The organism is Mammaliicoccus sp. G-M28, assembly GCF_022386595.1.
In the GTDB taxonomy this organism is placed as follows: domain Bacteria; phylum Bacillota; class Bacilli; order Staphylococcales; family Staphylococcaceae; genus Mammaliicoccus; species Mammaliicoccus fleurettii.
This window is the reverse complement of sequence record NZ_JAJNIF010000002.1, coordinates 173,014-230,684: the sequence shown is the minus strand read 5'-3', so window position 1 is coordinate 230,684 and position 57,671 is coordinate 173,014. Positions and strand designations below refer to the sequence as shown.

Genomic DNA, 57,671 nt, shown 5'->3' with positions numbered 1-57,671 from the left:
TCTAAGTAACCGAATCTAAGTATCAAACGACATATGAACTACATGCGACACAATCAAGTCCATTCCCACAAAGCTCACTTTCTCCATACATAAAAAAGAGCCGAGACAATTAAATGTCTCGGTTCTTAAAGCAATTTATTTTCTGATTGCTTTTAAAATAAATGAAAGTACTAAGATTAAGATGATTGAACCGATTAATGCTGGAATAATTGCAATTCCACCAAATACTGGTCCCATATCTCCTAATAATGATCCACCAATTGCTGAACCGATAATACCTGCAATAATGTTACCAATAATTCCACCTGGAACATCTTTACCTAAAATAACTCCTGCAAGCCAGCCGATTAAACCGCCGACGATTAACATTAATATAAAGCCCATAATAATTACCTCCTATTTTTGCACTTCTTCTTATATATCCAAAGTGAAGGATGTTTAAACGCATCTTTAAAATATAAATTGGAAAAATACACATTTAAAGTAATTATTTGGAAAATATTTGATAAATTCAATATTTTACTGCTGTTTGTATATGACATATCTTTAAAATATTAAGCTTTATGGCCTGCGATTAAATCTTTTCTTTCTAACAATGTACCACTGTTTAATAAGCTTGAACCTCGCATTACAATATTCTTTCCATATTTCATACGTATAAAATCTAAATGATTCTCTATTGTTTCTGTCTTAACTTGAAATGGATCGTCAAATAAAGATAATTGTTTAATTTGATTTGGAATAAACTTACCAAATGAAATAGCAATTGTTCGATAAAGTCGATTAGGTTCTAATTGTTTCGATAAATAGTCCCATAATAAATTTACGATGACGTAAGTATTCATAAACCCATTCTTATTTGTAAATTGTTTACGAACACCGCCTATATCAGCATAGCCAACACTAACACTTATTCGAGTAGGGTATAAGTTTAACTTTCTGGATCTATAATAAACTTCATCTACTTGTTCGTTTAGTACAGTTTTGAGTTCATTCATACTGTAATCACGCATGAGTATTTGAGACTTTCCTAAAGATTTATCATATGCCTTATGTGGCTGCCTAATCATACTTTCGTCTATACCATTAGCATGTAAATGTAAATCAACACCAATAACGCCAAAGTCCCGCTTCAAATATTCAACTGGATAGTTAGCTAAATGACCTACTGTAAATATACCTTTTTTGTTGAGCTTAGTTTCTGTACGTCTATTGATACCCCACATTTCTCTTAAAGGTTGAATTGACCAAACTTTATTAGGAACATCTTCGTAACGCCATTCTGATATACCGAGTTGGGTATGTTTAGCATCAATATCCATAGATAGTTTAGCAAGTAACATATTCGAACCAATTCCAATCGTACTGCGAATATGGGCAAGATTAAATATACGTTCTTGCAACTGCATAGCCAGTGAAAAAGGAGAATGAGCAAACAAATGATAAGATTCTGAAACATCCATAAAAAACTCATCTATACTATATTGATGAAAATCTTCAGGTGCTACATAATCTAAAGCAATTTTACTAATTTGAGTTGATAGTTGAATATACTTTTTCATAGATGGATTAATAACATAAATATCTTTACGTTGAGGAATTTCAAATAAACGAGATCCCGTTTTAATGCCAATTGCTTTTAATGGTGGTGTAGCAGCAAGTACGACAGAACCTGGACGTTTCGTATCAGCAACAACAGCAAGCTTCGTTGTTAATGGGTCTAGACCCTTTTCAATGCAAGACACAGAGGCAAAGAAACTCTTCAAATCTACACATAAAATATCCCGATTTAAGCAATAACTGTAGTCATACATAAAAATCACCCCAGTCATATAGTATCTTTATTATACGAACATATGTTCTGTTTTGTAAAGTGAAAAGTCGTGTAAAAAGTAATATATTTATCATGTTGATAAACGGGTAGATGAGCAATTTGATGTTTTGAATGGAACGATATATTGTTTGTAATAAATATTTAATATAGCGAAATAATCTTCAACTATATTAATTAATTATATTTTGTAATACAATATAACAATAAAATCTAAGGGGGATTATTATGAAGTATAAGTTTGGAACAGCTTTAATTTTGACATCTAGTTTATTACTTTCTCAATCTCATTTTTATGTAAATGCGGATGAGAAAAATAATGAACAGACTGAGAACACAAGCAAATCAATTAGTTTTGAACAAGCACAGAAGATGAACCCAAAAGAATTAACTAACATATTAACAGACGAAGATTTAAAATTACATAATAAAGTTGCTGAAAAGCATTCAACAGATATGGAAACAAATCGCAATACAAATGAAGCTTATCAAAACGTAAATAGTTATATTGATAAAAATAATATTAAGCCTTCAACGATTACGCAAGATTCTAGAATGAATAGTTTGCCAAAATATGATTACAAGTCAGATAAATTTATTGGCGTGATTATTCATGAAACAGCAAATTCTAATAGTACGATCGATGAAGAAATTAATTATATGTATAATAACTACGAAAGTGCCTTTGTCCATGCTTATGCAGGTAGTAGTAAAATTGTACAAACAGCCTCAAGTGATTATTTAGCATGGGGGGCTGGTGCAAAAGCAAATCCCTATTTCTATCAAATAGAGTTGGCACAGTCTAGTACATTCGATCAGTTTGCTAAATCTGTAAATAACCAAGCATACTTAACAGCAAAAATGTTAGATCAAAATGGACTGAAACCATCATTAGCTGATAATAATGAGGGGACAGGAACAGTTATAAGTCATAACGCAATAAGTCAATATTATGGTGGAACAGATCATACTGATCCTATTAATTACTTTAGCCAGTGGGGATATGATATGAATCAGTTTTATAGTCTAGTTCAACAGCACTATAACCAGTTGAATGAATCAAGTGATACAATTACTGGAGATACACATACAGTCGTATCAGGAGATACATTATATAATATTTCTCAAAGAAGCGGCGTAAGTGTAGCTGAAATTAAAGAACTCAATGATTTAAGTTCAAATGACTTAACAGTAGGACAAGTATTGAATTTGAAATAAATAGGATAGAAAACTAATTTATATACAAAGTTTTGTTAAGCCTATATCAATAAAACAATTAAAACTGTCGACAAAGCTCAGACTTTGTCGACAGTTTTTTATGTATATATTTAGTGTTCATATGCAAATAAGTTTGTACTTTATTTAACGATTAATCTAGGTATCAGCTTAATATAAACAAGTTCTCCTATAAGTTCGACTAGCGTTTGAGTAACAACAACAGTGGTAACGGTTGTTGACCATTGTATAGGTAGCGATAAAGCTAATGGTAAAACGACTAATGCATTTCGTGTGCTTGAGCTAAAGGCTAATGTTCTTTTTAAGGTTACGTTTAAATTGAAAATCTTCCCTGACAGATATCCTATGAAAGGTGCTAAAATCATAAAGCATAAATAGAGCGGTACAACTGACAGTACAACTTGTAAATCAGTAACAATTTTCGAAATTTGAGAACCAATAACGGTCGTTAACACTAAAGCCATCAATGGTACAGGTATCCATTCAGAAAAAGTTAATATATTCATCATTTTATTAGATTTTTTGCTTAAAAATTGCAGGATAATGGCAATTAATAAAGGTAAAATAATTAATAATATAAATGTTTTCAAGAAAGGTTTAATATCAATATATTGAGAAAAATATTGATTTAAAAATATCCAAAAATAGATAGGTAATAATAATACTTGTAAAATAAATAATATTGGAGTAGAAATCAACATGAGTTCAGCATTACCGTGTCCTAGTTTAGTAAATACAATAACGTAGTCAATACAAGGCGTAAGTAGTACTAAATAAATACCGATAAGAAGCGGTGTTGATGTAACATTAAAAACTACAACCAGTACAAAAACAAGTATAGGAATTAATATAAAATTTGATAAAATAAGTGCGAAAATAAACCTTGAATTCAATAATTTATTTCGTAAAGTTAAAAAAGGTATTTGAGAAAACATACCAAACATTAAAATAGCGATAAGAAATGAAATAGAAGGTTCAAAAATTTGTTGAGTATTTTCAAAAAAGAGGCCACAAAATATGCCTAGTAATATAAAAACAATATATATATAAATCTGTTTAGTTTCTAAAAATGTTTTTAACTGAGACATAGAAACCTCCTATAGTAATCTTTATTCATATAAATCATAATATGTACTACTATTTAATTCAATCGGAGCAAATGATAAAGAGCGCTTTTATAAGTTAATAGGACAGAAATAAGACTTTTTAGAAAAAATGAGATAAGACGTAGATTAATTCGTCCCAGCCGCTTCTAAAACAATTTTATACTTTTTATGGTAAAGAAGATTTGAAATATGATACGAATAGTCAATTACATGGTTTTAATGTATGGAAAGTTGAATAATTTATATAATCTTGAGTGAAACAGAAATCTATTTAGTAAATTAGATTTCTGTTTCACTTTTTTTATTCAAAAATAACTGAAGAAAAAATAAAAATTTTTACTTGCCAAAAATAAAATTATGTATTATATTTAAAACGTAGTCATTACGATTTACCTCCGAGAGATGAAATGACTACTTTACTTACGTTAATATGCGATTTCAAGACTGGGCCAATTTGTTGTCTCAGTCTTTAATCATTAATGAATAAAAAGGAGTATATAAAAATGGCAAAAAAATCAAAAATTGCAAAAGAACAAAAACGTATACAAATGGTAGAGAAATACAGAGAGAAACGTGAAGAGTTAAAGGCTAACAATGATTATGAAGGATTGAAAAAACTTCCTAGAGACGCATCTCCTACACGTATTACACGCAGATGCCAAGTAACTGGTAGACCAAGAGGGGTTTATAGAAAGTTTGGTATGTCTAGAATTGCTTTAAGAGAATATGCACATAAAGGTCAAATACCTGGTTTGAAAAAATCTAGTTGGTAAAAATAAAGATGAACATGAAAAATAGTTGTATTGGGAGGGAAGTATTTTGAATAAAGTACCAGTTACAGTATTGAGTGGTTATTTAGGTTCTGGCAAAACAACACTATTGAATAATATTTTGAAGAATAGAGAAGGTTTGAAAATTGCAGTAATCGTGAATGACATGAGTGAAATTAATATAGATAAAGATTTAGTAGTTGAAGGTGGAGGCATTTCTAGGACAGATGAAAAGCTAGTCGAGTTATCAAATGGCTGTATTTGTTGTACGTTAAGAGAAGATTTGCTTATCGAAGTTGAAAAAATCGTAAAACGAGGAGATGTAGATCAAATCGTTATAGAATCGACGGGTATTTCTGAGCCAGTACCTGTCGCACAAACTTTTTCGTATATAGATGATGAATCAGGTATAGATTTAACAAGTATATGTCGATTAGATACAATGGTAACAGTTGTTGATGCTCATAGATTTGTAAATGATATGTATTCAGAAGACTTATTGAAAGATAGAGATGAAGGTGTCAGTGAAGATGACGAAAGATCTATTTCTGATTTATTAATTGATCAAATAGAATTTTGTGATGTGCTTATTTTGAATAAAGCTGATTTAGTAGCAGACAAGGACTTAGAACAACTTGAAATCATTTTAAGAAAACTACAGCCAAGTGCCAAATTTATTAAAACAAGTTTTGCAGATGTTTCATTAACTGAAGTTGTTAATACAGGATTATTTGATTATGAAAAGGCGAGCCAATCAGCAGGATGGATTAAAGAATTAACTGAAGGTGGACATGCTAATCATACGCCAGAAACTGAGGAATATGGTATTTCATCTTTTGTATATAAAAGAAGATTACCATTTCATGCTGAGAGATTTAATCAATGGATGGAAAATATGGAAAACAATATTATTAGAGCGAAAGGTATAGTCTGGTTAGCACAGTATAACCATGTTGCATGTTTGTTTTCACAAGCAGGTTCATTCGTTAATATTCATCCAATTACATATTGGGTTGATGCTATGAACGAACAACAAAAAAGAGAAATATTAAATGAAAGACCAGAAGTAAAAGCAAACTGGGATCCTGAATACGGTGATAGAGAAACACAATTTGTTATCATAGGCAGTGATTTAAATGTAGAGGAAATAACAAAATCATTAGATAAATGTTTAGTTAATTCACATGAAATAGATGCAGATTGGTCACAATTACATGACCCGTATGCATGGCAGTTGTCTTGATTAATAAGAGTAAAGAGAGCGGAATAGAAATCTTGTCAATAAATTAGATTTCTATTCCGCTCTCTTTAATTTTAAAAAATAATAGATAAAATATTTTTGATTATAATTAGACTAACGATTAATACGATAATGCTTGAAAATTTATTCAATATTATAATATATTTTCCGGTTTTATCGATAGAACCGAGCAGTTTCCCAAGTATAGCTAACAAAATAAACCACAGCCAGGAAACGACAATAGTGGAGATACTAAACAAAAGCTTATCTGTTCCTGAATATACGGTTGCACTTGTACCAATAACACCAATAGTATCCATAATAGCATGAGGGTTTAACAATGATACGGATAAAGCGAACCCTATTTGTTTTTTAGCGCTCATAGAATTATACGTTTTTAAGTGATCTGGCTTTTCATGCCATAACGACCAAGCCATATATAATAAAAATACAAGTCCGACAATATATATCACAATTTGTAAAATTGGAAGTGACATTAATATTAAAGAAACACCTAATATAGCAAGAACTATTAAAAAAGTGTCGCATAGACCAGCTGTAATGATTACAGGCAAAGTACCGATTAAGCGTTTTTGATTTGCTCCTTGATTAAATACAAATACATTTTGTGCACCCAAAGGTAAAATGAGTCCTAAGGCTAATAAAAATCCATGGATTATAGGTTGTATCATAATGAACACACTTTCTTTAATGATATTCTTTTAGAGTAAAGGCTTAATTTCAAACTTCTATATATATGTTATAATAATTTGAAAATTTAAAAACAACCAGATTATAAAAAAAATACCAACCAGATATAGGAGTAAATATGAGTGTATTCCAATACAAAAAGATAATTGATGATATTACAAATCGAATAAATGATGGTGTTTTAAAGCCTGGTGATAAGCTATCATCTCAAAGAGAAATTGCGCAATACTATAATGTGAATAGGTCAACAGTAGTTGAAGCCCTAGATATTCTAAAAAGCTATGGTATTTTAGAAACAATAGAAAAAAGAGGAATCTATGTATCTCAAAATAAGTGGAATACTTATATAACGAGTAATATTCGTTGGCAAGATTATATTGGTAATAGTGTATCTAAAAATAATCAATATTACATCCAAAAAATTAATGAACTAGAATTCGACAAAGAAATTATAAGGTTAGGAACAGGGGAGTTATCACCAAATTTAATACCTAACCATTTATTTAAAGAAATATTAGTTAAAGATGACCCTCTACATACTAATTATGAAGAACCTAAAGGAAAATTAGAGTTAAGAACAGAAATTGTTAAGTATATGAAAAAAAGAGGTGTCGAATGCGATATCAATAATATTTGTATAACATCAGGTGCTTTACAAGGTTTGAAATTAATAGCAGATGGCTTATTAGTACCTCAATCAAAAATTATTATTGAAACACCTTCTTACATTAATTCAGTACGTACATGGCATAATATTAGATCACAAATTGTGCCATTGAATATTAAATATATAAAACAAAATATCAACAACATTTTCAAAGTTAGTAGTGATTATAAAAATAGCATATTTTATTGTATTCCGACATTACATAACCCTACTCAAAATACTTATACAAAAATTGAAAAACAAAAAATAGTTAATCAGTGTCAAAAAAATGGAATTCCTATTGTTGAAGATGATATATATGCTGATTTATCTTTTGAGCCAGAAACACATCTACCAATGAAAGCTCTAGAAAACAGTGATAATGTACTATATTTAGGAAGCCTCTCTAAAACCGTAAGTCCTGGATTACGTATAGGGTGGATTGTAGCAAATAAAAATGTAATTAGTCATTTGTCAGATTTGAAGATGCAAAACGATTATGGCGCAAGTTCAATATCTCAACATATAGCAGCGAAATGGTTAAGTGACTATCATGATAATCATATCAAAGCGTTAAAACTTCAACTAGAAAAGAAAAAGAATATATTTTTAGAATCATTAAAAACGCACTTATCTAAATACGGAGAATGGAAAGAACCACGAGGCTCCTTTTATATTTGGTTTAAATTGAACAATTCAGTAGATGTTAAAAAAGTCTTCAATGAGGCTATTAAAGAAAATATCCTCATACAACCAGGCGAGATTTATGACACAAATTCCACAAATTATATTCGTTTTTCATATTCATATATAAATGAAAATGAAATAGATAGTAGTCTTAAAAATTTAAGTGAAATTATTGAAAGAGTAAAATAAATGCATTTTGATGAGTACCTACCTTAATTGGTGGGTATTTTTTATGCTTAATGGTATGATATAAAATAAAATTGTTGTAAAAAGGAGAATTCAGATGATCTTAGAAACAGAGCGACTTAAACTTGTACCACCAGCAAATACATATCTTGATAAATTATTTGAAGTACATCGCGATCCTTTAAATCAAAAATATAATCCAGCAGGTCCAGTAGAAGATAAAGAAGCATTTAAAGAAACATTGTCAGAGTGGATTAAGCACTATAAAGAACACGGATTCGGATATTACGTACTAATAAAAAAAGACTACTATGAACCATTTGGTATATGTGGATTACAATTTAAAAATATAAAAGGTCAAACTTATTTGAATATATATTACAGAATAGAAGCGGCGCAAACTAAACAAGGACTTGTAGCAGAAGCGAGCCAAAGAATAATAGAGCATGTAAAAGAAATCACTGAGAACCAATATAAAATAGTAGCATTAACTAAAAAGGAAAATACACCATCCATAAAAACAGCAGAAAAATTAGGATTCAAACACGACCCAGAACTAGATGATTATGACGGGGCAGGAAACGTATATTACTTTAGTGAGTAAAGGAGTGGTGAAATGGTAGTGCGTCTATTAAATAAAAATGATGTTATTGAATTTAGAGATTTAAGATTGCTAAGTTTACAAACTGATGCACAAGCATTTGCTTCTTTATATGAAATTGAAATAAATTATCCGTTAAGTAAATTTGAAAAACGTCTAGAATCAAACGAGTTGAAATTTACAATCGGTGGATTTGAAGATGATAAATTAGTGTGTGTATTAACTTTTTATAGAGAAACTGTTAAAAAACTTAACCATAAAGGAAACCTTGTGGCAATGTATTGTCATCCTGATTACCGTAGTACTGGTATAGCTAGCAGAGTTGTCAATAAGTTGATTCAACTGGCATCAGAGTTAAATGAATTAAAGTTTATAGATTTAAGTGTTCTTTCTAATAATAATCGAGCGATAGAATTTTATAAAAAAATGGGGTTTCAAAAGTATGCTACAGAACCAAAAGCTATTTTTGATGGTGTAAGTTATTATGATGAAGATATGATGAGATATGAATTGGTAAATACGGACCGATAAAATAAAATAGCGGTCCAGAAATGAGAAATACGGACCGATAAAATAAAATAGCGGTCCGGAAACGCGAAATACAGGCCGATAAAATAAAATAGCGACCCGAAAACGCATTATTTTATCTATAACATAGTAAACTTATAAGAATGGTTTAGTATTAAAAAGAGAATTGTGATAAGATATTCCCAATCATAATAATACATAAACTAATTGGAGGATATCTAATGGATTACTATTTACGAGATTTAAAACGTTCAGATATAGAAGATATTCATGCATATGCTAATAAACCTGAAGTGAGTCAATATCAATCATGGGAGCCACAATCTTATGAAGAAACTGAAGAATTTGTGGAAATGTTATTAAACCGAGATGAAAATTGGATGTACAATGTCATTGTCGATGCTGATACTGATAAAGTTATTGGTGCGATACAACTGGTTAGTGACACAAAAAATCAAAGTGGAGAACTTGGTTATATTGTACATCCAGAATATTGGGGTAACGGTATAGCAACGGATATTGGAAGAACTATTATAAAATATGGATTTAAAGTTCTTAAATTAAATAGAATATGGGCTTCAACTGATATACGTAACTCAGCTTCAGAAATCGTTTTACAAAAGTTAGGTATGAAACATGAAGCGATATTAAGACAAGATATAAAATTAAAAGATGGTTATAGAGATTCATTAATATATAGTATTTTAAAAGAAGAATATTAAAAGGTGTTATTAAAAGGTTCGATACTCGTTAAACAGTATTCGAACCTTTTTCATTTCTAATATATGATTTAGCAATTTCGAAGTGGGTATAAAATAGAACAAGGTTTTTATAGAGAGGTGAAAGTATGATAAATATTATTCAAGCTATTGGTTCTATTGGTACGTTTATAATGGCCATTTTATATTTTATATCTGTTATGATCCAAATTCGTCAAATTAAAATATCTTTTATTCCTTATTTATCATTTGATCAGATTATTTTAGAAAAGAATAAGCGTGGGATTAAAGTGAGGAATTTGACTGCTTCTGACCATGAGTATGTGAACACGGCATTTAAATTATTAAATTTAGGTGGCGGCTCTGCGAAAGATATTGAAGTTATATTAAAGTTAAATGATGAAGAAATACTTCAAAGGAAACGTATTAACATTTTACCTAACAATCAGTTTTATTTAATTCCTATTAATCAAAAAGTACTCTCTGAGTTTAGTGATACTATTGAAAATAATGGTTATGAAACTAACATGACGATTGAGTTGAAGTATAATGGTCAGGTATCTAAAAAACGCTCATCTAATGAATATAGAATCTCGATTGATAGTTTTGTTAATTTAGATGATAAAGAATTATATGAATTAACTTTTGAAAGAATTGGTCAAGTATAGTGAGTGATAATTTAGTTTAATACTATTATTTTGACTAATTCATGCTATGATAAAATAACTAATCAATCTAAGAGGAGAGAAAAAATGAGCAGTATACTTTTTGTGTTGTTGTGGGTAGTTATATCCATTGCCTTTATTGTTACTTTGGCTATCACAGTAATAAAATATGCCAAAGAAAAACAGTATAGCAGCTATTTAGCAAGTACAATCGTGCTATTTGTAGTTGGTGTTATAAGCTTTGTTTGTATTTTTGTGAGTTTGTCTTTTGATAAAGAATATTCATACAAACAATTATTCAAAGAAGACAAGCCAAAGGAAGTTAAACATATATCTGATACACCTAAGAAAGACTTGAAAGATTTAAAGTTAGGTGACAAAATTATCGCTAATGGTTTAGAAGTAACGGTCACTAAGGCTGAGTTTGTTCTGCCTGATGATGGTTATTCATATTCTCAAAACGGCAAAATATTGAAAATCAATTATAAATTCAAAAATTTAGAGAAAGATAAAAAATTTATAGATAATTCTAATTTTAATTTAACAATTGATGGAGAAGTACAGCCACAGTTTAATGGTATGAAAGATAATAAAGGTGGTTTCCAACATCAACTAGAAAAAGGTGAGACTAAATCTAGTTATTTATATTATGATGTAGCGGATATGGATAAGTATCAAGTAAATATGGATTTTAAATCATCTAAAAAAGAATATAAAGCAAATTGGACTATAGCTAAAAAAGATATTAAAGAAGATTTGAATAATGAAAGAACAACTGAAGAAGTGGTGCCACCACAAGAACCACAAACAAATGAACAACAAACTGTTGAACAACCTAACAATTCTGCAGAAGAACAGAAAAAATTAGATGAAGCAGAGAAGAAACGTCAAAAAGATGCTGAAGATAAAGCGGCTAAAGATAAAGAAGCAAAAGAAGAAGCGGCTAAAAAAGCTGCCGAAGATAAAGCAGCTAAAGAGGAAGCAGATAAAAAAGCTGCTGAGCAAGAGAAGAAACAACAAGAAGCAGCTGAAGAAAAAGCAGCAGCACAAAAAGAACAAGATCAAGCAGCTGCTCAAAAAGAACAGGCAGCAGCAGAACAGAAACGACGAGAGCAAGAACAAGCTGCAGCGGAACGAGAAAAACAACAACAGCAACAAAAAGACCAAGCAGCACAACAAGAAAAACAACGAGCAGCACAAGAGGCAGCACAAAAAGAAAGAGAACGAGCAGCACAGCAGAAGCAATCTCAGCTTGATTCAAATTCGTCTGAAGAACGATAATTGAATTAGAAGAATATTTATATTTGAAATAGTAGAAAGAGGTAAACTAATGCAGACAGTATATTTTAACCATGATGGTGGCGTCGATGATTTAATTTCATTATTTTTGTTATTACAAATGGATGATGTGAATTTAATTGGTGTTAGCGCTATTGGTGCAGATTGCTATGTTGAACCAGCAACGAATGCGTCCTGTAAAATTATTAATCGATTTTCATCACAGCAATTAGATGTTGCATCTTCGCAAGAAAGAGGTAAAAATCCTTTTCCTAAAGATTGGAGAATGCATGCATTTTTTGTAGATGCAATGCCGATTTTAAATGAAGATGTAGATATTAAGTCTACTATTTCTGAAAATGAAGCTTATGAAGATATTATAGAGAAAGTCATGAATAGTTCTGAAAAAGTCACAATGTTATTGACTGGCCCTTTAACTGATTTAGCTAAAAGCTTAAAAGTTGAACCTAGAATAGAAGAACGTATTGAAAGAGTAGTTTGGATGGGTGGAACTTTGCTGGATAAAGGAAATGTAGAAGAACCTGAACATGATGGAACAGCAGAGTGGAATGCTTTTTGGGATCCAGAAGCTGTTCAAACAGTATTTGATACGAATTTACCGATTGATATGGTAGCACTGGAAAGTACAAACAAAGTACCATTAACTCCGGACATTCGTAAACGTTGGGCAAACGAAAGACAATTTGAAGGTGTAGATTTTCTAGGTATTTGTTATGCGCTAGTACCACCGTTAACACACTTTGTTACGAATTCTACGTACTTCTTATGGGATGTATTAACAACTGCGTACGTTGGCAAGCCAGAACTTGTAGAGAAAGAAGAACAAAAATTATCTGTAATCACTCATGGACCTAGCCAGGGTCGTACTTTTAAAAGTGAAGAAGGAAGAATCGTTAATATTGTGAATGATGTAGATCGAGATGGATTCTTTGATTTTATGACTGAATTAGCTAAAAAAATATAACGAATTAAACACTCCGTTGGATAGATTACTTTAATGTAAATTTATTCAACGGAGTGTTTTATTTATTATTAATTTTAAACATGATTTGAAGAGTATTGTGAGATGTTTTTATAAATTTCAGTTTTTTTGATTAAAAACATTTTAATAGGCTATATGAATATATAGACAAAATGGGGAGTGTTTATAAAATTATGAAATTCAAGAAAAAGAACGTTAATGTTGTAGACGCTAGTAAAACTAAAAAAACTGTCGTCGCAACAGGGATTGGTAATGCAATTGAGTGGTTTGACTTCGGTCTTTATGCTCAATTAGCAGTTATTATAAGTATGAACTTCTTTGGTAATATGCCAAAAGAAATTCAACTTGCATCAACATTTGCAGTATTTGCATTTGCTTTTATTGTTAGACCAATAGGTGGTATATTCTTTAGCCATCTTGGAGATAAACATGGACGTAAAGTTGTGCTATCGACAACTATTATTATGATGGCACTATCAACACTAGCTTTAGGTCTTTTGCCTACTCAACATGAAATAGGGATTTGGGCACCAATCTTATTATTAATTGTTAGAATGGTACAATCATTCTCAACTGGTGGTGAGTATGCAGGTGCAATGACATACATAGCCGAAATTTCGCCAGATAAAACAAGAGGTAAGTTAGGAAGCGGACTTGAAATCGGAACGTTGTCTGGAAGTATATTAGCTGCAGCACTCGTAGGTATTATGTATGCTGTACTGAATGATGAACAAATGGCTTCATGGGGGTGGAGAATTCCATTCATTATTGCAGCACCATTAGGAATCATTGGTGTGTATTTAAGAAATAATTTAGATGAAAGTCCAGCTTATGAAACAACTCTCGAAGAACAAGAAGAACTTGAGTATTCTTATAAAGATATATTTAGAAAATATTGGAGAGATATAATCGTTTGTTTCGCTGGTGTAGCATTCTTAAATGTAGCAAACTATATGGTTTTATCATATATGCCTTCGTTCCTTAATGGTACGTTAGATTTAGGCGGTACGATGAGTAGTATGCTAAGTATTTTAACTATGGCAGCAATGATACCGGCAGTATTCTTCTTTGGTTGGTATAGTGATAAAGTTGGAAATAAAAACACAATTTTATTTGGCCTAATAGGATTTAGTTTACTCTCAGTATTAGCTTTCTGGTTGATGAGTATTCCATCCATTCCAGTGGTAATTGCAGGTTTATTCATTATTGCATTATTCATGTCTACATTTGAAGGCGTTATGCCATCAGTGTTACCAAGTATATTCTATACAAAAGTAAGACTAAGAACGTTATCTCTTGTATATAATATAGGTGCAGCAATTTTTGGTGGTTTAACACCATTTATTTTAACCACTTTAGTAGAAACAACTGGTCAAAAAATTGCACCGTCATATTATTTAACATTTATAAATGTAGTAGGATTAGTCATATTCTTGTTTATGTTCAAAACAACTTCAAACAAATCACTAAGAGGATCATATCCGAATGTTGATAATAAAGAAGACTTACAAGAAGTATATGAAAATCCAAAAGATGCATTATGGTGGAATCAGGAAGAAGAAACAAACAAATCATAAGAAAAAAGCATCGGGTGATTTCACCCGATGCTTTTTTTATAATTATTAAACAGCTTCAACATTTAAATTAACGTCTATATTATTTCTAGTCGCTTTTGAGTAAGGGCAGAAATCATGAGCATCTTTTAAATATTTTTCTGCGTCTTCTTGAGATACATTTTTAACTTTAGCATCAATATCTACTTCTAGTTTTGGGCTTTCAGCATTTGGGTCATCTACTAAACGTACAGTTAAAGTAACTTCTGGTTCAGCGTCACGTACTTTGTTTTGTTTTAAAATCAAATCGAAAGCGCCATTGAAACATGAAGCATAACCCGCAGCGAAAAGTTGTTCAGGGTTTGTAGCGTTACCATCAGCTTGTTGTGGTGGTAACACGTCTACATCAATTGCTTTATCATCTGTATAAACATGACCTTTACGACCACCTGTGTTTGTTGCTTTTGTTTCATATTGAGTTGCCATAAAAAAATACCTCCTTTAGTATATATTAAATGTTTACCCCTAATTTAATTTTTAAATCATAGTTTCATAGATAAGTGATTAATTAAGGAAGTTTTTAATTACCATTCAATTAAATAAGATGTTTATAAAGTATGTTATTGGGTATAAATAATATAGAATGGATAATCATTCAATTATGATTTATGAAGGGTGATATAAAATGGCAGACGAAAGCAAATTCGAACAAGCAAAAGGTAATGTTAAAGAAACAGTTGGTAATGCAACAGATAATAAAGAGTTAGAAAATGAAGGTAAAAAAGATAAAACTTCTGGTAAAGCTAAAGAAGCGGTAGAAAACGCAAAAAATAAAGCAAATGATGTTATCGATAAATTTAAGAAATAATAACTAATTGAATTATTATTTCTTTATAGTATAAAAAGAGCAGGAATTCATTTTAAAAAAATGAATTCCTGCTCTTTTTGATTATTTTATGTCGTCTTCATCAATTTCCCATTTCATTTTGTAACGTTTATCTGATGAGCGTAATTGTAATTGTACGTCATATTGATCCGCTTCTGGTACATCATAGTATGCATAACCTGTATCTGACTCACCAGGTTTTAAACTAAATGAAAATCCATCATTTTCATCATCCATACCATAGAATTTTGAAACTCTACTACCATCAGCTGTAATTCCGAAGTTAGTATCACCAACGATTAAACTTGAGTTATTAATATTATCTAGTTTGTAAGAAACTTTTAATATTTTATCTTTAGAAGGTTTACTATATTTATTAGTTGGTTCAACAAATTCAGCTTTTTCTACTGTAATTTTTGTACCGATTGCACTAATTGAGTTTCCTACTGTTGTGTTTCTAGTAACAGTAGATGAATCATCATCTTCATCTGTAGATTCTTCAGTAGTTTCCTCTTCAGTAGATTCTTCTTCAGTAGTTTCCTCTTCAGTAGATTCTTCTTCAGTAGTTTCCTCTTCAGTAGTTTCCTCATCTGTAGATTCTTCTTCAGTAGATTTTTCTTCAGTACTATTATTTGTGAACTCATCAATTTGGTCTTTAATTGGGCCAGCAGCACATGCACCCAAAATAACTGCTAAAATAATGAATACTATTAAACATCCACCACAGCCAAAGAACCAAGGTTTCATACTAGAGCCTTTACCATCTCCCGATTGGCGTTGCTCTTGCTGATGATTATTACCATCAGTAGAATCATTAAATGGATTATTTTGTTGTGCGTTTTGTTGTTCTGAGGTGTTTTGGTTGAAAGGATTCTGATCTGATTGATTAGAATTAGCCATAATATTTCCCCCTTTATGTATTATTTTTTAATAAAAAACAATTGTCTATGTATGATTTCAAAACCTTATACACAAGTAAATAATCAATGTAAAACAATTGTTTTATTTATTAATTATTTTTAGTTTATAGTAAATTGGGTAATAAATCTAGGTCTATTATAAAATATACAAAATATTTATAGTAAATTAATATTTTATTATTTTTCAGAATGTAAAAAATTGAAAATAGGGCAACACTTAGTTTAGAATAGAGTAAAAGGAGTGGTAATCATGTATAAAAATATTTTGTTTGGCATTAATACAGAAATGAAAAATGAAAAAGTTTTAGAACAGATTGCTAAACTTGTTGGAGAAGGGTCAGAAGTCACACTTTATAACGTTGTTAGCGAAAAAGATTTAAAAGCTTCTGTACGTACGGGTGTCCATTTAGATGAACTTAAAGAAAAAAGACAAGAATCGATGAAGCATATATTTGATTATTTTAATGAACAAAATATCAAATATAATCTTCAATTTGTTCAAGGGAATCCTAAATCAGAATTGGTAAATAAAGCTAATACTGGAGATTTTGACATTGTTGTTTTAAGTAATAGAAAAGCAGAAGATGAAGATAAACTCGTGTTAGGAAGTGTCAGTCATAAAGTTGCTAAACGAGCTGCAATCCCGGTATTAATTGTAAAATAAGTTTTAAAATTATGATGGGTAGCTATTTATATGATATATTCAACCATCGTTTCATAGAAAAATTTCCTCGACTAATGTAAAATATAAATAGAAGAACATTGGAGGAATGACTATGACTGAAGAACAAACAAAAACGTTTCCATATATCGTTGCGACAATATCATTAGAAACAGCAGATGATATTAAAAAAACAGTTGAAGAACTCATTTCAAATAAAGATTCAATTGATATCGTTGAATTTAGAGCAGACGCTTTAAAAAACACTTCAATTGAAAATATTAATGAAATATTAGAGAAATTTAAAAAAGAATATCAACTTGCACCGATATTATTCACTTATCGTTCAAAAGGGCAAGGTGGAAATGGTGATTTTGATCATGAATCATATTACAAATTAATGCAAGACATTATTTGTAATAAAAAAGCTGATTATGTAGATATTCAATTAGATACTTACGAAGATAATTTAATGAATTGCATAACAAAAGCACAAAATAATGAAGTTAAAATAATCATATCTCATCATGATTTTAAATCGACGCCTGATGAAGAAGAAATGTTTGTAACTTATGAAAAAATGGCAGAATTAGGTGCAGATATCGGGAAGCTTGCCGTAATGCCACACAATGAAAAACACTTATTATCTATGCTTAATGCTCTGAACAGAGCTTATCATAAGCTGGAAATTGATGTGATTGGTATTTCAATGGGTGAACTAGGAAAAATGACTAGAATCACTGGTGGATTATTTGGTTCTAAATTCACTTATGGCTTTGTAGGTAAAGAAGCAGCACCTGGACAAATTCATGTTAAAGAAATTAAGAAACAATTAGATTTATATCAACATTAATATATGAGCTTAAATTCTATTATATTAGAATTTAAGCTCATTTTTATGATATAATTGATAATAATTATCAATGGGAATTGGGAGTGTAAATAATGGAATTAAAGAAAGCGATTATAGAAAGAAGAAGCGTAAAAAAATATGACTATGAGATGTATATTGATGAAGAGAAATTATTTTCTTTAGTTGATTTAGCAACTTATGCTCCAAATCATGGAATGCGAGAACCGTGGAGATTAGTATATATAAATAAAAAACAAATACCTGAATTTGCTGAAAAAGTAGCACAATCTGCATTTGTAAATGATCCTGCTAAACAAGAAAAATATATAAACAAAGTGACTAAAGTCGGTGGCATGTTTGTTATACTTTCGAAAAGAGATTCAAGACAAAAAGAAAATCTTGAAAATCAAATGGCGATAGGTGCATTTATTCAAAATTTAATGTTACTCATACACGATGAAGGAATGGGTTCATGTTGGAAAACACCTGAATTTATATTCAAACCAACATTCCGTAAAATCGTTGGAGTAAATGATGATGAAGATGTTAATGGATTTTTATATGTTACAGAAAAAGACCCAAGTGTAAATGTAATGACAAGAAAAAATAATTCACTTATTACAGAATGGTAATAATATAATGTATTAGGCTAAGTTGTAGATTAATTAGATAGTTAATCGAAGACATTCTCAAAATCATCACCATACAGTAAGAGGCTGAGACAATTAATTGTCTCAGCCTCTTGCTTATTTAAATCAACTATTTATTATTTTAAGTTTTCAGCTAAAAATGCTTTTACATCTTCAGGTGTTTTGGCATTTGCTGAATGTAAGTGAGCAAGTTTTTCGTTATTTTTAAATACTAATAAACTTGGAATTCCCATTACATCATTTTCTGTAGCCGCTTCTGGAACTTGATCGCGATTAATTTGATACCAGTTGAAATTATGATATTCGTCGATGATAGGATCAATCCATTGGTTCATTCTTGTGCAATCTGGGCACCAGTCTGCAAAGAATTTTACAACTACTGGTTCTTCGCTTTGTGTGATCTCTTCGAATTCTGCATATTGACTAATTGTTCTCATTTTTATTATGCTCCTTAGAAATTTTTCTTATAATTAAAGTATATCGCATTTTCAATATTTTAAAAATTATTTAACTCATTACTATATGTTCGTTAGTAATATTGTTATAATAGATTTAAATAGATATATGGAGGTAAAGACATGATAAAATTTTATCAATATCCTAATTGTACAACTTGCAAAAAGGCAGCAAAGTTTCTAGAAGAGAATGGTGCTAGTTTCGAACCGATTGATATTACACAGTTAACACCAACAGCTAAAGAATTAAAGGATATCATTGATGGTACAGATATTACTGTGAATCAATTATTTAATACTCGAGGCGCTAAATATCGCGAGTTGGGTTTAAAGGATAAAATGAATGATTTGTCTGACAACGAAAAATTCGATTTATTAGCTTCAGATGGTATGTTAATCAAAAGACCTTTAGCAGTTTTAGGCAATAAGGTTACTTTAGGTTTTAAAGAAGACGAATATCGCCAAACTTGGTTGTAAAAATAGTTGCTTGAATAATCGCTTTATGTCATGATTATAGGTGAAATACATATAGGAGGGGATTACTTTGACAGTACCTAGTGAGTTAAAATATTCTAAAGAACATGAATGGGTAAAAATTGATGGTGATGTTGTAACAATTGGTATTACTGATTTTGCTCAATCAGAATTAGGGGACATTGTGTTTGTTGAGTTACCTGAAGAAGGTGACGAATTAACTAGTGGAGATTCATTTGGTAGTGTAGAATCTGTTAAGACAGTTTCTGAGCTATATGCACCACTATCTGGAAAAGTCGTTGAAGTAAACGAAGAACTAGAAGATAGCCCTGAGTTTGTTAATGAATCATCATATGATAAAGCATGGATGGTTAAAGTTGAGTTATCTGATAAAGCTCAATTAGATGGATTACTAGATGCAGACGCTTATAGTGAAATGATAGGTGAATAATATAATATTAAACTCCACGATGCAAATGGTATCATGGAGTTTTTTTAAATCTTGAATACGAAGTTGAACTATAATATTAATTCATTTGTAGAAGGTGATGGCCATGGCGATGATTAAAAAAGTAATAATCGTAGAAGGTATTTCTGATAAAAAACGAGTGAAAGAAGTATTAAATGATCATGTTCATATTATTTGTACACATGGAACAATGGGTGTAGAAAAAATGGACGAACTTTTAGAAGAAATTTATGGTTCACAAGTATATGTTTTAGTCGATCAAGATAAAGAAGGTAAACGTATTCGAAAATGGTTTAAGAAGTATGTGAGTGAAAGTCGTCATATTTATATTGATTCGACATTTTCTGAAGTAGCTCGCTGTCCAAGACAATATTTAGCGAATGTGTTAAACTATCATGGATTTACAGTAAACAATGATTTTGTATTGAAAGGGAAGTATCGTTACCATGAAACACACAGAAATATTGAACGATATATACAAGCATTTTGATAAGGATTTACATTTATTATTTGGCTATACACCTACATGTGGAACGTGCAAAATATCTGAACGTTTGCTGGATATAGCGAACGAAGTAACACAATTACCAATCAATAAATGTGATTTAAATTTTTATCCAGAGTTCTGTAGAGAATTTGAAATCTTATCAGTACCTGTATTATTCATTATGAAACAAGATAAGGTCATAGAAAGAATATACGCTTTTCAGTCTGTTCCTTATATTGTTGAGAATATTCAAAAAGTTATTGACGATAAAAACTTATCATGATAGTATGAATTTAATTAAATACGTAGTAACTCTTATCAAGAGTGGTGGAGGGATGTGCCCTTTGAAGCCCGGCAACCGTCATATATATATATGAAATGGTGCCAATTCACAAAAAGTGTAAACTTTTGAAGATGAGAGAAAGACATATTTCTAACGCCTTTCTCTTGATAATTAGAGTAAGGCGTTTTTAATTTAAAGATTAGGAGGCAGCAGATTTGATTGAGTTAAATAAAGTTGTTAAAACTTTCAAAACAAAAAAAGGTGACATTACAGCTGTTGACCATGTCGACTTAAAAATAGATAAAGGAAGTATATATGGTGTAATTGGATTTTCTGGAGCTGGAAAAAGTACATTAATACGAATGTTTAACGGTCTGGAAACGCCAACTGAAGGTGAAGTTATAGTTGATAGTGCAAATATTGGCAAACTTTCTAAACAAGACCTTAGATTAAAAAGACAAAAGGTAAGTATGATATTCCAACATTTCAATTTACTATGGTCTCGTACGGTTAAAGATAACATTGCATTTCCTTTAGAAATTGCAGGGGTATCTAAAAGTGAGATAAACGAAAAAACAAAAGCACTTATCAAAAGAGTGGGTCTTGAAGGTCGTGAGAATGCTTATCCATCACAATTATCCGGTGGGCAAAAGCAAAGAGTTGGTATAGCTCGAGCTTTAGCAAATGATCCGCACGTATTATTATGTGACGAAGCAACAAGTGCATTAGATCCTCAAACTACTGATGAAATATTAGATTTATTAGTAGACATAAACAAAGAGCTCAATTTAACAATTATACTTATTACACATGAAATGCATGTCATTAGAAAAATATGTGATCATGTTGCAGTCATGGAAAATGGTAAATTTGTCGAAGAGGGAGAAGTTATCAATGTATTTAATGACCCTCAAACATATGTTACACAGCGTTTCGTAAAAGATGACTTAAAAGCTGATGATCTTCAAAGAACATTAGAAGATTTCAGAAAAGAACAACCAAACGGAGAAATTTGGAAACTGAATTTCGTTGGTGGAACGAGTTCAGAACCTGTGTTAGCAAAAATTATTAAAACATATAATATCGATATTAATGTCATTGAAGGTGATGTTAAGTTGACTCAAAATGGCACATTTGGCCATATGATCGTTCATTTACCTCAAGGTGATTATTCTAAAGATCAAATTAAAAAAGAACTTAATGATCTTGGTGTGAAAGTAGAGGTGAATGTAAGTGAATAAATCATTTGGAGATATTATAACTGAAATGATTACAATGCCTAATGTTAAATGGGATGCCGTATGGGAAGCATTATATGAAACACTATACATGACGGTAATATCAACAGTATTTACATTAGTATTTGGTTTAATATTAGGAACATTACTATTTTTAACATCAAGAGGGACATCAAAGAGCTCTCGAATATTTTATTCAATCGTATCATTCGTCGTTAACTTATTCAGAGCTATTCCATTCATCATCTTAATTCTACTATTAATACCTTTTACAGATATTTTATTAGGAACAATCAGTGGTCCAAAAGGTGCACTACCAGCATTAATCATAGGTGCATCACCTTTCTATGCTAGATTAGTAGAAATAGGTATGAAAGAAATCGATAAAGGCGTTATTGAGGCAGCTGTATCAATGGGTGCTACAACATGGACAGTAGTAAGAAAAGTGTTAATTAAAGAATCATTACCTGCCTTGGTTTCAGGTATTACAGTGACAGCAATTGCATTAGTGGGATCAACAGCAATTGCAGGTGTAATTGGAGCAGGTGGGTTAGGTAACTTAGCTTACTTAACTGGATTTACACGAAATCAAAATGATGTCATTTTAATTTCAACAATCTTTATATTAATTATTGTATTTGTAATCCAATTTATTGGAGATATTATTGTTAAAAAAATTGATAAACGTTAAAGGAGTGTTTCACATGAAAAAAGTTTTTGGTTTATTATTCATTTCACTATTAGCAGTAGTGCTAGTTGCATGTGGTGGAGGAAGCGGCGATGACAAAGGTAAAAAAGAAACAATTAAAATAGGTGCATCACCAGCACCACACGCTGAAATATTAGAAGAAGCAAAGCCACTTCTTAAAAAAGAAGGTTATGATTTAGAAATTAAAACAATTAACGATTACACAACACCTAACAAATTATTAGATAAAGGTGAACTTGATGCAAACTTCTTCCAACATACACCTTATTTAGATACTGAATCTAAAGAAAAAGGATATAAAATTGAGTCTGCAGGAAATGTACACTTAGAACCAATGGCAGTTTATTCTAAAAAATATAAAGAATTAAAAGACTTACCGAAAAATGCTACAGTATACGTTTCAAATAACCCAGCAGAAGAAGGAAGATTTTTAGCATTCTTTGAAAAAGCAGGATTAATCAAAATTAAAGACGGCGTTGATCCAATAGATGCAACATTCGATGACATTACTGAAAATAAGAAAAATATTAAATTCAACAACAAACAATCAGCAGAATTCTTACCGAAATCTTATCAAGCAAACGAAGGTGACGCTACAATTATCAATTCTAACTTTGCAATTGAACAAGGATTAAATCCAATAAAAGATTCAATCGCAGTAGAAGGTAAAGAATCACCTTACGCTAACCTTATCGCAGTACAAAAAGGACACAAAGACGATAAGAAAATCAAAGCGTTAATAAAAGTATTACAATCAAAAGAAATTAAAGACTTCATCGATAAAAAATATGATGGTGCAGTAATTTCAGCAAAATAAATATATTAAAAGAGCATCTAGCTATTCGGCTAGATGCTCTTTTAATTTTATTGAGCTAGTTTTCGTAGTCTTGACCGCTAATAATTTATACCATGCCATTAGCGAAATAAATAACAATCATGAAGACTGCTATTGCGTATAAAATAATGCCAATTGATCTATAGTTTCTTACATTAAATGTAGCGATACTAGCAATTGTCAATGCGGTTAAAAGTGTGTTGTATAAACTACTTATATTTATGACGCCTACTAAATTTAATAATAATATAAAAGCACATATCGCACTTATTACAAATGCAAATTGTTCATAGCGTTTCATTTGGACTTCCTTTCCGTATTTTAAATTTTATTTAACATCATTATAATATACATTTTCCTAAATAGCCTTCTTAAGCCATTCAAATAGATTTTACATAAAATGAGAATAGATTGAAATGATTATCATTTGAAAGACTTTTCAGAAAAATGTTATTTATGAAGCGTTTCTTCTATATAAATTGAGCGAAAGTGTTTAATTGACTTAGTAACTACGTTATAATGTGAAGGGTAAAGAATCATAACAAACTTTGACGTTAGATTAAAATTATTATAAACTAGAAAAGATAATGTAGGGTTATCTTTTTTAAATGTGAATAAATTCTCTGGAGGGAAAAAATAATATGGCATCAAAATTAGAAATCAAAGATTTACACGTAGAAATCGAAGGCAAGGAAATTCTTAAAGGTGTAGATTTAACAATACAACAAGGTGAAATTCACGCAATAATGGGACCAAATGGTACTGGTAAATCAACTTTATCTTCTGCTATTATGGGACACCCTAAATATGAAGTAACTAAAGGTGAAATCCTTTTAGATGGTGAAAATGTATTAGAAATGGAAGTTGATGAACGTGCTCAAGCTGGTTTATTCCTAGCTATGCAATATCCATCAGAAATTTCTGGTGTAACAAATGCTGATTTCTTACGTTCTGCTATAAATGCTAAACGTGAAGAAGGCGACGAAATTAACTTAATGCAATTCATTAAGAAATTAGATAAAGAAATGGATCTATTAGAAATGGATCAAGACATGGCTCAAAGATACCTTAACGAAGGTTTCTCTGGCGGTGAGAAGAAACGTAATGAAATTCTTCAATTAATGATGTTAGAACCTAAGTTTGCTATCTTAGATGAAATTGACTCAGGTTTAGATATTGACGCTTTAAAAGTTGTATCAAAAGGTATCAACAAAATGCGCGGTGAAGACTTTGGTTGCTTAATTATTACTCACTATCAAAGACTATTAAATTATATTACACCAGACTTCGTACACGTTATGATGCAAGGTCGCGTTGTAAAATCAGGTGGCGAAGAATTAGCGAGACGTCTTGAAGAAGAAGGTTACGAGTGGATTAAAGACGAACTTAATATTGAAGACGAAACAATCAACGCTGAATAATATATAAGAATTAAAGTCAAGTAGGAGGAGTATAAATGGCAACTGAAACAAAGTTAAATATTAACATTGAAGACATCGTTAATTATTCAGCATCTCAGAACGAACCACAATGGATGACTGATTTAAGAAAAGAAAGTTTTCAAAATTTAGATAAATTAGAAATGCCTAAACCAGACAAAACTAAAATTGATAGATGGAATTTTGATACTTTTAACACTCATGTAGTTGAAAGTGATACATTCGATTCAATTGAAAGTTTACCTGAATCAGTACAAAAAATCATCGATACTGAAAATGCAACAAACTTAATTGTTCAACATAATAATACGCCTGCTTTTACTAAAGTAGACGAAAAATTAATTGAACAAGGTGTTGTAATTAAAGACTTAAAAACAGCTTTAATTGAAAACAGTGATTTAGTGCAAAAATACTTCATGACAGATGTTGTTAAAGTAGATGAGCATAGATTAACTGCACTTCACGCAGCATTAGTAAATGGTGGTGTCTTCGTATACGTACCAAAAAATGTTGTCGTTAAAGATCCTGTACAATATGTAGTACTTCATGATGATAGCGATGCGAGCTTCTTCAACCATGCGATTATCGTAACTGAAGAAAGTGCTGAAATAACTTACGTTGAGAACTATTTATCTACTGTGTCTTCAAATAAAGGTCAGTTAAATATTGTTTCTGAAGTTATAGCTGGAGCTAACTCAAATATCACTTATGGTACAGTTGATTTCATGGATAAAGATTTTACTGGACATATTATTCGTCGTGGCACAGCTGATGCTGATGCAACAATTGATTGGGCATTAGGCTTAATGAATGATGGTAGTACAATCAATGACAACACTACTTATTTAATGGGTGACCGTTCAAACTGTAACCTAAAAACAGTAGTAGTAGGTCGTGGAGAACAAAAACAAAACTTTACAACACAAATCATTCAATATGGTAAAGAATCAATCGGACATATCTTGAAACACGGCGTTATGAAAGATAGTTCTTCATCTATCTTCAATGGTGTTGGTTACATTAAACATGGTGGTACTAAAGCAGATGCACAACAAGAATCTCGTGTTCTAATGTTATCTGAAAAAGCACGTGGAGATGCAAACCCAATTTTACTTATTGATGAAGATGATGTAACAGCAGGACATGCAGCTTCAGTAGGTAGAGTAGATCCAACCCAATTATACTACTTGATGAGTAGAGGTATTTCTCGTGAAGAAGCAGAGCGCTTAGTTATTCACGGTTTCCTAGACCCAGTTGTATCTGCATTGCCAATTGAAGACGTAAAACGTCAATTACGTGATGTTATCGAACTTAAAGTAACAACACAAATATAAATAAAGGCACAGAAAGGTCTGATAATGTGGCCGAATCAACATTTAATGTAGAAAAAATTATAAAAGATTTTCCAATATTAGAGCAACAAGTTAACGGTAGTAGACTCGTGTACTTAGATTCATCAGCCACAAGTCAAACACCTACGCAAGTAACGAATAGTATAGTAGATTATTACAATCGCTATAATTCAAATGTTCATCGTGGTGTGCATACACTTGGTACGCTTGCAACAGATGCTTACGAAAAAGCGCGTGAAACAGTTAGAAGATTTATAAACGCACAGTATTTTGAAGAAGTTGTTTTTACAAGAGGTACAACAACAGCAATCAATTTAGTTGCACATAGTTATGGTGACGCAAATGTTTCAGAAGGTGATGAAATTGTTGTTACACAAATGGAACATCATGCTAATATCGTACCTTGGCAACAATTGGCTAAAAGAACTGGTGCAAAGCTTAAATTTATTCCGATGTCAGAAAGTGGCGAACTTGAAAAAGAAGCCATCGATAACACGATAAATGATAATACTAAAATTGTTGCAGTAACTCATGTATCAAATGTATTAGGAACGATAAATGATGTGAAGTATATTGCTGAAGTTGCGCATAATCATAATGCTGTTATAGCAGTTGATGGTGCACAGTCAGCACCACATATGAATGTTGATGTTCAAGATTTAGATGTGGACTTCTTTAGCTTTAGTGGACATAAAATGTTAGGTCCTACTGGAATAGGTGTCTTATATGGTAAGCGTAATTTATTAGATAAGATGGAACCTATTGAATTTGGTGGAGATATGATTGACTTTGTTGGATTAGAAGATGCAACATGGACAGACTTACCAACTAAATTTGAAGCAGGAACACCTCTTATTGCTGAAGCAATTGCCTTAGCTGAAGCTATAAGATATATTGATTCTATCGGAATGGATAACATTCATCAGCATGAGTATGATTTAGTTAGTTATGCATACAATGAAATGTCTAAAATCGATGGATTAGATATTTATGGACCAGCCCCTGACAAAAGAGCAGGGCTAATAACATTTAATGTAGAAGGTGTACATCCACATGATTTAGCGACTGCACTAGATTCTGAAGGTGTCGCTGTAAGAGCGGGGCATCATTGTGCGCAACCATTAATGAAATGGTTAAACCAATCTTCAACAGCACGAGCAAGCTTCTATATTTATAATACTACTGAAGATGTTGACCAGTTAATTCAGGCACTTAATGGAGCGAAGGAGTTTTTCTCTTATGAATTTTAATAACTTAGATCAACTATACCGTTCTGTCATTATGGATCATTACAAGAACCCTCGTAATAAAGGTGTTCTTGAAGATGGATCTTTAACAATAGATATGAACAACCCTACTTGTGGTGACCGCATCCGCTTAACATTAGATGTTGAAGATAATGTTATTAAAGATGCTAAGTTTGAAGGTGAAGGTTGCTCTATTTCAATGTCTAGTGCATCAATGATGACTGAAGCAGTAAAAGGTCATTCAATCGAAGAAGCTTTAGCAATGAGCAAAGAATTTTCAAATATGATGCTTGGAGAATCTTACGATATCAATGAAGAAATGGGCGACATTGAAGCTCTATCAGGAGTGTCTAAGTTCCCAGCACGTATTAAATGCGCAACATTAGCTTGGAAAGCATTTGAAAAAGGAACAAAAGAGCAAGATAACGCGTAACTTTTGAACAATGGGCGAACGCTATTATAATAGAGGAGTGAAGAAAATGGCTAAAAAATCACCAGAAGTTGGAGATTATAAATATGGCTTCCATGATGAAGATGTTTCTATTTTCCGTTCAGGTAGAGGTTTAACAGAAGAAATCGTTAAAAAAATATCTGAAATGAAAGACGAGCCACAATGGATGCTTGATTTTCGTTTGAAATCATTAAAACAATTTTACAAAATGCCTATGCCAATGTGGGGTGGGGATTTAACAGAATTAAACTTTGATGAAATCACATATTATGTAAAACCTTCAGAACGTTCAGAACGTTCATGGGATGAAGTTCCAGAAGAAATTAAAAATACTTTCGATAAATTAGGTATACCTGAAGCAGAACAAAAATATCTTGCGGGTGTATCAGCACAATATGAATCAGAAGTTGTTTACCATAATATGGAACAAGACTTAGAAGATCAAGGAATTATCTTCAAAGACACAGATTCAGCATTACGTGAAAATGAAGATTTATTTAAAGAATATTTCGCAACTGTAATTCCAGCTGCTGATAATAAATTCTCAGCATTGAACTCAGCAGTATGGTCAGGTGGATCATTCATTTATGTACCAAAAGGTGTAAAACTTGAAACACCACTTCAAGCGTACTTCAGAATTAACTCTGAAAATATGGGTCAATTTGAAAGAACATTAATCATTGCTGACGAAGGTTCTTCAGTACACTATGTTGAAGGTTGTACAGCACCTGTTTACTCAACAAATTCACTACACTCAGCTGTAGTTGAAATTATTGTTAAAAAAGATGCATACTGTCGTTATACAACTATTCAAAACTGGGCAAATAATGTTTATAACTTAGTTACAAAACGTACATTTGTTTATGAGAATGGTACGATGGAATGGATCGATGGTAACTTAGGTTCTAAATTAACGATGAAATATCCATCTTGTTTCTTACTTGAAGAAGGCGCTAGAGGTATGACTTTATCTATCGCACTTGCAGGTAAAGGACAAGTACAAGATGCTGGTGCTAAAATGATTCATAAAGCGCCAAACACTTCATCAACAATTGTATCTAAATCAATTTCTAAAAATGGCGGTAAAGTTGTTTACCGAGGACAAGTACACTTTGGCCGTAAAGCTACAGGTGCTCGTTCAAACATTGAATGTGATACATTAATTATGGATAATGAATCTACTTCAGATACAATTCCTTATAATGAAATTATGAATGATAACATTTCATTGGAACACGAAGCGAAAGTTTCTAAAGTATCTGAAGAACAATTATTCTACTTAATGAGCCGTGGTATTTCAGAAGAAGAAGCTACTGAAATGATCGTAATGGGCTTCATTGAACCATTTACAAAAGAATTACCAATGGAATACGCTGTAGAAATGAACCGCCTAATCAAATTTGAAATGGAAGGTTCAATTGGTTAATCATTAACGACTACAGTAATACAATTTTATTAAAATAAATAACACCCAATCCGAAAGAAATACTACGGATTGGGTGTTTTATTTTTAATCTATTTCAGATAATGTTGCTGAAGATGTTTTGTTTCTTAAATCTACTTCAATTTCTTCTAAACTACGTCCTCTTGTTTCAGGAATGTATTTTATAACGAATATCATTGCTAATATTCCGATTGCTGCGAAAATCAAGAATACTTGTTCAATACCCATTACTGACGTGAGTATCGGGAATAATTGAGCGACTAATAAACTACCAATTGATAATGATAATGTTGCAATTCCTGTTGCTGCACCTCGTGCTCTCATAGGGAATAATTCTGGTAGAACAATCCATAAAATAGGTCCCCATGTGAATGCGAAGAAAATAATAAACATTGTTAAGCATGCTACGATTATCCAAGCACCGACTGTGGAGTCTAGACCGATTGTCCATACTAGTGTTGCCATTATAAGTAATGAACTAACCATACCGATATTCCCTGTAATGAGTAGTTTTTTACGATCAATTTTATCCATAATCATAATCGCAAAAATGGTAACTATCACATTAACAGAACCAATTCCTACTGTACCTAAAATTGCAGTTGCATCTCCTAAACCTGCTTGACTAAAGATAGTAGGAGCGTAATAAATGATAGCATTGATACCGATTATTTGTTGTAATAAAGCAAATATACAGCCAATGAGTAGTACAGGTCTTAACCACACAGATTTCAATACTGTCCATGTGCTTTCTGATATATGAATAATTTCTTTCATTTCATCTATTTCTTTATCGATTTCAGATTGTTGTCGTGTTATAGCCATAACTTTTCTAGCTGCTTTTTCACTTCTATGCTCAAGTAACCATCTTGGACTTTCTGGCATAAAGTAAACACCAGCCATAAGAATAATAGATGGTACAACAGCTAAACCTACCATCCATCTCCATGCCTCAGCATCAGCGAAAGCATAGTTTACTAAATATGATGCTAGAATCCCTATTGTAATCATAAGTTGATTTAACGAGCTGAGTGATCCTCTTGTATCTGTTGGTGCCATTTCTGAAAGGTACACTGGTACGATTGCTGTAGAGCCTCCTACTGCTAAACCAATGATGAATCTACCGATAACAAGTATGACCATTGATTGTGCAAATGAAAGTATTAAAGCACCAAGTATAAATACGATAGCTATTATAAATACTAGCTTTCTTCTCCCGAGTTTGTCTGATAAAGGTCCACTTGCGCCCGAACCGAATATTGCACCAACTAACATGGAACTTACAACAAGTCCTTCGGTAAAGTTTGTTAGTGGAATATCATTTTTTATAAATAGTAAAGCGCCAGAAATAACGCCAGTGTCATATCCATAAAGCAAACCACCTAATGCACCAAGAAAGAATATTAACTTTGTTCGATAATTGCTTGCTTCCATCCTATTACCTCCAAATATTTTGAATAAGAACTTCGAATAACTAAAACTATTCGAGGAATAATTTATTTCAAAACCAGATTTAATTATTCTAAATAACTAAAAGGTTGTAATTATCTAAATAATCTGATTTAATTATAAATGTAAGCCTTTTCAATTATAAAATCAAGTTTTATTTCAAAATAAATCAATTATATAGTTATTGCACATTACTTAATTAAGGTGAGGAGGACTGTTATGAAGCAATCATCAAGGATAAATGTGAATTTGATGAAAGATTATAATAAACAACTTGTATTAAGAACTATTCAAAAGCATGGACCTATATCTAGAGTCGAGGTTGCCAATAGAATTGACTTATCTCGGCCATCAGTTTCAGAAATTGTTTCAATATTAATTGAAGAGCAATGGATTGAAGAAAAATCCTCTGAAGTAAAAGTAAGAGGAAGACAACCTATTCCTCTAGATATTAATAAAGAGAAGAAAGTCATAATTGGTTTAGAAATAGGTGCATATTCTACTAAGGTTATTGTTAGCAATTTAAAGGCAGAGATATTGAATGAGATAGCAATTGAAATGGATGTACATAAAAATCCAAATGAGATGATTGAGTATTTAGGAAATCAAATTAATTTAATTACTGAAAGATATAAAGCAAATCAAATTGAAGTACTTGGTATCGGTGTAGGCATGCATGGACTCGTTGATACTGAAAAAGGTGAAAATATATTTGCTCCTAATTTAGGTTGGAAAAATGTACAGATTAAATCAATATTAGAAAAGATTACACAACTAAAAGTCTTAATTGATAATGACTGTAATAGCGCAGCACTAGCAGAAATGTGGTTTGGACAAGGTAAAGATGAAAGTAATTTCATTTCAGTAATTGTTGACTATGGAGTTGGTGCAAGCATTATCAACAATGGTTCTATTTTTAAAGGGAGTCATCATGTTACAGGGCAGGTTGGTCATATAACGATAGATCCTGATGGTCCTTTGTGTTCATGTGGAAATTATGGATGTTTAGAAACTTTAACTTCTGAAACAGCTATTTTAAAAAAAGTAAAACGCAAATTAAAAATAGGTGAGAAAAGCAGTATTTTAAATCAAAAGGATAACATTGAAGACTTAACCATCGATGATTTTTATATTGCAGTAAATAAAGGTGATGAATTTTGCATAAATATTGCGCACGAAGTTGCAAGAAATCTCGGGTTAGGATTCACTATTTTAATTAACTTATTTGGACCAAGATTTATAGTTCTTGGTGGTAGTTTAACTAAAATAAGTGATGCATTAATACCTATTATAAAAGAAGTGATTCAATTAAAAGTAATGGGTGAAGAAGCTAAACATACACCAATCATTACTTCAGGTTTAGGAGATGATTTATACACTATTGGTGCAGCATCTTTAATCGTTGAAGATATATTCTCTTTACCAAGACCAAATAAATAAATTCAAGGAGGAGTCATTATGAGTAATTTAAATGAACAAGTTGCAATTGTCACAGGTTCTGGAAAAGGAATCGGAAAAGGAATCGCTAAACAATTAGGGAGCAAAGGTGCGAAAGTAGTAGTAGCGACTATAGATTCAGATTTTGGGAAAGAAACAGCTGAAGAAATCAAACAGAGCGGTGGAGAAGCTTATTTCATTGAAACAGATGTTTCAAAAGAAGAAAGTATTATAAATATGGTTAAAGAAACAGTTAAACAATATGGACAGATTAATACACTCGTAAATAATGCCGGAATTACGGTGTTTAAATCAATAGAAGAAGCTACTGTAGAAGATTGGGATTCCATTATTAATATTGATTTGAGAGGTACGTTTCTTTGTACAAAATACGTTATTCCAGAAATGAAAAAGCAAGGAGGAGGTTCAATTATCAACATCTCTTCTAATCATTCGATTGCAACTTTACCAGATACTGATATGTATGCAGCTGCGAAAGGTGGCGTAAATGGCATGACACGAGGTATGGCACTAAGTTTAGGTAAATATAATATACGAGTTAATGCCATTTGTCCTGGTTTTACAAATACTTCACATTTAAAAAATTGGTTTGATTCAATGGACAATGAAGATGAAGTAAGAAAAGGTGTGTTAGATTTACATGCTACTCCAAGAATAAATGAGCCAGAAGATATCGGCAAATTAGCACAATATTTAGCTTCTGATGATTCGGAAATGATGACAGGTGAACACTTAGTTATAGATGGTGGATTGTCAGCTAGATTATATAATGCAGAAGGTTATTAAGTTAAAGGAGTGAGGAAATAATGGATGTTTTATCTATTGGTGAAACGATGGTAGTTTTTTCTCCGAATGAAGTTGGTCCTATGCGTTATGCACACAGCTTTACAAGTCATATAGCAGGAGCTGAGACAAATACGCTCATTGGCTTAGAAAAGTTAGATATAAAAACAGGATGGATTAGTCAACTTGGAAATGACGAACTAGGACATAAAATACTTTCATTTGTAAGAGGTGAAGGCATTAATGTTGATGCAGTTCAATTAATAGAAGATACACCTACTGGTATTTTTCTTAAAGAAAAAGTACGTCAAGATCAAACACGTGTACATTATTATAGAAAAGGTTCTGCTGCAAGTCTCATGACAAATTCAAATATAGATAAAGATTATATAGCAAAGTTTAAATATTTATATGTTACTGGTATTACACCAGCACTAAGTGAAAGCTGTAAAGAGACAACATTCCATTTAATATCTATCGCAAAAGAACTAAACTTGAAAATTATATTTGATCCTAATTTGAGGCTTAAATTATGGAGTGAAGATGAAGCTCGAGAAACCCTATTAAAAATGATTTCATTAAGTGATATTGTGTTACCTGGAATTAGCGAAGGTGAATTTTTGTTTAATGAGAAGTCTGAAGAAAAGATTGCTCAGAATATTATAGAACATGGTGCATCTACTGTTGTAGTGAAACTAGGGAGCAAAGGTGCATATTATCATAATGAAAATTATGCTGGATATGCAACAGCTTCAAAAAAGATTGAAGTTGTTGATCCGGTTGGTGCAGGTGATGGATTTGCAGCTGGATTTATAGCGGGTTATATTGATGGATTGTCTATTCATGAGGCTGTCGAACAAGCATGTAATGCAGGAGCACTTGTGACTACTGTTAAAGGTGATGTTGAAGGATTGCCAAGTAAAGAAGAAATCGAAAAAATGAAAAATACAAAGATTACTGATGATGTAATCAGATAAGGAGTAATTATAATGGATACTTTAAAAATTATAAAAGAAACTAAGCTCATTGCAATTTTAAGAAATGCAGATCCAAATAATATTTTACCTATTGTTAAAACGTTATATAAAGCAGGAGTTAGGGCAATAGAAGTTACAATGAATTCGCCTAAAGCTCTAGAATCAATAGAGTTAATAGCTAATGAAATGAAAGGAAAAGTAGTCGTTGGAGCAGGTACAGTATTAGATGCTGAATCTGCAAGATTAGCGATATTAAGTGGTGCTACATTCATCTTATCTCCAACAGTTAATAAAGATACAATTAGAATGAGCAAGAAATATGGTGCAGTTAGTATTCCAGGAGCATTAACACCTACTGAAATATTAGAAGCGTATGAATATGGTGGAGATATCATTAAAGTATTCCCAACTACTACGATGGGTCCAGAATATATTAAAGATTTACAAGGTCCATTACCACATATTCCACTTTTACCAACAGGTGGGGTAGATTTAAATAATGTTGAAGATTTTATTAAAGCCGGTGCAGTTGGTGTTGGGCTAGGAAGTGCTTTAGTAAATACTAAAGTCGAAATTACCGATGGATATTATGATGATTTAGAAAAAACTGCGCAATCATTTTATAACAAAGTAAATTCTGAAAAAGGACGTGAATAATATGAAAATAATTGATTATGAATTGTTTCAAGTACCACCTCGTTGGTTGTTTTTAAAAATCACGACTGATGAAGGCATTGTTGGATGGGGAGAACCTGTAATTGAAGGTAAAGCGAGTACTGTTGGGGCAGCAGTAGATGAATTTATGCAACAATTAATAGGCAAGAATCCATTAAATATAGAAGATCATTGGAATATGATGTATAGAAGTAGCTTTTATAGAGGTGGTCCCATATTAATGAGTGCAATCTCTGGAATTGATCAAGCACTATGGGATATTAAAGGTAAATATCATAATGCACCTGTACACGAACTACTAGGTGGTGCGTGTAGAGAATCTATGAAAGTTTATTCTTGGATTGGCGGAGATAGACCTCAAGATACATCTATGGCAGCAAAAAAAGCACATGATAATGGTTTTGAAGCAATTAAAATGAATGCAACAGAAGAATTACAATATGTAGATAGTTATGAAAAAATAGATAGTGTAATAGAACGTGTAGCTGGCATTAGAGAAGCGGTTGGTAATCAATTAGGAATCGGCATTGATTTTCATGGGAGAGTTCATAGACCAATGGCTAAAGTATTAGCTAAAGAATTGGAACAATTCAAGCCAATGTTTATTGAAGAACCAGTTTTAAGTGAAAATATAGAAGCAGTAAGAGAAATTAGTCAAACTACAACAATTCCAATAGCATTAGGAGAGAGACTTTTTTCAAGATGGGACTTTAAACCAATATTAGAAAGTGGCTATGTAGATATTATACAACCTGATTTATCTCATGCAGGTGGTATTACTGAATGTAAAAAAATTATTTCTATGGCTGAAGCATATGACGTAGGAGCAGCACCACACTGTCCACTAGGTCCGATAGCATTAGCATCTTGTTTACAAGTAGATGCAACATGCCATAATGCTTTTATTCAAGAACAAAGTCTTGGAATTCATTACAATAAAGATAGTGATATTTTAGATTATATTAAAAATAAAGAAGTGTTTGAATTTAAAGATGGGTATGTGGATATCCCTAAAAATCCAGGACTAGGTGTCGAAATAGATGAAGAACATGTTAGAGAAATGGCTAAGCAAGGTCATGACTGGCATAATCCTATATGGAGACATAAAGATGGAAGTATAGCAGAGTGGTAGTTAATAGGGAGTAGGACAGAAATCTAATTTTCAAAAAGATTTCGTCGTCCCATCCAGTCATCTACTTAGTCATAGCACGCTTATATTCACACAAGTCGGAAGAAGTGTGAGCAAGGATAGCTATATTCACACAAGTCAGTAGAAGTGTAATCAAGGATAGTCATATTCACATAAGACAGTAGAAATGTAAGCAAGGGTAGCTATATTCACACAAGTCGGAAGAAGTGTAAGCAAGGATAGTCATGTTCACACAAGTCGGAAGAAGTGTAAGCAAGGATAGTCATGTTCACACAAGTCGGAAGAAGTGTAAGCAAGGACACTCATATTCACACAAGTCAGTAGAAGTGTGAATAACCTTTATAGAAAAAGCGCAGAAATTCAATGTTGAAATTGAATTTCTGCGCTTTTTAAATTATTGTCCCATCCTCTATTGTTAATTTATTTCTCTATATTCAAATACTTGAAGTGGATTAAATTTAATTAAATAATGATCATACCAAGTACTTAAACCATATTTTTGTTTATAATGTTCTAAAGCTTCATCAATATATCCTTCCGATACATCTAAATAATTGCTTAACTCAAATTTGTTTTGAACACCTGATTGATATGCTTGGACTATACTTTTTAAAGGTATGATTTTTTCGAATCCTAATCTTCTTGCTTTATGTTCGAATTTCCATTTCCATAATTCATTTGTATCAAGTATATCGCCATACGTTATATCATGATGGGCCAATTCTTCTCCTAGAACTTCTAACTTTTCTTTGTTAGATAAATCATCTTTCAAAAAAATTAATCCATCTACATATAAACCTTTCAATTGATGTGGAAGGTTATTTGTTTCTTTTATGACGATGTGTTCATTATTGATAAGTGTTTTTTCGTATCTATTCAAATTATCCCCACCATAAGTTTTGTATAAAATATGTTTTATTTATTTCTTTGTTTTATGAAATCAACATATTCTAATACTTTTTTTAATTCTTCTTCAGTTAATTCTCCATCTAGATGTGCTGCAATTGTTTCGGCAGTTGAATTATATGTCCCTTTAGCTTCCCCATCTAAAATATAACTCACACTTACATTAAACAATTTAGCCATTTCTTCTATTTTTTTCATCTTTGGTGCTTTACGACCTGTTTCCCAATATGAAATGGATTGCTTTGAAACTTGTAATTCATCTGCTAATTGTTGTTGCGTCCATCCATTCCTTGTTCTTAATAAACTAATTTGTTCAGAGAGTTTATTTTCAGACACCATAAGTTTCCCGCTCCTTATATGATTTATACTTATATTATAACTCTTGGTTATATTTTTTCAATGAAATAATAAAAAATATAACCTAAAGTTATTGACGTCAACCAAAAGTTATACTATAGTGTAACCAAGGAGGTGATAAACATGGTTAAAATGAATTTCAAAACAGATAAAGTTAATTTGAATTATTCAGAAGATGAGAACGGAATCCAAATTGATCCGGATAAAGTTAAACAGTTCATCGCAATGATAGGTGGTTTTATTGGAGCATTGTACTTAGCTTTAAATGCTTCTGGTATTCAAGTCGAATGGCTGAATCCTCAAAAGTTAAATGCATGGATGAATGTATTAAATACAGGTATTCCAATTGTATTTGTACTATATGGAATTTGGAAAAATACATTCATTTTAACGAATCACTCTAGGGAACAGGAAAAGATTTTAAAGCAATCAGGTAAGAAATAAAAATTGAGAGGATGATTGAATGTTAACAGCAATAAATTATTTAACTAAAAAAGGATGGGAAATATCTTCAGATCCAAGAACGTACGATAACTATCCAAAGCAATATGGATATAGAAACTACACAGAAGACGGTATCAATTATGATGCTTATTGTAGCGGGTATCATAGAGCTTTCGACGTATTTAATAATAAGACAGATAATATTCCTGCAGTTGCAAGCGGAACAGTAATTCTCAGTGAACCGTTTGGAAACTTTGGTGGAACAATGGAGATTAGAGATAGCAATGGTAATGATTGGATATATGGGCATATGGAAAGAGATTCTTTGAAATTTTCAAAAGGAGATAAAGTCATTCAAGGAGATATTATTGGCTTACAAGGTAATTCAAATTATGCTGATAATCCAATGAGTGAACATTTGCATATTCAACTACGCAAAAAAGGAGAAAACATTGCAAATGAAATCACAAGAGTTTGCAGTGGTATGCCAATAGAAAAATATGATATTACAAAATTAAATCAAAAATTAGATCAATCTAAAAATAAAGGAGCAGTTCAAATGAGTAGAAAAATTATGATCGTAGCAGGGCATGGATATAATGATCCAGGAGCAGTAGGAAATGGTACAAATGAAAGAGATTTTATTAGAGCAAATATTGTGGATAGAGTAGCTAATTATTTAAGCCAAGCAGGAAATGATGTTGCTGTATATGGTAAAAACCAAGACATGTATCAAGATACAGCATATGGACAACAAGTAGGAAACAAGACAGATTATGGGCTGTATTGGGTTAAATCACAAGGTTATGAAATAGTAGTGGAATTTCATTTAGACGCAGCGTCAGCATCAGCAACTGGAGGACATGTCATTATTCCAAGCGGATTAGCACCAGATAACATTGATAAAGCAATACAAGCAGCAATTCAAAAACATGTCGGCACAATTCGAGGCATTACTGAAAGAAGTGACCTATTAAATTGTAATGTTGCAAAAGCAGAATATATCAACTATAGACTTGTAGAATTAGGATTCATCACATCAACAAAAGATATGAATGCAATTAAGAATAATTTAAGCGCATATACAAAATCATTAGCAGAAGCAATACACGGGGCAGCAATTGGAAGTAATCCATCAACATATACAGTCGTAGCAGGAGATACGTTGTGGGGAATCAGTCAAAAAACAGGCGTAACAGTCGCAACATTAAAGAAATTAAACGGCTTAACATCAGATGTGATACAAATTGGACAAGTATTGAAATTAAAATAGGAGATGTAAATATGAAAGATAAAAACGAAAAAAATACCTTAGACATAAACATTACCCAATGACGGCCATCATTTAATAAGTCTATGTAAGGTATCTAACTAATTTAAATATAACACAAAACCCTTGCTATCAACAAAAGATAGCAAGGGTTTTGTTCTGGTAAAAAATGTATAATTTATAATTGACAGAATATTATGAATTATTTATATTATAATTAAGCTAGCTTAAATCACATAAGGGAAGTGTAAGAATGAAAAATATAACAAGAATAACTATATTTTTTACATTCCTTACTTCGACATTTTTGTTTTTGAATTTTTATAAATATTACGATGAAATAGGCATTCCTGGTTATGAAGAAGGATTTATAATAACTAATTTGGATAAAAAGCTGAGTAAAAAAGAAGCAAATAAAGTAATTGTTAAACTATCAAATAAGTATAATACTAACATTATAAGAGAGAATAAGAATTATGAAGATAATGGGAAATCAAAATTTTTAGTGCAATATAAAAATGATAAGCACAGCTTTTCAGAGCGTCCATTTACTTACGGTAAGAAATACAAATTATTAGAACCAAATGATGTAAAGGTAAATCAGTTAAAACTCGTTGGTACATTCTTTTTTACTGATGAACCTTTACCTCAAACGTTCTATAAAGAATTAGAAGATAATGGACTTACTGCGGTATATTTTAATCAACCTGTTTTCTTTGTCCTTGTAGACTACTTAAATGTATATAAATTGATTCCATCAATTGGAATGTTGATGATCATTTTATTTATTGCTATTTTGTATCATAATGTAACCTCAATTAAAGATATGTCTATAAAAAGGTTACACGGGTTTACTACACAGAAAATTTTTCGAATTAAATCAAAAGAACTTTTTATCATTTTTCTTAAATATTTCTTTGTAATTAATATGATTATGACAATAGGTCTCTTAATATATAATAAATTAGCACAGTTTATATATGTTCAATTATCATTTTTGGTTTTCGCATTAATGTTTTTAACCATCCTATTTATAATGATGTCTATATCTTTTATCATCGTATACAAAGAGTCGTTTAAAATAACGAAATATATTAAGTATGATGAGATTGGAAATATTCTTAAATACTTACCAGGTGCAATTAAAATTTTGGTAATGTTAACCTTATTAAATGTTATTAATAGTTCGATGTTTAACTATAATGAATTAAAAGACAATTTAGTAAGTGAAAAATATTGGATTAAAAATAAGGATTTATTTATGACCGAAATATCAACTAATGAAAATGGTACAGATAAAGAAAAAAATGACAACGTTGAAAAAAGAATCTTAACTTTAATAAACAAAATTCCCGAAGATAAATGGCTATTATCTTATAACAATTATTATGATTGGAAAAATAAAGGCGAGAGATATGATTTAGAAAATGCTATTTTTGTAAATAAGACTTATGTAAAGAGAAATGGAATTAAAGTAAAGGTTGAAAAACAAATAGACTTTTCGAGATTGACTATTTTATTACCTGAAAAGGCATATAACAAGAAGAATATTTTTCAATTAAAAAAAGAAATGAATGAATATATCAACCAGCTAAATGATGAAAGAAGTATTACTAATAAAGAGAAATATTTAAATGTAGAGGTCTTGAAAACTGATAACCATTTCGAATTATTCAATTATAGTAGTATGTTTGAACTAAAAAATGCTATTTCATATAATCCGGTCATTGTAATTATGCCTAAAGAATTAAATCCATTTGCTTTTTATTCGACAGCTGCATCTAATGGAAGTTTATTGTTTATAGACTATAATTTTATACAAAATAAAATAGAAAAATATAAACTAGACGATGAAATTCAAGGTTTAACGAACATTTATAGTAAAGTCATAGATGATATTCAACAACTAAAATTAAATTTAGGAATATCCTTGATAACGGCCATTTTTGGGAGCGTTGTTCTTTTTAGTGTTTATATTTTTAATGTATGTTTATATTGCGATTCTGAAAAGAAAAAAATATTTGTTAAGACAATTCATGGATATTCTTTTGTGAAAAAGCATTATCACTTTATGATGATAAGTATTGTTTCTTCATTGATATCTTTGTTAATTGTTAAATATTTTGATGTCTTATCACTTTCATTTCCGGTGATTTGTTCAGTTATATTATTTGAAATATTATCTTTGATTTTTGTGATTCGACGTTATGAGTATTACTTATTAAAAAATGCACGACCAGGTGAGAGTCAGTAGTGAGGCGAATATTTATTATTATTTTTTCTATTATAGTTGTGATTTGCATAGCTTTATTTATTTTAAAATATACTGAAGAGAAAATAGATAGATTTAATCCTTTAGTTAAAAGACAGTGGAGTTATGCTAAAATGCCTAATAGTGAATATCCTGATAAATTAAGTACTAAAGAAATTGAAGAAATCCAAGATTATAAAGATATCGAATCGTTTGATGAAAATGGTAAAAAGAATAGTTATTTATTAGATTTTAAAGGATTTAATCCTTCTGAAAAATATGTCAAAATTGATCACAAAGGTAAATGGGTATTCTTTATTGATTATATTAGTAAAGCAGAATATGAAAAGAGAATTAAACAATGATTCAAGTGAAAAATTTAAATAAGCAGTTTAATGGTGAATATTTATTTACGGAGTTTAATTTATCTGTTAACAAAGGTGAAATGATTGCTATAACTGGGAAAAGTGGTTCTGGTAAATCAACTTTATTAGCTTGTATGTGTGGACTTGAAAAGTTTGATAAAGGTAAAATTGAAATTAACAAACGTAATATAGCTAATATGAAACAAAAAGATAAAGTGTTAATATATAGAAATGAAATTGGATATTTATTTCAAAATTATGCTCTCATTTCTCATGAAACGATCAATTACAATTTAGAGATTGTATTAAGTTATAAGAAACTGAGTAAAGCAAAGAAGAAAGAGTTAAAGTTAGAAGCTTTAAATAAAGTTGGTTTAGATAAGTCACTAGATACAAAAGTTTATACTTTGAGTGGTGGAGAGCAACAAAGGGTAGCGATTGCAAGATTATTATTAAAAGAACCTCTTGTTATATTTGCAGATGAACCAACTGGTGCATTAGATGAAGTTAATAAACATATTATCTTGAAATTATTACTAGAATTCAAAGGAAAATCTACGATAATAATTGTTACACATGATGAAGAAGTTATGAATTATTGTGATAGAAATATACAGTTAAGTAAATGATATTTTGGAATAGTTTAAGCAGGAAGAGATAAATTAATTGTCTCTTCCTGCTTTTTTATTATACAGAGAAATTTATGATTTTAATCAAACAAAATGAACTATAAATACTCGATATGGTATGATAAATGTGGTGATAATATATGATAAAAATTGGCCTAACTGGATGGGGAGATCATGATAGTTTATATGAGGATCTTTCTAATAAAAAAGATAAATTAAAGGCATATGCTGCTCATTTTCCAATTGTGGAATTGGATGCGACTTATTACGCGATTCAGCCACAAAGAAATATTGAGAAGTGGATTCGTGAAACACCAAATAATTTCAAATTTGTTGTTAAAATACATCAGGCTTTAACTGGTCATGCTGAAATTACTGATTTTGCTTCAGGTAAGGTAGAGTTGTTTAACTTATTTAAAGATTCTATGGCGCCCTTAAAAGCATCTGGTAAATTAGCGATGATTCTAGTTCAGTTCCCACCTTGGTTTGATTTACAACCTCAAAATATTAATTATTTACGTTATGTTAGAGAGCAATTAAAGGATTTTGATGTGTGTATTGAATTTCGAAATCGTTCTTGGTTTAAAGATGATGTAAAAGAATACACTTTAGAATTTTTAACTGAGATGAAATTTATTCATAGTGTTTGTGATGAGCCACAAAGTGGAGAAGGTTCTATTCCATTTATTAATCGTATTACACATGATGTAGCTTTTGTTCGATATCATGGGAGAAATGTTAATGGGTGGACTAAGAAAGACATGTCTGATCAAGAGTGGCGTGATGTAAGATACTTATATGATTATAATGAAGCGGAACTAAAAGAATTATCAGATAAAGTTAAGATCTTAAACCATAAAGCAAAAGATATATATGTAGTATTTAATAATAATTCCGGTGGTCATGCAGCACAAAATGCCAAAACTTACCAAAAGTTATTAGATATAAAGTATGAAGGGTTAGCACCTAAACAACTTAAATTATTTTAGAGGTGGGAAATTATGGCATATTTAGTGTTGGTTATTATTGGCGTTTGTTCTGCGGTTATAGGTGCCTTAGTTGGAATAGGTGGCGGAATAATTATTGTTCCATCACTTGTTTACTTTGGAATTGATCACCATTTACTCTCAGGTATGACGCCACAAAGAGCAATAGGGACATCATCTGTGATTTTGATTACAACAGGTTTGACTGCTACTTTAGGCTATTTAAAAACGAAACAAGTTGATGTGAAGAATGGTTTAATATTCTTGATTGGAATTATTCCTGGAGCTTTAGTAGGTGCATATTTAAGTAAATATTTCACATTAGATTCATTTAATTTATATTTTGGTATTTTTCTAATACTTATATCTATTATTTTAATGATTCGAAATCAAGTGAAACCAATTAAATATTTTCAACAAGAAAAATATTTAAAATCATTTATTGATAAAACAGGAGAAAAACATCAATATGGCATACCACCAATTGCAGCTGTTATATCAGCATTTATTGTAGGTATTACGACTGGATTATTTGGAATCGGTGGAGGCGCATTGATGACACCACTCATGATTATTGTATTTAAATTCCCACCACATGTTGCAGTAGGGACAAGTATGATGATGATTTTCTTCTCTAGTTTATCAAGTTCTGTGAGTCATGTTATACAAGGCAATGTATTATGGGTACATGCAATTGTATTGATTATCTCAAGTTACTTTGGAGCGAAAATTGGAGTAAAAATTAATAGTAGAATGAAATCAGACACAGTTGTTTTAATTTTAAGAATTACAATGTTAATCTTAGGTATATATTTGATTATAAAAAGTATTTTATAAGGAGTTGAATCTGTGAAGCTTACAATTTTTCATACGAATGATATACACAGCCATTTAAATACATATGCAAAAATATCTCAATATATTAAAGATGAAAGAAGCAAACTTCAACATGATTCATTATATATTGATATAGGTGACCATATAGACTTGTTCCATCCATTAACTGAAGCATCTCAAGGTACTGAGAATGTTAAAATATTAAATGATAGCAATGTAGATGTTGTGACACTTGGAAATAATGAAGGCATGACGATCTCTCATGATTCACTCAACCATTTGTATGATGATGCTCAATTTGATGTAACATGTTGTAATTTGTTTGATCTTAATAGTAATTTACCTAATCATTTAACATCTCATGTACTCAAAAATGTTAATGGCATTAAAGTATGTTTGATAGGTTTAACAGCACCATTTAATCATATATATGAAACTTTAGACTGGAAAGTGACTTCACCGTTACTTGCATTAAAAAATGAAATCTCACAAGTTAAAGAAGATTATGATGTATTAATTGTTATGAGTCATGTAGGAATCTTTTTTGACGAACAGTTATGCGAAGAGTGTCCAGAAATTGATGTGATTTTTGGAGCACATACACATCATTATTTTGAACGTGGAGAAGAAAAAAATGGAGTATTGATGGCTGCTGCAGGTAAGTATGGACACTATGTTGGGCAAGTAGATTTAGAGATTGAAAATAATAAAGTTATTCATAAAGAAGCACAGATACTCGATACAACTTTATTGGATGAAATTCCTAATAATTATGAAGAAAAAGGGAAATCACTATTAGATAAACCGGTTTTAAATAGGAGAATATCTTTACCTCGCCGTTTAAATAGTGCGAGTTATACGACGGATTTACTTTGTGAAAGCGTATTAGAGTTTACAGAAGCAGATTGCGCAATCATAAATGCAGGGTTAATTGTTAAAGAAATTGATGATAGTAAAATAACTGAATATGATATTCATCAAATGCTACCTCATCCAATAAATACAGTTTCAATTGAATTAAGAGGCGTGGAGCTTAAACAAATTATTTACAAAGCGATGGAACAGTCCTATATAGATGAAATTGCGATTGGTTTCGGGTTCAGGGGAGATATTTTTGGCGGATACGTATTTAAAAATATCGGCTATATAGAATCCACTGGCCAATGCTTTGTAAAAGGTATTGAAGTTCAGGATCACGAGCAATATAAACTAGGAACAATTGATATGTATACATTTGGTAGATATTTTCCGATATTGAAAGATATGAATATAAATTATATTATGCCCGAGTTTTTAAGAAATATTTTTGAACAAAAGTTAATACAAAAAGAAAAGAAAGTGTAAGGAGCATTTAAATTTATACGTATTTTGGTTATAATGAACGAAGATGAAAATTAATTATAGAAGGGTGTTCACGTATATGGCTACTAAAAATGAAGAAATATTACGTAAACCAGACTGGTTAAAAATAAAGTTAAATACTAACAAGAACTACACTGGATTAAAGAAAATGATGCGTGAAAAGAATCTACATACTGTATGTGAAGAAGCAAAATGTCCGAATATTCATGAATGTTGGGGAGAACGACGTACTGCAACATTTATGATTTTAGGAGCAGTATGTACAAGAGCATGTCGTTTCTGTGCAGTTAAGACAGGTCTTCCAAACGAATTAGACTTAGACGAACCACAACGTGTTGCAGAATCAGTACAATTAATGAACTTAAAACATGTCGTTATTACAGCTGTTGCAAGAGATGATTTGAAAGATGCAGGTTCAAACGTTTATGCTGAAACTGTACGTAAAGTAAGAGAATTAAATCCATATACAACTATAGAAATATTACCTTCAGATATGGGCGGTAGTTATGAAGCGTTAGAAACTTTGATGGATTCTAAACCAGATATTTTAAACCATAATATCGAAACAGTTAGAAGATTAACACCAAGAGTTAGAGCACGTGCAAAATACGATCGTACGCTAGAATTTTTAAGACGTTCTAAAGAAATGTATCCAGATATTCCTACAAAATCAAGTTTGATGGTAGGTTTAGGAGAAACTGTTGAAGAAATCTACGAAACAATGGATGATTTACGTGCAAACGATGTTGATATCATGACAATCGGACAATATTTACAACCATCACGTAAACATTTAAACGTTCAAAAATATTATACGCCGTTAGAATTTGGTAAATTAAGAAAAGTAGCAATGGAAAAAGGTTTCAAGCATTGTCAAGCTGGCCCAATGGTACGTAGTTCATATCACGCTGACGAACAAGTAAATGAAGCAGCTAAACAAAAACATATTCTAGGTGAACAGGAACTTAATAAACAATAAGGTGATTGAATGTTAACTAAAATAGAAAATAACTATTTTGAAGTAATTAAAGACGATCAACAATCATTCAATGAAGAACAATTTACATCACGTTATTCTGAAATACTAGATAAATATGATTATATTGTTGGCGACTTTGGCTATGACCAACTTCGTCTAAAAGGTTTTTATCACGATTCTAATAAAAAAAGCGATGCCAATAAACGATTTTCGGCAATACAAGATTATTTACTCGAGTATTGTAACTTTGGATGTAAATATTTTGTACTAAGACGTTTATCTAAAGGAGAAATCACGAAATTAACAGCTGAAGACGCTGACTTTGTAGATGAAGATAATAAATTAGATGATGTAAAAATCGAACCATCAATACAACAAAATAGTAAACAAGAAATCGAAGAAGTAGAAATTGTAGAAGAAAAAATTATTGAAGAAGACACAGTTGAAACACAACAAACTTCTAGAAATACTTTAAAAGATTATTTATAGAAAGTAGAGGCTGGGACAAATTAATTGTCCCAGCCTTTTTACATAGGCAATCTATATTTATATAAGGTGGAAGAAGTGTGAATGATATTTAAATTTATAGTACATTTTTATCACATCCTTCATTTCAGGACTGTTATTTTATTTTATCGGTCCGTATTTCTGATTTCTGGACCGTTAATTTATTTTATCGGTCTGTATTTCTGATTTCTGGACCGTTAATTTATTTTATCGGTCCGTATTTCTGATTTCTGGACCGCTAATTTATTTTATCGGTCCGTATTTCTGATTTCTGGACCGCTAATTTATTTTATCGGTCCGTATTTCTGATTTCTGGACCGTTAATTTATTTTATCGGTCCGTATTTCTGATTTCTGGACCTCATATAAGCACAACTGCGGAAAGGACACACATAGAAAAATGCCGACAAAGTTTAAGACTTTGTCGGCATTTTGAAACTAAGATAAACTTATGAACCAATCTAAGTTCTAATCTAGATAGGTTATTTTTTCATGAACATGTTAGTAATAGTGCTATTAGTGATAGTCACATAACTAAGTCTCAATTTATTAGATATCTATAACATCGTGTAAATATTCTGTTACTTCTTCTCCTTCTTCAGGTGATAAACCTAGGATGTGGCTAATATAACCTTCTTCTTCTAAATCGTCTTTTCCGATTATTCCAAATTTATTGTTTTGAGTATTAAGCACGATTGTTTTACCGTAATGTCTGTCTGTATAAATAAGTGTTAAGTCATATCTACTATGTTCACCTACAAAACCGACAAATTGAATTTTTGCTTCATCTTCTTCATCATATAAAAACATTTCTACCATAAATAGTTACTCCTTTATTTAAAAGCTTTCTTTAATTGTTTAGTATACAGAGCAATGCCGTATATTTCAAAATTATGATATTATTATATATGAATAGGAGGTTTTCTACATGTATTTCGTAGATAGCAAAACATTAAATTTAAAAATGAATTATTTAGAAAAATTAACAGTTGATTTTGAAGTTGAGAAGGATTCTTCGTATGCTTTAGAAAGAATTGCACACATGATGATTGAATCTGTCGTAGATATTGGGAACTTAATTATTGATGCTTTTATATTAAGAGACCCTGGAAATTATAAAGATGTAATTGATATTATGGAACTTGAAAAAGTATTCCAACCTTCAACTGCTGAAGCTATTAGAAATTCTATTGATTTTAGAAAAGAATTAATTCGTAATTACGAAAGCATTAATCACGACAAATTAAAAAAAGCTTTTGAAATAGCTAATCCTTTTTATAAACAAGCAATTGAAGACACTAAACATTTTTTAAAAAATGAAAATGTACCCGTTACAGCATTTGGTGAAGGAGATAAAAATGAAAGATTATAAAGGTTATTTTATTGATATAGACGGAACTATGTATAAAGGTTCTGAAATAATTGAAGGCGCAATCGAGTTTATAGAATATTTAAATGCAAACAATAAAGATTACTTATTTGTTACAAATAATTCTTCCAAAACTCCTGCTGAAGTAGCTGAAAAATTAAATAATATGGGGTTTAATACTTCAAGTGAGCATGTTATCACTTCAGCTATGGCTACAGCAGGATATATTAGTGAAGAATCACCAGGAGCTTCTGTATACATGGTTGGTGGAAGTGGATTGAAATCTTCATTGAGTGATGCTGGTTTAGTAATTAAAGAAGATCAAAATGTAGATTATGTTGTTATGGGACTGGATGTTAATATTTCATATGAAAAATTATCAGTTGCATGTTTAGCAGTAAGAAATGGTGCGAAATTTATTTCAACAAATAAAGATGTTTCAATACCGAATGAAAGAGGCTTCTTACCAGGTAACGGTTCATTAACTAGTGTTGTAAGTGTTTCTACTGGGCAAACGCCTATCTTTATAGGCAAGCCAGAAACAATTATTATGGAACAAGCAGTAGAAAAAATAGGTCTCTCAAAAGAAGAATGTGTAATGATTGGTGACTTGTACGATACTGATATTTTAGCAGGTATCAATAGTGGAATTGACACATTACATGTACAAACAGGCGTTACATCATTAGAAGAAATTAACTTAAAAGAGATATTACCAACTTATAGTGTTAAGAACTTATTTGAAGTAATCAAATAACTGAAATAAGGAGATGGGAATATGGGAGAGAAAGTATTAGTTGCTAGACAGTTGCCAAATAAATTTATTCAACAAATAGAACAATTTGCAGAAGTAGATGTTTGGGATAGTGAATTAGAACCTATGCCAAGAGAACAATTTTTAAAGCGCGCTGCAGATGCCACAATTGTAATCACAACATTAAGTGAGAAAATAGATGAAACCTTTTTTGAATCTGCACCTAAAATTAAAGGAGTCGTTAATTTAGCAGTAGGGTATGATAATATTGATATTGACTTGGCTCATAATAAAGGTGTTATTGTAACAAATACACCAGAAGTGTTAACGGAAACGACTGCAGAATTAGGATTTACTTTAATGTTAACTGCTGCAAGAAGAATTGTAGAAGCGGTTGAGTATGTAGAAAATGGCGAATGGAAAAGTTGGGGTCCATACTTATTAGCAGGTAAAGATGTTCATGGATCTACAGTTGGTATATATGGAATGGGTGCAATAGGTGAAGCTTTCGCCAGAAGATTAAAGGGCTTTAATTGCAAAGTGATATATCACAACCGTTCTAAAAAAGAAAAAGCTGAAAAAGAATTAAATGTTGAATATAGAAATATGGATGAACTGTTAGCAGAAAGTGACTTTGTAGTTTGTACTGCTCCATTAACATCTGAAACCAAAGGCATATTTAATAAAGAAACATTTAAGAAAATGAAAGATAGTGCAATATTGATTAATATCGGTCGCGGCGGACATGTCGTAGAATCTGATTTAATAGAAGCAATTAAGCAAAAAGAAATTCTCGGTGCAGCATTAGACGTAGTAGAAAATGAACCTATAGCAATGGACCATCCATTTTTAGAAATGAAACAAGTAATAGTTGTTCCTCATATAGGTAGTAGCTCAATAAACACAAGAGATCATATGGTTCAACTTTGTGTTGATAATGCAAAACAAATTATCGCAGGTAGTGAACCAGTAACACCAGTGAAGAAATAGAGATGACAAAGATTGAAAAAGCGTGATTTAAGTCTATTTCGCTTCAGTAAACGACTTTTTAATTTAATGATTAGATGGTGAGATAATTAATTTATCTCACCATCTTTTTTTATATAAGAGGTATTAAAATCAAATTTCATTAAACTTGTTTATAAGGTCTGTTATGACAGTTTATATGTCAATTTTGTAATGTGATTAATCCCTTTTAAATTCCAATAAATGCTAAAATTTTACATATTTTCGTTGATATCTCTTTATACATAGAATATAATATAAAAATAGAATAATTACAAAATAAAAACATGAGGAGATTTACAATGGAAAAAATTAGGCAAATATTACTATCTGAGAATTGCAAAATAGTTGGTTTAACCATTTTTTATTTCTTAATCATGATTGTTTTATTTTGGATTTATGCTGGTGGTAGTGCAAGTAACGATTTTATATATAATGAATTTTAATGAAGGAGAACATTTATGAGAGACATCTTAGAACAAGTAGAGTTTATGAGTAAGTGGTATACCGATAAAATTGCTATAAACTATAGAGAAGAAGAGATGACTTATGGTGAACTAGATCTTTATTCAAATAAATTAGCTACGTTAATCCAAGATTCTGATAAGCCAATTGTATTATATGGTCATATGTCACCATTTATGATTGTAGGTATGATTGCGAGTATGAAAGCAGGCATTGGATACGTTCCAATAGATATATCGATTCCTTTAGAAAGAATAGAGCATATCATTGAGAAGGTAGAGCCTGCTTTTATTTTTAATACAACTGGTAATTTATTGAATAATATACAAATTAATCAAATAACAATAGAAGCATGTAAAGAAGCGCAAATAAACTTGGAAGACTTAAATAGAATTAATAATTTAGATACTGTTTATACAATTTTTACATCCGGATCCACTGGATTGCCAAAGGGTGTACAAATCAGTTATGAAAGTTTAATGGACTTTACTAACTGGATGTTACAACTTAATAAGCTTGGCGACAACAGTATGTGGTTGAATCAAGCTCCATTTTCTTTCGACTTATCAGTTATGGCAATATATCCATGCTTAATGACAGGTGGGACGTTGCAACTAGTTGATAAAAAGATGATTGAAAAGCCAAAACAATTATATGAATTACTAAATAGTAAAGACATTGAATCTTGGGTATCAACGCCATCATTTTTAGAAATGTGTTTATTATTACCAGGATTTAATCAAGATCAACATACTAAATTAAAGCAGTTTTTCTTCTGTGGAGAAGTGCTGAGTCATAAGACAGCACAGAAATTAATCAATCAATTTAAAGATTCGATTATTTATAATACATATGGCCCAACAGAAGCAACGGTTGCTGTAACAAGTATTCAAATTACTCAAGAAATTCTAGATAAATTTAATCCATTACCAATTGGTACAGTACGTCCAAATTCACAATTAAAATTAGCTGATAATGAAGAATTAGTGATAATTGGTAAAAGTATTAGTCAAGGATATTTAAAAGATGAAGAAAAGCACAATAAAGTATTTAAAAATATAGATGGTCAAGTAAATTATTTTACTGGAGATAAAGCAGAGTTTCGTGATGGTTATTGGTTTATACATGGAAGAATAGATTTCCAAATAAAAATTAACGGCTATCGTATGGAACTAGAAGAAATTGAAATGGTTTTAGAGCAATTGCCAGAAGTTAAACAAGTCGTTATATCACCAATTAAAAAAGGTGAAAAAGTTCAATATTTACATGCTACAGCTATTCTTACAAATCAGGAAATAGATAACGAAAATGACATGATACTCCATTTAAAACAGGAATTAAAAATTCATTTACCTGAATATATGATTCCTAGAAAATTTAGCTTTGTGAATAATCTACCACTAACTGCTAATGGTAAGTTAGATAGAAATAAAGTATTAGAGAGGTTAAAACCATGATTCCATATGGGGATTTTACCTATTTTTATATCTGTTTAGTCTTAATGTTACCAGTAATTATATTAGGGTTAGTCGGAAAGAGAAGTCTTGTTTATAACCGAGTCATTACGTTAGTTATGCTCATACTAATATTTTCGGATGAAAATAAAAACTTATATGATAATAAATTTTTAAGTTATCAATTTATTTTCTTTGCTCTATATATATGTTATCAAGTTGTATTGATTAGAGTTTATATTTCGATAGCAAAGAAAACAAACCAGTTTAAAAATTATGCTTTTGCAATAGTACTTTCAATATTACCTTTAATTATTGTGAAAATATTACAAAGTAGTTGGCTAGGGGATTTTCAAATAACAGTTCACGGTAATAAATTAATTGAATTTATAGGATTTCTAGGTATTTCGTATATTGCATTTAAAAGTGTTCAACTCATTATGGAAATTCGTGATAATAGAATAAAATCAATCAATACAATGAAACTAATTGATTTTATTACATTCTTTCCAACGATATCTTCAGGTCCTATAGATAGATATAAGCGATTTATCAAGGATGAAGAAAAGATTCCTGAACCCAATGTTTATTATGGAATGCTTATAAAAGCTATACATATGGTGTTTATGGGATTTTTATATAAGTATATTATTGCTTATTACATAAATGAAAATGTAATTAAAGTTACGCCAATAGATACAGATCCTACCTTTTTAAATTATCTTTATTACATGTACGGGTATAGTTTTTATCTGTTTTTTGATTTTGCAGGATACAGTTTATTTGCTATAGCATTTAGTTATTTATTCGGAATTCAAACTCCAATTAACTTTAACAAGCCATTTAAAGCTAAAAATATTAAAGAATTTTGGAATAGATGGCATATGAGTTTATCTTTTTGGTTCAGAGATTGTATATATATGAGGTTTGTTTTTTGGGTATCCAAAGAAAAATTACTAAAAGATAAGCTGTTAATATCTAACCTGGGATTTTTAATCAATTTCTTTATTATGGGAATTTGGCATGGTATTGAAATACAATATATTCTTTATGGTTTATATCACGCATTCTTATTTATTGCATATGGTTATTTTGAACAATGGCGCAAAAAGCATCCGCCAAAACTTAATTATAAGTTAATGAATGTGATCGCAATATTAATTACATTCCATAGTGTAGCATTTGGATTTTTATTATTCTCAGGAAAATTAATACATTAAATAAGGGAGTTATATTATGAATTTTGAAGAAAAAGTATTAAATATATTAGCTGAAGTTGCTGAAAATGATATCGTAAAAGAAAACCCTGATATCGAAATTTTTGAAGAAGGGATTATAGATTCATTTGCAACTATAGGCTTGTTGTTAGAAATTCAAAATAATTTAGACATTGATGTTACAATTACGGATTTTGATAGAGATGAGTGGGCAACACCGAATAAAATTATAAAAGTACTTAAGGAATTACAATGAAAATAAAATTATTGTTGCCTTTATTGTTAAGTGGTATTTTATTTGGCTTATTTTTATTAATTCCAGTTGAATGGCTTACATCTTTATCTAAACAAGACAATATTAATAAAGAAGCAATTTCTTTAAATGATTCTGTACTAAAAGGCGTGCACTCTCAAGAGGAAATGTTGTTAAGTAAACATTATTATCCTATATTTGGCTCAAGTGAATTGGAAAAACAAGATATATTTCATCCAGCGCATATTTTGAAAGATAAAAATGCTAAATTAAAGCCATATTTAATTGGAACAGGTGGCTCTACAGATTTAATCCATGCAATTAATGTTGGCAGCCAAGCACATAATCTAAATGGAAAAAAAGTAGCTATCATCATTTCACCCCAGTGGTTTACTGATCATGGTTTAACAAATGATAACTTTAGCGCTAGATTTTCACCATTACAAGCGGATCATTTATTTAAAATTAAATCTTTGAGTCCAGAATTAAAAGACAGATTTGCAAAAAGATTAGTTCAATTTAAACAATTAAAATCAGATCCATATTTAAATTCTGTATTAAGTAAAAAAAATCATCAGTATGATGAAGGAACTTTTATGAATGATTTTGAAAATAACATCCATGAAAAACATGATGCTTTAAAGTCTATTTTTGGTAGAGAAAAAGTCGCTTTAACCAATAGTTCTAAACATCATTTTAGTCATATGAAATGGGATGAAATGAGATTATATGCTAATCAATATGGTGAAAAGCATTCTACAACTAATAATTTCGGAATGAATGACCAATATTGGAATTTATTAAAAGAGCAACGAAAAAGATACAATAGAAATTACGAGTTCAATAACCAGTCTAAAGAATTCGATGACTTACAGTTGTTAATTGACACATTAAAAGAAGTAAATGCAGATCCATTATTTGTTGTTATTCCAGCAAATGGAAAATGGTATGATCATATTAATGTTAATAGAGACAAAAGAGAAGCAGTATATCAAAAGATTAATAAAATGCTCACTTCGAATAATATGAAAGTATATGACATAACCGATAAAGAATATGAACCATTTGTCATTACAGATGCAGTTCATATAGGTTGGAAAGGTTGGGTCTATATTAACGAACAAATGATTAATCATATAAATGGACAATATGATAATAAAGTAAGTCGACAATATTAATAATATTACCTAGGAAATATTAAAAAGCACCGTGCCAACTTTATGGCACGGTGCTTCAGACTGTCGACAAACTGTCTTGAATTTATCAAGACAGGTCCAACATGATAAATAGAGAGTCTGAATTTATCAAGACGAGGCAAACATGATAAATAGAGAGGCTGAATATTGCAAGACAGGCTCAACATGATAAATAGAGAGGCTGAATATTGCAAGACGAGGCAAACATGATAAATAGAGAGTCTGAATATTGCAAGACGAGCTCAACATGATAAATAGATGGGCTGAATATTGCAAGACGAGGCAAACATGATAAATAGAGAGTCTGAATATTGCAAGACGAGGCAAACATGATAAATAGAGAGTCTGAATATTGCAAGACGAGGTCAACATGATAAGTAGATGGGCTGAATATTGCAAGACGAGGTCAACATGATAAATAGAGAGGCTGTATATTGCAAGATGAGGCAAACATGATAAATAGACGGGCTGAATTTATCAAGACGAGCTCAACATGATAAATAGAGAGTCTGAATTTATCAAGACGAGGTCAACATGATAAATAGAAAGAAAAAAAGCACCGTGCCAACTTTATGGCACGGTGCTTTTTTAATACCTATAAATAAAATGAAAGTGATTAGAAAACTTGTTCTACTTCTACAACGCCAGGTACTTCTTCTAGTAAAGCACGTTCTATGCCAGCTTTTAGAGTAATTGTAGAACTTGGACATGTACCACAAGCTCCGAGTAATCGTAGTTTAACGATACCATCATCAACATCTACTAATTCACAGTCACCACCATCGCGTAATAGGAATGGTCTTAATTTCTCAAGTACATCACTAACTTGATCAAACATTGTTTGTTGTTCAGTAGTCATATATATAAATACTCCTCTCATCAAGTGTTATTAGATACATTAATCTTATTAATCTATTATAATAGATATAAGGTAAAAAATCTATTCATCAAACTAGGGGGTATGATTATATGTCCAAAGCAAGTATAGTAGTTTATGGTGCAGATGTTGTATGTGCGAGTTGTGTCAATGCACCATCATCGAAGGACACATATGAATGGTTACAAGCTATTTTAGGAAGAAAATATACGGATTTAGAATTTGAATACACTTATATTGATTTTTTAAAACAGACTGAAAATTTAACAGATCATGATCTTCAGTTTATAGAAAGAATTAATGAAGATGAATTGTTTTATCCACTTGTTACAATAAATGATGAATATGTTGCTGATGGTTTTATTCAGTTAAAGCATATCACGAGATTTATTGATGAACATGTCGCCATTGAACAATAAAAAAAGTAGCAGATAGTTCTGCTACTTTTTATCATTATCCATTATGGTATTTATATAACCAGAGTACTCCTGATTTAATGACTCTTGCTAATCGTCCTGTAACTGTTTGTTCCATTAGATAAGCGAAGCCTTGTTTCTCACCAAGTGAGCCTACAAATCCTTGAGGTTTTAACTCGGGCATTTTTTCTGGTAAAGGTTTATCAGTCCATTGTAATTTCATAACTTCAGCAATTTGATCTGCTTGTATTTCTGCTAAATAAGCACTTGGTGCGTGAGGCAATGCTGCACAGTCACCTACAATATATACATTTTTATAAGTTGGAATTTGATGATATTGGTTTACAATAACTCTTCTACCATCATTAGTATCAACTGGAAGATTTCTTACGATTTCAACTGGTTGAATGCCGGCAGTCCAAACGACTAAATCTACATTATGAATGTCTTCATTGTTGTATAATTGGCCAGGCTCAACTTGTGTAATATTTGAATTAGGAACAACTTCTACATTATGTTTATCAAACCATTTCTTTACGTATTTACTTAACTTTTCTGGAAATGCAGGTAAAATTCTAGAACCTCTATCAAAAAGTTTAATCTTGATATCTTGTCTGCTTTCACGTAATTCACTAGCTAATTCGATACCACTTAAACCCGCACCAACAATTCCGACAGTAGCATCACTTGGTAAGTCACATATTGCTTGATATGTTTTACGAGCATTTTGTACTGTTTGAATACTGTAAGTGTAGTCTTTTGCTCCAGGTACATTATGATATTTATCTTCACATCCTAAGCCGATAACAAGTTCATCGTAATCAACACGTGAGTCACCAACTGAAACAATTTGATTATCTAAATCAATATCAGTAATTTCCCCATATACTGTATTAATTTTTTTGTCTTTAGGAAATTGAACGCGAATATCTTTATCTGGTTTTGTACCTGCTGCTAATGCGTAGAATTCTGTTTTTAAACCATGAAATGGCATACGATCAATCAGCGTAATTGAATAATCGGACGGTAAAATGCTTGGAAGGATTTCTTTCATCAAACGCATATTACCATATCCGCCCCCTAATAATACTAAGCTTTTCATCGTTATTCTCCTTTGTCCATAAATCAAATTTCTACAAATTTGTATGTATATATTTTATAATATATAAGTATACTTTTAGTATAATCTTTTTTGGCATAAACTACAATGAATGTTAAAATAGTTTAATGAATATAAAGTGAGTAGGTGAACACATTGAATCCGATTGTCGAATTTTGTATTTCAAACTTAGCCAAGGGTGCTGATGTAGTGTTTAACAAGCTCGACAATGATCCAGAAGTAGATGTATTGGAATACGGTTGTCTACAAAATTGTGGACCATGTGCAAGAGGGTTATATGCACTAGTTAACGGAGATATGGTTAAGGGAGAGACACCAGAAGAATTACTAGAAAATATATATAGTCACATAGAAGAAAATTGGATTTTTTAGGAGGAATAAATATGTCAACAGTTATATTAACTGAAGCAGCAGCTTATGAAGTTAAAGATATGATGAAAAGTAACGATATGCCAAATGGTTATTTAAGAGTATCTGTTAAAGGCGGCGGTTGCACAGGACTATCTTATGGTATGTCTGCAGAAGAAGAACCTGCTGAAAACGACGAA

At 31.0% G+C, this 57,671-nt stretch carries 66 protein-coding genes, 1 pseudogene and 1 riboswitch (1 of these 68 running past the window's edge); of the genes and pseudogenes, 53 read left to right on the top strand and 14 right to left on the bottom strand.

Annotation, left to right across the window (positions count from 1 at the left end; genetic code table 11):
- Positions 1–135: 135 nt before the first annotated feature.
- Positions 136–384 (bottom strand): GlsB/YeaQ/YmgE family stress response membrane protein, encoded by a 249-nt coding sequence (locus LQ609_RS02995; RefSeq protein WP_078357738.1) that lies wholly within the window; start codon positions 382–384, stop codon positions 136–138.
- Between the two features lie 170 nt (positions 385–554).
- On the bottom strand, positions 555–1,814 hold the full coding sequence (locus tag LQ609_RS02990) for a Y-family DNA polymerase (protein WP_078357737.1): 1,260 nt from the start codon (positions 1,812–1,814) through the stop codon (positions 555–557).
- Between the two features lie 245 nt (positions 1,815–2,059).
- Between LQ609_RS02990 and LQ609_RS02985 the strand changes: the two genes are divergently transcribed.
- Positions 2,060–3,049, top strand: a complete 990-nt coding sequence (locus LQ609_RS02985; RefSeq protein ID WP_078357736.1) for a LysM peptidoglycan-binding domain-containing protein — start codon at positions 2,060–2,062, stop codon at positions 3,047–3,049.
- A gap of 140 nt (positions 3,050–3,189) precedes the next feature.
- Here LQ609_RS02985 and LQ609_RS02980 read toward each other — a convergent pair whose 3' ends face one another.
- Complete coding sequence (locus tag LQ609_RS02980; RefSeq protein WP_208144062.1) at positions 3,190–4,155, bottom strand: arsenic resistance protein; 966 nt, start codon at positions 4,153–4,155, stop codon at positions 3,190–3,192.
- A gap of 521 nt (positions 4,156–4,676) precedes the next feature.
- Here LQ609_RS02980 and rpsN point away from each other — a divergent pair.
- Both rpsN and LQ609_RS02970 read left to right on the top strand, forming a co-directional pair.
- A complete protein-coding gene (rpsN, locus tag LQ609_RS02975; protein ID WP_078357734.1) occupies positions 4,677–4,946 on the top strand; it encodes a 30S ribosomal protein S14 in 270 nt (89 codons plus the stop codon).
- 46 nt (positions 4,947–4,992) lie between these two features.
- A complete protein-coding gene (locus LQ609_RS02970) occupies positions 4,993–6,186 on the top strand; it encodes a GTP-binding protein (protein ID WP_239734297.1) in 1,194 nt (397 codons plus the stop codon).
- 71 nt (positions 6,187–6,257) lie between these two features.
- On the opposite strand, the gene LQ609_RS02965 is transcribed toward LQ609_RS02970, so the two are convergent.
- Positions 6,258–6,875: a LysE/ArgO family amino acid transporter gene (locus LQ609_RS02965; protein WP_107508960.1), complete on the bottom strand. Its 618-nt coding sequence runs from the start codon at positions 6,873–6,875 to the stop codon at positions 6,258–6,260.
- Between the two features lie 137 nt (positions 6,876–7,012).
- On the opposite strand from LQ609_RS02965, the gene LQ609_RS02960 reads away from it, so the two are divergent.
- From LQ609_RS02960 to LQ609_RS02925, 8 genes are all read left to right on the top strand, one after another.
- On the top strand, positions 7,013–8,416 hold the full coding sequence (locus LQ609_RS02960; RefSeq protein WP_239734296.1) for an aminotransferase-like domain-containing protein: 1,404 nt from the start codon (positions 7,013–7,015) through the stop codon (positions 8,414–8,416).
- A 94-nt stretch (positions 8,417–8,510) separates the two neighbouring features.
- A complete protein-coding gene (locus tag LQ609_RS02955; protein ID WP_239734295.1) occupies positions 8,511–9,017 on the top strand; it encodes a GNAT family N-acetyltransferase in 507 nt (168 codons plus the stop codon).
- Between the two features lie 12 nt (positions 9,018–9,029).
- Positions 9,030–9,545 carry a GNAT family N-acetyltransferase gene (locus LQ609_RS02950; RefSeq protein WP_078357730.1) on the top strand — a complete coding sequence of 172 codons (516 nt, stop codon included), beginning with the start codon at positions 9,030–9,032 and terminating at the stop codon, positions 9,543–9,545.
- 218 nt (positions 9,546–9,763) lie between these two features.
- The gene (locus tag LQ609_RS02945) at positions 9,764–10,264 is read left to right on the top strand and encodes a GNAT family N-acetyltransferase (RefSeq protein ID WP_078357729.1); all 501 of its coding nucleotides are present in this window, start codon (positions 9,764–9,766) and stop codon (positions 10,262–10,264) included.
- 125 nt (positions 10,265–10,389) lie between these two features.
- Complete coding sequence (locus tag LQ609_RS02940) at positions 10,390–10,929, top strand: hypothetical protein (RefSeq protein WP_239734294.1); 540 nt, start codon at positions 10,390–10,392, stop codon at positions 10,927–10,929.
- An 84-nt stretch (positions 10,930–11,013) separates the two neighbouring features.
- On the top strand, positions 11,014–12,207 hold the full coding sequence (locus LQ609_RS02935; protein WP_239734293.1) for a DUF4352 domain-containing protein: 1,194 nt from the start codon (positions 11,014–11,016) through the stop codon (positions 12,205–12,207).
- 49 nt (positions 12,208–12,256) lie between these two features.
- Entirely contained in the window at positions 12,257–13,189 is a 933-nt protein-coding gene (locus LQ609_RS02930; RefSeq protein ID WP_078357726.1) for a nucleoside hydrolase, read from the top strand.
- 191 nt (positions 13,190–13,380) lie between these two features.
- Positions 13,381–14,784 (top strand): MFS transporter, encoded by a 1,404-nt coding sequence (locus LQ609_RS02925; RefSeq protein ID WP_078357725.1) that lies wholly within the window; start codon positions 13,381–13,383, stop codon positions 14,782–14,784.
- Between the two features lie 45 nt (positions 14,785–14,829).
- Here LQ609_RS02925 and LQ609_RS02920 read toward each other — a convergent pair whose 3' ends face one another.
- Positions 14,830–15,246: an organic hydroperoxide resistance protein gene (locus tag LQ609_RS02920; RefSeq protein WP_078357724.1), complete on the bottom strand. Its 417-nt coding sequence runs from the start codon at positions 15,244–15,246 to the stop codon at positions 14,830–14,832.
- 199 nt (positions 15,247–15,445) lie between these two features.
- On the opposite strand from LQ609_RS02920, the gene LQ609_RS02915 reads away from it, so the two are divergent.
- On the top strand, positions 15,446–15,628 hold the full coding sequence (locus LQ609_RS02915; protein ID WP_078357723.1) for a CsbD family protein: 183 nt from the start codon (positions 15,446–15,448) through the stop codon (positions 15,626–15,628).
- Positions 15,629–15,709: 81 nt separating this feature from the next.
- Here the strand turns inward: LQ609_RS02915 and LQ609_RS02910 are convergent, their stop codons facing one another.
- Complete coding sequence (locus LQ609_RS02910; protein ID WP_239734292.1) at positions 15,710–16,546, bottom strand: DUF4352 domain-containing protein; 837 nt, start codon at positions 16,544–16,546, stop codon at positions 15,710–15,712.
- A gap of 270 nt (positions 16,547–16,816) precedes the next feature.
- On the opposite strand from LQ609_RS02910, the gene LQ609_RS02905 reads away from it, so the two are divergent.
- From LQ609_RS02905 to LQ609_RS02895, 3 genes are all read left to right on the top strand, one after another.
- Complete coding sequence (locus tag LQ609_RS02905; protein WP_107509713.1) at positions 16,817–17,230, top strand: universal stress protein; 414 nt, start codon at positions 16,817–16,819, stop codon at positions 17,228–17,230.
- 112 nt (positions 17,231–17,342) lie between these two features.
- Positions 17,343–18,080: a type I 3-dehydroquinate dehydratase gene (gene aroD / locus LQ609_RS02900; RefSeq protein WP_078357720.1), complete on the top strand. Its 738-nt coding sequence runs from the start codon at positions 17,343–17,345 to the stop codon at positions 18,078–18,080.
- 92 nt (positions 18,081–18,172) lie between these two features.
- Positions 18,173–18,712, top strand: a complete 540-nt coding sequence (locus LQ609_RS02895) for a nitroreductase family protein (RefSeq protein WP_078357719.1) — start codon at positions 18,173–18,175, stop codon at positions 18,710–18,712.
- A 134-nt stretch (positions 18,713–18,846) separates the two neighbouring features.
- Here the strand turns inward: LQ609_RS02895 and LQ609_RS02890 are convergent, their stop codons facing one another.
- Positions 18,847–19,167 carry a thioredoxin family protein gene (locus LQ609_RS02890; RefSeq protein WP_078357718.1) on the bottom strand — a complete coding sequence of 107 codons (321 nt, stop codon included), beginning with the start codon at positions 19,165–19,167 and terminating at the stop codon, positions 18,847–18,849.
- Positions 19,168–19,308: 141 nt separating this feature from the next.
- Between LQ609_RS02890 and LQ609_RS02885 the strand changes: the two genes are divergently transcribed.
- From LQ609_RS02885 to LQ609_RS02855, 7 genes are all read left to right on the top strand, one after another.
- Complete coding sequence (locus LQ609_RS02885) at positions 19,309–19,662, top strand: arsenate reductase family protein (protein ID WP_078357717.1); 354 nt, start codon at positions 19,309–19,311, stop codon at positions 19,660–19,662.
- Positions 19,663–19,729: 67 nt separating this feature from the next.
- Entirely contained in the window at positions 19,730–20,110 is a 381-nt protein-coding gene (gene gcvH, locus LQ609_RS02880; protein WP_078357716.1) for a glycine cleavage system protein GcvH, read from the top strand.
- Between the two features lie 103 nt (positions 20,111–20,213).
- Positions 20,214–20,618: a toprim domain-containing protein gene (locus LQ609_RS02875; RefSeq protein WP_078357715.1), complete on the top strand. Its 405-nt coding sequence runs from the start codon at positions 20,214–20,216 to the stop codon at positions 20,616–20,618.
- Complete coding sequence (locus LQ609_RS02870; protein WP_239734291.1) at positions 20,575–20,898, top strand: thioredoxin family protein; 324 nt, start codon at positions 20,575–20,577, stop codon at positions 20,896–20,898. The genes LQ609_RS02875 and LQ609_RS02870 overlap by 44 nt, the downstream gene beginning before the upstream one ends.
- Before the next feature lie 29 nt (positions 20,899–20,927).
- Positions 20,928–21,036, top strand: a riboswitch (SAM riboswitch).
- A 77-nt stretch (positions 21,037–21,113) separates the two neighbouring features.
- Positions 21,114–22,139 (top strand): methionine ABC transporter ATP-binding protein, encoded by a 1,026-nt coding sequence (locus LQ609_RS02865; RefSeq protein ID WP_107509711.1) that lies wholly within the window; start codon positions 21,114–21,116, stop codon positions 22,137–22,139.
- A complete protein-coding gene (locus LQ609_RS02860) occupies positions 22,132–22,827 on the top strand; it encodes a methionine ABC transporter permease (protein WP_078357712.1) in 696 nt (231 codons plus the stop codon). The genes LQ609_RS02865 and LQ609_RS02860 overlap by 8 nt, the downstream gene beginning before the upstream one ends.
- Before the next feature lie 13 nt (positions 22,828–22,840).
- Positions 22,841–23,662 (top strand): MetQ/NlpA family ABC transporter substrate-binding protein, encoded by an 822-nt coding sequence (locus LQ609_RS02855; protein WP_119634326.1) that lies wholly within the window; start codon positions 22,841–22,843, stop codon positions 23,660–23,662.
- An 85-nt stretch (positions 23,663–23,747) separates the two neighbouring features.
- Here the strand turns inward: LQ609_RS02855 and LQ609_RS02850 are convergent, their stop codons facing one another.
- Positions 23,748–23,981, bottom strand: a complete 234-nt coding sequence (locus tag LQ609_RS02850) for a hypothetical protein (RefSeq protein WP_107509710.1) — start codon at positions 23,979–23,981, stop codon at positions 23,748–23,750.
- A 340-nt stretch (positions 23,982–24,321) separates the two neighbouring features.
- Between LQ609_RS02850 and sufC the strand changes: the two genes are divergently transcribed.
- Genes sufC through sufB form a run of 5 tightly spaced genes read left to right on the top strand, consistent with a single transcriptional unit; the run spans position 24,322 to position 29,595 of the window.
- The gene (gene sufC, locus LQ609_RS02845) at positions 24,322–25,101 is read left to right on the top strand and encodes a Fe-S cluster assembly ATPase SufC (protein ID WP_078357710.1); all 780 of its coding nucleotides are present in this window, start codon (positions 24,322–24,324) and stop codon (positions 25,099–25,101) included.
- A 35-nt stretch (positions 25,102–25,136) separates the two neighbouring features.
- Positions 25,137–26,453 carry a Fe-S cluster assembly protein SufD gene (gene sufD, locus LQ609_RS02840; RefSeq protein ID WP_239734290.1) on the top strand — a complete coding sequence of 439 codons (1,317 nt, stop codon included), beginning with the start codon at positions 25,137–25,139 and terminating at the stop codon, positions 26,451–26,453.
- Positions 26,450–27,721, top strand: a complete 1,272-nt coding sequence (locus tag LQ609_RS02835) for a cysteine desulfurase (RefSeq protein ID WP_174221883.1) — start codon at positions 26,450–26,452, stop codon at positions 27,719–27,721. Before sufD ends, LQ609_RS02835 begins: the two co-directional genes overlap by 4 nt.
- A complete protein-coding gene (gene sufU / locus LQ609_RS02830) occupies positions 27,711–28,151 on the top strand; it encodes a Fe-S cluster assembly sulfur transfer protein SufU (RefSeq protein WP_078357707.1) in 441 nt (146 codons plus the stop codon). The genes LQ609_RS02835 and sufU overlap by 11 nt, the downstream gene beginning before the upstream one ends.
- 46 nt (positions 28,152–28,197) lie before the next feature.
- The gene (sufB, locus tag LQ609_RS02825) at positions 28,198–29,595 is read left to right on the top strand and encodes a Fe-S cluster assembly protein SufB (RefSeq protein ID WP_078357706.1); all 1,398 of its coding nucleotides are present in this window, start codon (positions 28,198–28,200) and stop codon (positions 29,593–29,595) included.
- An 84-nt stretch (positions 29,596–29,679) separates the two neighbouring features.
- On the opposite strand, the gene glcP is transcribed toward sufB, so the two are convergent.
- Positions 29,680–31,047 (bottom strand): glucose transporter GlcP, encoded by a 1,368-nt coding sequence (gene glcP / locus LQ609_RS02820; RefSeq protein WP_208144055.1) that lies wholly within the window; start codon positions 31,045–31,047, stop codon positions 29,680–29,682.
- A gap of 234 nt (positions 31,048–31,281) precedes the next feature.
- On the opposite strand from glcP, the gene LQ609_RS02815 reads away from it, so the two are divergent.
- The 5 genes from LQ609_RS02815 to dgoD are packed head-to-tail and all read left to right on the top strand — an operon-like array spanning position 31,282 to position 36,087.
- The gene (locus LQ609_RS02815; protein WP_239720286.1) at positions 31,282–32,502 is read left to right on the top strand and encodes an ROK family transcriptional regulator; all 1,221 of its coding nucleotides are present in this window, start codon (positions 31,282–31,284) and stop codon (positions 32,500–32,502) included.
- Positions 32,503–32,520: 18 nt separating this feature from the next.
- Positions 32,521–33,306, top strand: coding sequence for an SDR family NAD(P)-dependent oxidoreductase (locus LQ609_RS02810; protein WP_107509706.1), 786 nt, complete (start codon positions 32,521–32,523; stop codon positions 33,304–33,306).
- Between the two features lie 20 nt (positions 33,307–33,326).
- Positions 33,327–34,280 carry a sugar kinase gene (locus tag LQ609_RS02805; RefSeq protein WP_239734289.1) on the top strand — a complete coding sequence of 318 codons (954 nt, stop codon included), beginning with the start codon at positions 33,327–33,329 and terminating at the stop codon, positions 34,278–34,280.
- Between the two features lie 12 nt (positions 34,281–34,292).
- Entirely contained in the window at positions 34,293–34,937 is a 645-nt protein-coding gene (locus LQ609_RS02800) for a bifunctional 4-hydroxy-2-oxoglutarate aldolase/2-dehydro-3-deoxy-phosphogluconate aldolase (protein WP_239734288.1), read from the top strand.
- Position 34,938: 1 nt separating this feature from the next.
- Positions 34,939–36,087 carry a galactonate dehydratase gene (gene dgoD / locus LQ609_RS02795; RefSeq protein WP_239701295.1) on the top strand — a complete coding sequence of 383 codons (1,149 nt, stop codon included), beginning with the start codon at positions 34,939–34,941 and terminating at the stop codon, positions 36,085–36,087.
- Positions 36,088–36,520: 433 nt separating this feature from the next.
- Here the strand turns inward: dgoD and LQ609_RS02790 are convergent, their stop codons facing one another.
- Together LQ609_RS02790 and LQ609_RS02785 are read right to left on the bottom strand one after the other, a co-directional pair.
- Positions 36,521–36,985 carry an ImmA/IrrE family metallo-endopeptidase gene (locus tag LQ609_RS02790; RefSeq protein WP_239734287.1) on the bottom strand — a complete coding sequence of 155 codons (465 nt, stop codon included), beginning with the start codon at positions 36,983–36,985 and terminating at the stop codon, positions 36,521–36,523.
- A 35-nt stretch (positions 36,986–37,020) separates the two neighbouring features.
- Positions 37,021–37,350: a helix-turn-helix transcriptional regulator gene (locus tag LQ609_RS02785; protein ID WP_078357698.1), complete on the bottom strand. Its 330-nt coding sequence runs from the start codon at positions 37,348–37,350 to the stop codon at positions 37,021–37,023.
- Positions 37,351–37,491: 141 nt separating this feature from the next.
- Between LQ609_RS02785 and LQ609_RS02780 the strand changes: the two genes are divergently transcribed.
- The 10 genes and pseudogenes from LQ609_RS02780 to LQ609_RS02735 form a co-directional block, all read left to right on the top strand.
- Positions 37,492–37,812: a phage holin gene (locus tag LQ609_RS02780; protein WP_078357697.1), complete on the top strand. Its 321-nt coding sequence runs from the start codon at positions 37,492–37,494 to the stop codon at positions 37,810–37,812.
- A 19-nt stretch (positions 37,813–37,831) separates the two neighbouring features.
- On the top strand, positions 37,832–39,085 hold the full coding sequence (locus LQ609_RS02775; protein WP_107509702.1) for an N-acetylmuramoyl-L-alanine amidase: 1,254 nt from the start codon (positions 37,832–37,834) through the stop codon (positions 39,083–39,085).
- 250 nt (positions 39,086–39,335) lie between these two features.
- The gene (locus tag LQ609_RS02770) at positions 39,336–41,336 is read left to right on the top strand and encodes a DUF1430 domain-containing protein (protein ID WP_239734286.1); all 2,001 of its coding nucleotides are present in this window, start codon (positions 39,336–39,338) and stop codon (positions 41,334–41,336) included.
- Positions 41,336–41,698, top strand: coding sequence for a YxeA family protein (locus LQ609_RS02765; RefSeq protein ID WP_325886013.1), 363 nt, complete (start codon positions 41,336–41,338; stop codon positions 41,696–41,698). The genes LQ609_RS02770 and LQ609_RS02765 overlap by 1 nt, the downstream gene beginning before the upstream one ends.
- Positions 41,695–42,327: an ATP-binding cassette domain-containing protein gene (locus LQ609_RS02760; RefSeq protein WP_078357693.1), complete on the top strand. Its 633-nt coding sequence runs from the start codon at positions 41,695–41,697 to the stop codon at positions 42,325–42,327. Before LQ609_RS02765 ends, LQ609_RS02760 begins: the two co-directional genes overlap by 4 nt.
- 140 nt (positions 42,328–42,467) lie before the next feature.
- The gene (locus LQ609_RS02755) at positions 42,468–43,316 is read left to right on the top strand and encodes a DUF72 domain-containing protein (RefSeq protein WP_239734284.1); all 849 of its coding nucleotides are present in this window, start codon (positions 42,468–42,470) and stop codon (positions 43,314–43,316) included.
- Between the two features lie 12 nt (positions 43,317–43,328).
- A complete protein-coding gene (locus tag LQ609_RS02750; RefSeq protein WP_078357691.1) occupies positions 43,329–44,150 on the top strand; it encodes a sulfite exporter TauE/SafE family protein in 822 nt (273 codons plus the stop codon).
- Between the two features lie 12 nt (positions 44,151–44,162).
- Positions 44,163–45,494 (top strand): bifunctional metallophosphatase/5'-nucleotidase, encoded by a 1,332-nt coding sequence (locus tag LQ609_RS02745; RefSeq protein ID WP_115337671.1) that lies wholly within the window; start codon positions 44,163–44,165, stop codon positions 45,492–45,494.
- A 76-nt stretch (positions 45,495–45,570) separates the two neighbouring features.
- Entirely contained in the window at positions 45,571–46,491 is a 921-nt protein-coding gene (gene lipA / locus LQ609_RS02740) for a lipoyl synthase (RefSeq protein ID WP_078357689.1), read from the top strand.
- Between the two features lie 9 nt (positions 46,492–46,500).
- A pseudogene (locus tag LQ609_RS02735) lies at positions 46,501–46,878 on the top strand (YutD family protein); the annotation flags it as partial.
- A 668-nt stretch (positions 46,879–47,546) separates the two neighbouring features.
- On the opposite strand, the gene LQ609_RS02730 reads toward LQ609_RS02735, so the two are convergent.
- Positions 47,547–47,816, bottom strand: coding sequence for a DUF3055 domain-containing protein (locus tag LQ609_RS02730; protein WP_078357687.1), 270 nt, complete (start codon positions 47,814–47,816; stop codon positions 47,547–47,549).
- A 109-nt stretch (positions 47,817–47,925) separates the two neighbouring features.
- Between LQ609_RS02730 and LQ609_RS02725 the strand changes: the two genes are divergently transcribed.
- The 8 genes from LQ609_RS02725 (at position 47,926) to dltD (ending at position 54,692) form a co-directional block, all read left to right on the top strand.
- Complete coding sequence (locus LQ609_RS02725) at positions 47,926–48,369, top strand: DUF86 domain-containing protein (RefSeq protein WP_208144046.1); 444 nt, start codon at positions 47,926–47,928, stop codon at positions 48,367–48,369.
- Positions 48,356–49,123 carry a TIGR01457 family HAD-type hydrolase gene (locus tag LQ609_RS02720; protein ID WP_078357685.1) on the top strand — a complete coding sequence of 256 codons (768 nt, stop codon included), beginning with the start codon at positions 48,356–48,358 and terminating at the stop codon, positions 49,121–49,123. Before LQ609_RS02725 ends, LQ609_RS02720 begins: the two co-directional genes overlap by 14 nt.
- A 21-nt stretch (positions 49,124–49,144) precedes the next feature.
- A complete protein-coding gene (locus LQ609_RS02715; protein WP_078357684.1) occupies positions 49,145–50,110 on the top strand; it encodes a 2-hydroxyacid dehydrogenase in 966 nt (321 codons plus the stop codon).
- A gap of 317 nt (positions 50,111–50,427) precedes the next feature.
- The gene (locus LQ609_RS02710) at positions 50,428–50,571 is read left to right on the top strand and encodes a teichoic acid D-Ala incorporation-associated protein DltX (RefSeq protein ID WP_078357683.1); all 144 of its coding nucleotides are present in this window, start codon (positions 50,428–50,430) and stop codon (positions 50,569–50,571) included.
- 15 nt (positions 50,572–50,586) lie between these two features.
- Positions 50,587–52,047, top strand: coding sequence for a D-alanine--poly(phosphoribitol) ligase subunit DltA (gene dltA / locus LQ609_RS02705; protein ID WP_107509673.1), 1,461 nt, complete (start codon positions 50,587–50,589; stop codon positions 52,045–52,047).
- A complete protein-coding gene (gene dltB / locus LQ609_RS02700; RefSeq protein WP_239734283.1) occupies positions 52,044–53,264 on the top strand; it encodes a D-alanyl-lipoteichoic acid biosynthesis protein DltB in 1,221 nt (406 codons plus the stop codon). The genes dltA and dltB overlap by 4 nt, the downstream gene beginning before the upstream one ends.
- 16 nt (positions 53,265–53,280) lie before the next feature.
- Positions 53,281–53,517 carry a D-alanine--poly(phosphoribitol) ligase subunit 2 gene (gene dltC, locus LQ609_RS02695; protein ID WP_078357680.1) on the top strand — a complete coding sequence of 79 codons (237 nt, stop codon included), beginning with the start codon at positions 53,281–53,283 and terminating at the stop codon, positions 53,515–53,517.
- Positions 53,514–54,692 (top strand): D-alanyl-lipoteichoic acid biosynthesis protein DltD, encoded by a 1,179-nt coding sequence (gene dltD / locus LQ609_RS02690; protein WP_208144042.1) that lies wholly within the window; start codon positions 53,514–53,516, stop codon positions 54,690–54,692. The genes dltC and dltD overlap by 4 nt, the downstream gene beginning before the upstream one ends.
- A 634-nt stretch (positions 54,693–55,326) precedes the next feature.
- Here the strand turns inward: dltD and LQ609_RS02685 are convergent.
- Positions 55,327–55,569, bottom strand: coding sequence for a NifU family protein (locus LQ609_RS02685; protein ID WP_017001072.1), 243 nt, complete (start codon positions 55,567–55,569; stop codon positions 55,327–55,329).
- 110 nt (positions 55,570–55,679) lie between these two features.
- Here LQ609_RS02685 and LQ609_RS02680 point away from each other — a divergent pair, with 110 nt between their 5' ends.
- Positions 55,680–56,006 (top strand): YuzD family protein, encoded by a 327-nt coding sequence (locus tag LQ609_RS02680; protein ID WP_239734282.1) that lies wholly within the window; start codon positions 55,680–55,682, stop codon positions 56,004–56,006.
- Between the two features lie 34 nt (positions 56,007–56,040).
- Here the strand turns inward: LQ609_RS02680 and LQ609_RS02675 are convergent, their stop codons facing one another.
- Positions 56,041–57,105 (bottom strand): NAD(P)/FAD-dependent oxidoreductase, encoded by a 1,065-nt coding sequence (locus tag LQ609_RS02675; protein WP_078357677.1) that lies wholly within the window; start codon positions 57,103–57,105, stop codon positions 56,041–56,043.
- A gap of 153 nt (positions 57,106–57,258) precedes the next feature.
- Between LQ609_RS02675 and LQ609_RS02670 the strand changes: the two genes are divergently transcribed.
- Both LQ609_RS02670 and LQ609_RS02665 read left to right on the top strand, forming a co-directional pair.
- Entirely contained in the window at positions 57,259–57,495 is a 237-nt protein-coding gene (locus LQ609_RS02670) for a YuzB family protein (protein WP_025904683.1), read from the top strand.
- 11 nt (positions 57,496–57,506) lie between these two features.
- Positions 57,507–57,671 carry the 5' portion of a HesB/IscA family protein gene (locus tag LQ609_RS02665; RefSeq protein WP_078357676.1) on the top strand. The gene runs 195 nt beyond the window's last position, so only the first 165 of its 360 coding nucleotides appear in the window; the start codon lies at positions 57,507–57,509; the stop codon falls past the right edge of the window.

Excerpts from the sequence above, each read along its gene's own strand:
- LQ609_RS02995 (WP_078357738.1), bottom strand. The coding sequence starts at position 384 with ATGGGCTTTATATTAATGTTAATCGTCGGCGGTTTAATCGGCTGGCTT.
- LQ609_RS02990 (WP_078357737.1), bottom strand. The coding sequence starts at position 1,814 with ATGTATGACTACAGTTATTGCTTAAATCGGGATATTTTATGTGTAGAT.
- LQ609_RS02985 (WP_078357736.1), top strand. The coding sequence starts at position 2,060 with ATGAAGTATAAGTTTGGAACAGCTTTAATTTTGACATCTAGTTTATTA.
- LQ609_RS02980 (WP_208144062.1), bottom strand. The coding sequence starts at position 4,155 with ATGTCTCAGTTAAAAACATTTTTAGAAACTAAACAGATTTATATATAT.
- rpsN (WP_078357734.1), top strand. The coding sequence starts at position 4,677 with ATGGCAAAAAAATCAAAAATTGCAAAAGAACAAAAACGTATACAAATG.
- LQ609_RS02965 (WP_107508960.1), bottom strand. The coding sequence starts at position 6,875 with ATGATACAACCTATAATCCATGGATTTTTATTAGCCTTAGGACTCATT.
- LQ609_RS02960 (WP_239734296.1), top strand. The coding sequence starts at position 7,013 with ATGAGTGTATTCCAATACAAAAAGATAATTGATGATATTACAAATCGA.
- LQ609_RS02955 (WP_239734295.1), top strand. The coding sequence starts at position 8,511 with ATGATCTTAGAAACAGAGCGACTTAAACTTGTACCACCAGCAAATACA.
- LQ609_RS02950 (WP_078357730.1), top strand. The coding sequence starts at position 9,030 with ATGGTAGTGCGTCTATTAAATAAAAATGATGTTATTGAATTTAGAGAT.
- LQ609_RS02945 (WP_078357729.1), top strand. The coding sequence starts at position 9,764 with ATGGATTACTATTTACGAGATTTAAAACGTTCAGATATAGAAGATATT.
- LQ609_RS02940 (WP_239734294.1), top strand. The coding sequence starts at position 10,390 with ATGATAAATATTATTCAAGCTATTGGTTCTATTGGTACGTTTATAATG.
- LQ609_RS02935 (WP_239734293.1), top strand. The coding sequence starts at position 11,014 with ATGAGCAGTATACTTTTTGTGTTGTTGTGGGTAGTTATATCCATTGCC.
- LQ609_RS02930 (WP_078357726.1), top strand. The coding sequence starts at position 12,257 with ATGCAGACAGTATATTTTAACCATGATGGTGGCGTCGATGATTTAATT.
- LQ609_RS02925 (WP_078357725.1), top strand. The coding sequence starts at position 13,381 with ATGAAATTCAAGAAAAAGAACGTTAATGTTGTAGACGCTAGTAAAACT.
- LQ609_RS02920 (WP_078357724.1), bottom strand. The coding sequence starts at position 15,246 with ATGGCAACTCAATATGAAACAAAAGCAACAAACACAGGTGGTCGTAAA.
- LQ609_RS02915 (WP_078357723.1), top strand. The coding sequence starts at position 15,446 with ATGGCAGACGAAAGCAAATTCGAACAAGCAAAAGGTAATGTTAAAGAA.
- LQ609_RS02910 (WP_239734292.1), bottom strand. The coding sequence starts at position 16,546 with ATGGCTAATTCTAATCAATCAGATCAGAATCCTTTCAACCAAAACACC.
- LQ609_RS02905 (WP_107509713.1), top strand. The coding sequence starts at position 16,817 with ATGTATAAAAATATTTTGTTTGGCATTAATACAGAAATGAAAAATGAA.
- aroD (WP_078357720.1), top strand. The coding sequence starts at position 17,343 with ATGACTGAAGAACAAACAAAAACGTTTCCATATATCGTTGCGACAATA.
- LQ609_RS02895 (WP_078357719.1), top strand. The coding sequence starts at position 18,173 with ATGGAATTAAAGAAAGCGATTATAGAAAGAAGAAGCGTAAAAAAATAT.
- LQ609_RS02890 (WP_078357718.1), bottom strand. The coding sequence starts at position 19,167 with ATGAGAACAATTAGTCAATATGCAGAATTCGAAGAGATCACACAAAGC.
- LQ609_RS02885 (WP_078357717.1), top strand. The coding sequence starts at position 19,309 with ATGATAAAATTTTATCAATATCCTAATTGTACAACTTGCAAAAAGGCA.
- LQ609_RS02875 (WP_078357715.1), top strand. The coding sequence starts at position 20,214 with ATGGCGATGATTAAAAAAGTAATAATCGTAGAAGGTATTTCTGATAAA.
- LQ609_RS02870 (WP_239734291.1), top strand. The coding sequence starts at position 20,575 with ATGAAACACACAGAAATATTGAACGATATATACAAGCATTTTGATAAG.
- LQ609_RS02855 (WP_119634326.1), top strand. The coding sequence starts at position 22,841 with ATGAAAAAAGTTTTTGGTTTATTATTCATTTCACTATTAGCAGTAGTG.
- LQ609_RS02850 (WP_107509710.1), bottom strand. The coding sequence starts at position 23,981 with ATGAAACGCTATGAACAATTTGCATTTGTAATAAGTGCGATATGTGCT.
- sufC (WP_078357710.1), top strand. The coding sequence starts at position 24,322 with ATGGCATCAAAATTAGAAATCAAAGATTTACACGTAGAAATCGAAGGC.
- sufD (WP_239734290.1), top strand. The coding sequence starts at position 25,137 with ATGGCAACTGAAACAAAGTTAAATATTAACATTGAAGACATCGTTAAT.
- sufU (WP_078357707.1), top strand. The coding sequence starts at position 27,711 with ATGAATTTTAATAACTTAGATCAACTATACCGTTCTGTCATTATGGAT.
- sufB (WP_078357706.1), top strand. The coding sequence starts at position 28,198 with ATGGCTAAAAAATCACCAGAAGTTGGAGATTATAAATATGGCTTCCAT.
- glcP (WP_208144055.1), bottom strand. The coding sequence starts at position 31,047 with ATGGAAGCAAGCAATTATCGAACAAAGTTAATATTCTTTCTTGGTGCA.
- LQ609_RS02815 (WP_239720286.1), top strand. The coding sequence starts at position 31,282 with ATGAAGCAATCATCAAGGATAAATGTGAATTTGATGAAAGATTATAAT.
- LQ609_RS02810 (WP_107509706.1), top strand. The coding sequence starts at position 32,521 with ATGAGTAATTTAAATGAACAAGTTGCAATTGTCACAGGTTCTGGAAAA.
- LQ609_RS02805 (WP_239734289.1), top strand. The coding sequence starts at position 33,327 with ATGGATGTTTTATCTATTGGTGAAACGATGGTAGTTTTTTCTCCGAAT.
- LQ609_RS02800 (WP_239734288.1), top strand. The coding sequence starts at position 34,293 with ATGGATACTTTAAAAATTATAAAAGAAACTAAGCTCATTGCAATTTTA.
- dgoD (WP_239701295.1), top strand. The coding sequence starts at position 34,939 with ATGAAAATAATTGATTATGAATTGTTTCAAGTACCACCTCGTTGGTTG.
- LQ609_RS02785 (WP_078357698.1), bottom strand. The coding sequence starts at position 37,350 with ATGGTGTCTGAAAATAAACTCTCTGAACAAATTAGTTTATTAAGAACA.
- LQ609_RS02780 (WP_078357697.1), top strand. The coding sequence starts at position 37,492 with ATGGTTAAAATGAATTTCAAAACAGATAAAGTTAATTTGAATTATTCA.
- LQ609_RS02775 (WP_107509702.1), top strand. The coding sequence starts at position 37,832 with ATGTTAACAGCAATAAATTATTTAACTAAAAAAGGATGGGAAATATCT.
- LQ609_RS02770 (WP_239734286.1), top strand. The coding sequence starts at position 39,336 with ATGAAAAATATAACAAGAATAACTATATTTTTTACATTCCTTACTTCG.
- LQ609_RS02760 (WP_078357693.1), top strand. The coding sequence starts at position 41,695 with ATGATTCAAGTGAAAAATTTAAATAAGCAGTTTAATGGTGAATATTTA.
- LQ609_RS02755 (WP_239734284.1), top strand. The coding sequence starts at position 42,468 with ATGATAAAAATTGGCCTAACTGGATGGGGAGATCATGATAGTTTATAT.
- LQ609_RS02750 (WP_078357691.1), top strand. The coding sequence starts at position 43,329 with ATGGCATATTTAGTGTTGGTTATTATTGGCGTTTGTTCTGCGGTTATA.
- lipA (WP_078357689.1), top strand. The coding sequence starts at position 45,571 with ATGGCTACTAAAAATGAAGAAATATTACGTAAACCAGACTGGTTAAAA.
- LQ609_RS02730 (WP_078357687.1), bottom strand. The coding sequence starts at position 47,816 with ATGGTAGAAATGTTTTTATATGATGAAGAAGATGAAGCAAAAATTCAA.
- LQ609_RS02725 (WP_208144046.1), top strand. The coding sequence starts at position 47,926 with ATGTATTTCGTAGATAGCAAAACATTAAATTTAAAAATGAATTATTTA.
- LQ609_RS02720 (WP_078357685.1), top strand. The coding sequence starts at position 48,356 with ATGAAAGATTATAAAGGTTATTTTATTGATATAGACGGAACTATGTAT.
- LQ609_RS02715 (WP_078357684.1), top strand. The coding sequence starts at position 49,145 with ATGGGAGAGAAAGTATTAGTTGCTAGACAGTTGCCAAATAAATTTATT.
- LQ609_RS02710 (WP_078357683.1), top strand. The coding sequence starts at position 50,428 with ATGGAAAAAATTAGGCAAATATTACTATCTGAGAATTGCAAAATAGTT.
- dltA (WP_107509673.1), top strand. The coding sequence starts at position 50,587 with ATGAGAGACATCTTAGAACAAGTAGAGTTTATGAGTAAGTGGTATACC.
- dltB (WP_239734283.1), top strand. The coding sequence starts at position 52,044 with ATGATTCCATATGGGGATTTTACCTATTTTTATATCTGTTTAGTCTTA.
- dltC (WP_078357680.1), top strand. The coding sequence starts at position 53,281 with ATGAATTTTGAAGAAAAAGTATTAAATATATTAGCTGAAGTTGCTGAA.
- dltD (WP_208144042.1), top strand. The coding sequence starts at position 53,514 with ATGAAAATAAAATTATTGTTGCCTTTATTGTTAAGTGGTATTTTATTT.
- LQ609_RS02685 (WP_017001072.1), bottom strand. The coding sequence starts at position 55,569 with ATGACTACTGAACAACAAACAATGTTTGATCAAGTTAGTGATGTACTT.
- LQ609_RS02680 (WP_239734282.1), top strand. The coding sequence starts at position 55,680 with ATGTCCAAAGCAAGTATAGTAGTTTATGGTGCAGATGTTGTATGTGCG.
- LQ609_RS02675 (WP_078357677.1), bottom strand. The coding sequence starts at position 57,105 with ATGAAAAGCTTAGTATTATTAGGGGGCGGATATGGTAATATGCGTTTG.